This window comes from Streptomyces cirratus (assembly GCF_014650775.1).
GTDB classification, from domain to species: domain Bacteria; phylum Actinomycetota; class Actinomycetes; order Streptomycetales; family Streptomycetaceae; genus Streptomyces; species Streptomyces cirratus.
Window position 1 is genome coordinate 1 of the sequence record NZ_BMVP01000010.1, and the last position, 57147, is coordinate 57147.

The following is a 57147-nucleotide window of genomic DNA, read 5'->3' on the forward strand; positions in this document are numbered from 1 at the left end:
AGACCCCTACCCACCGCAGCCTGACCGCTCAACCCGGCGAACCTTCCCGGTCACAGCACTAGACGGCGGCCGTCGGGGTGTGGTTGCCCTGGAGGCGGGCCAGGTCCGAGGGGCGGACCTGGATGACCACCAGGGCGATCACCGCGGCGATCAGGGCGAACGCGGCCCCGACGATGAACGCCGCGCTCACGCCGGAGGCCAGTACCTGGTCGCCCCAGGGGTCGGGAAGTTGACCGGTGCGCAGGAAGAGGGCGCGCTGCCCCGGGTCGGCGGTGGCGAGGAAGGCCGGGACCTGGGTGTGGGCCTCGTTGCGGCTGGCGGTGCCGAAGACGGTGACCAGGATCGACAGACCGAGCGACCCGCCCACCTGCTGGGTGGTGTTGAGCAGTCCGGACGCCGCTCCCGACTCCCGGTCGGGGACGTTGGACAGGGCCATCAGCGTCAGCGAGACGAACTGCATGCCCATGCCGATGCCGAAGATGAGCATCGGGCCCAGGATGCTGCCGAGGTACGTCGAGTCGACGTCGGTCTGGGTGAGCCAGGCCAGCCCCGCCGCCGTGCAGAGCGCGCCGCCCACCATGAAGGGTTTGGGCCCGAACCTCGGCAGCAGTTGGGAGGCGAGGCCCGCGCCCATCCCGATGACCACGCTGACCGGCAGGAACGCGAGACCCGCGCGCAGCGGGCTGAATCCCAGCACGTTCTGTACGAACAGGGTCAGGAAGAAGAACATGCCGAACATCGCGCAGGCGAGGAAGAGCATGATGCCGTAGGTCCCGGCCCGGTTGCGGTCGGCGAACATGTGCAGGGGGGTGATCGGCTGGGCCGAGCGTCGTTCGTTGATGACGAAGAGGGTCAGCAGGACCACGGCGAGGCCGAACGAGCCGAGGGTCAGGCTGTCGCGCCAGCCCTCCTGGGACGCGCGGATGAAGCCGTACACGAGGGCGACCATGCCGGTGGTGCACAGCAGCGCGCCCGCGAAGTCGAAGTGCCCCGGGTGGCGCTCGGACTCCCGGATGACCCTGACGGCCGTCACGGCGATGGCCAGCGCGATCGGGACGTTGACGAAGAACACCCAGCGCCAGTCGAGCCATTCGACGAGGACACCGCCGGCCAGCAGGCCGATCGCGCCGCCGCCCGCCGAGACGGCGGCGAACACGCCGAAGGCCCGGTTGCGGGCCGGTCCTTCGCGGAAGGTCGTGGTGATCAGTGCCAGAGCGGTCGGGGAGGCGATGGCGCCACCGATCCCCTGGAGTGCGCGGGCGCCCAGCAACTGCCCTTCACTCTGGGCGAGTCCGCCGAGCAGGGAGGCCAGGCCGAAGAGCAGCACCCCGAAGATGAAGACGCGTTTGCGGCCGAGGATGTCGCCCGTGCGGCCGCCGAGGAGCAACAGGCCGCCGAAGGTGAGGGTGTAGGCGCTGACGACCCATGACAGGCTCTCGGTGGAGAACCCCAGCGCGGTCTGGATGTGCGGCAGCGCGATGTTCACGATGGTGATGTCGAGGACCACCATGAGCTGGCAACTGGCGATGACGAACAGGGCGAGCCGGTTCCCGCCACTTTCCCGGACCTTGCCGTCGGTCCCCGTGCTGGTCGGCAGTGTGTTCCCGTCCACCCCTCCGACGCTAAACCCGGCACTGGGGCCACACCACTCGAATGGCCTAACGCTCGATCACTGTACGGTGTGATATTTCACATGGCAGACTGCGATCATGGATGACTTCCTCAGGCTCTCCGCGGCCACCGGCCGGTTCACCCACGGCGCCCCCCGCGCCTTCTCCTTCGGCGACGACGGGCGGCTCCTCTGGTTCCTGCGCTCGACCGGCCCCGTCGACCCCCTCGACTCCCTCTGGGTCCTCGACACCACCTCCGGCGCCGAGACCCGCCTCGCCGACCCGCGTACCCTGCCGGCCGGCACCCTCCCCACCGCCGAACGCCGGCTCCGCGAGCGGATCCGGCTGGTCGCCGCCGGCATCGGCTCGTACGCCCTCTCCGGCGACGGCCTCCGCGCGGTGTTCGCACTCCACGGGCGGCTGTACGAGGTCACCTCGGACGGGACGGCGCCGCCGAGGGAGCTGCCCACCGCCGGTACCGCCGTGGACCCGCGCCCCAACGCGGACGGCTCGCGCGTCGCGTACGTCACCGCCGACGCCCTCCACACCGTGCCCGGCGGCCGGATCAGCCCCGACGACGGCGCCCGCTGGGGCCTCGCCGAGTTCGCGGCCGCCGAGGAGCTCGGCCGGGGCCGCGGGCACTGGTGGTCCCCGGACGGGCGGACCCTGCTCGCCGCCCGCGTGGACGAGTCCGCCCTGGGGCGGCGCTGGATCGGTGACCCGGCGCACCCGGAGCTGCCGGTGGAGGACTTCGCGTACCCCGAGGCGGGCGGCCCCAACGCGGACGTACAGCTGTGGGTTCTGGGGCCGGACGGGGACCGGGTACGGCTCGGCTGGGACGCCGGGACCTACCCGTACGTCTCGGACGCCGCATGGGAGTCGGCCGGGGAGATCCTGCTGACCGTCCAGGACCGGCTCCAGCAGACCGTGCTGCTGCTCGGCGCCGACCCGGTGACCGGCGTGACCCGGGAGCTGTCCCGCACCACGCACCCCCAGTGGGTGGACCCGCTGCCCGGGACCCCGGCGCGGCTGCCGGACGGGCGGATGCTCACCGCCGCCGACACCCCGGGCGGGACCGCGCGCGCCCTCGCGCTCGACGGGAAGCTCCTGACCGGCGACGGCATCCAGGTCCGCCGCGTGGCCGGGCTCCACGAGGGCCGGCTGCTGGTGGAAGCCGGGCAGCGCGACCCCGCCGAACAGCAGGTGCTGCTCCTCGACCCCGAAACCGGGGAGCGGACCGCGCTCGCCGACGGGCCGGGGGTGCACACCGTGCTCGCCTCGTCCGGGGCGCTGCTGCTGACCAGCGCCGACGCCGACGGGATACGCCGCAGCGTACGCACCGCCGACGGGCGGGAGTTCAGCCCCGCCGACCTGGCCGAACCCCTGCCCCACCGGGTGCTCCCGGTGCTGGAGCGGGTCACCGAGCACCGTGTGCCCACCGCGCTGGTGCTGCCGCGCGGGCACGTGCCGGGCACCCGGCTGCCGGTGCTGGTGGACGGCTACGGCGGCCCGGGCTTCCAGGACGTCTCCGCGGAACCCCGGCGCTGGCAGCACCGCCAGTGGTGGGCCGACCAGGGCTTCGCGGTGGTCACCATCGACAACCGGGGCACCCCGAACGTCTCACCCGCGTACACCCACGCCATGTACCGGGGTTTCTCGGAGGTCACCCTGGAGGACCAGGTGGCCGCCCTCCAGGCTCTCGGCGCCCGCCACCGGGACCTCGACCTGACCCGGGTCGGGGTGCGCGGCTGGTCCTACGGCGGCTACTTCGCCGCCCTCGCCGTACTGCGCCGCCCGGACCTCTTCCACGCGGCCGCCGCCGGAGCCGCGCCGACCGACTTCCGGCACTACGACACTGCGTACACCGAGCGCTACCTCGGTCTTCCCCAGGAGCACCCGGAGGTGTACGAGCGGGACTCGCTGATCCCGGACGCGCCCCGGCTGAGCCGGCCCCTGCTGCTCATCACGGGCCTGGCCGACGACAACGTCCACCCCTCCCACACCCTGCGCCTGTCCCGGGCCCTGACGGACGCGGGCCGCCCGCACCGGCTGCTGGCCCTGCCGGGCGTCACCCACATGACGCCGGGCGCCACCAGGGAGAAGGTCATGCTCCAGGAACTGGACTTCTTCCGCACGGAGTTGCGCCTCTGACGGGCAACCCCCGAGGACACGGGTGAGGGGCCCCGGAGCCGATCGTGTCGGCTCCGGGGCCCCTCTTCTCCCGGGGTCCCCGTCAGTCCCCCGGGAAGTGACAGGCCACCTCGCGCGAGGCGGCGACCCGCAGCAGCGGGCGTTCGGTACGGCAGATCTCCTGGACCTTCGGGCAGCGCGGGTGGAACGTGCAGCCGGGTGGCGGGGCCGCCGGGCTCGGCGGGTCGCCGAGCAGGACGATCCGCTCGCGCCTGCGCTCCGCCGCCGGATCCGGCAGCGGGACCGCCGACAGCAGGGCCCGGGTATAAGGGTGCTGGGGGTCGTCGTACAGCAGGTGCTTCTCGCCGATCTCCACGATCCGGCCCAGGTACATGACGGCGACCCGGTCGCTGACCCGCTTGACCACCGACAGGTCGTGGGCGATGAACACGTACGCCAGGCCCAGTTCGCGGCGCAGCCGTTCCATCAGGTTGACGATCTGGGCCTGTACGGAGACGTCGAGGGCGGAGACCGGCTCGTCGGCGACGATCAGCCGGGGGCTGGTGGCGAGCGAGCGGGCGATGCCGATGCGCTGCGCCTGGCCGCCGGAGAACTCGTGCGGGTAGCGGTCGATGTGCTCGGGGATCAGCCCGACCAGCTCCATCAGTTCGGCGGCCCTGCGGCGCGCGTCGGCGGCCGTCCAGCCCTGGACCAGCAGCGGGTCGGAGACGATCCGGGCCACCGTCTGGCGCGGGTTGAGGGAGGAGTGCGGGTCCTGGAACACCATCTGGATGTGCCTGCGCAGCGGCCGCAGGGCGCCTTGGGACAGCCGGCTGATGTCCCGGCCGTCGAACTCGACGCTGCCCGCGGTCGGTTCCAGCAGCCGCACCAGCATCCGGCCGGTCGTGGACTTCCCGCAGCCCGACTCCCCGACCAGGCCGAGGGTTTCGCCCTCGCCCAGGTCGAAGGAGACCCCGTCGACGGCGCGCACGGGCGCCCCCCGGCGCCCGGTCGCCGACCGCCGGCCGGGGAAGGTCATGGTCAGGTCGCGTACGGAGAGCAGCGCCTGCGGTGCGGCGGTCATCGGGTCACCTCCGCGGGGGCGCCGGCTCCGGCGAAGTGGCAGGCGACGGTGCGCGCGGGCCCTTCTCCGTACGGCTGGAGCTCCGGGCGTTCACCGGTGCAGCGCGCCGCCGCCTCGGGGCAGCGGGGGGCGAAGGCACATCCCGGAGCGGGGGTCAGGAGGGACGGCGGGGAGCCGGGGATGGCCCGCAGGGGTGCGTCGTCGGCGTCGTCGAGCCGGGGCAGGGAGTCCAGCAGGCCCCGGGTGTAGGGGTGGGCGGGCTCGGCGAAGAGCTGCTCCACGGGTGCCTGTTCGGCGGCCCGGCCGCCGTACATGACCAGTACCTCGTGGGCGACCCGGGCCACCACGCCGAGGTCGTGGGTGATCAGCACGACGCCGAGTCCGCGGTCCTGCTGGAGACGGGCGATCAGCTCCAGGATCTGGGCCTGCACGGTGACGTCGAGGGCGGTGGTCGGCTCGTCGGCGATCAGCAGGTCCGGTTCGCAGGCCAGGGCCATCGCGATCATCGCGCGCTGCCGCATACCGCCGGAGAACTGGTGCGGGTACTCCCCCGCGCGGCGGGCGGGCTCGGGGATGCCGACCTCGCCGAGCATGTCGACGGCCCGCTTGCGGGCGGCGGAGCGGCCGGCCTTGAAGTGCACCCGGAAGTGCTCGGCGATCTGCTCGCCGACGGTGTAGTAGGGGTGCAGGCTCGACAGCGGGTCCTGGAAGATCATGGCCATCTTGCGGCCGCGCAGCCTGGACAGTTCCCGCTCGGACAGGCCGGTGAGTTCCCGCCCGTCGAGGGCGACGGACCCGCCGATCTCGGCTCCCCGGTGCAGGCCCATGACGGCGAGCGAGGTGACGGACTTGCCGGATCCGGATTCCCCGACGATGCCGAGGGTGCGCCCGGCCCCGACGGTGAATCCGAGGGAGTCGACGGCGCGTACGGAGCCGCGTGGCGTGGTGAACGTGACGCGTAGATCGCGTACTTCAAGGAGAGCGGTCATCAGTACCTCACCCTCGGGTCGATGACGGCGTACAGGAGGTCGACGACGAGATTGGCGACGACGATGAAGAACGCGGCGAGCAGCGTGACGCCGAGCACCACCGGCTGGTCGGAGCTGACGAGCGCCCCGTAGAAGAGCCTGCCGATGCCCGGGAGCCCGAAGATGGACTCGGTGATGACGGCGCCGGCGAGGAGCCCGCCGAGGTCCATGCCGAAGATGGTGAGGATCGGGGTCATGCCGGAGCGCAGCCCGTGTTTGACCACGACGGTGCGTTCGGGCATGCCCTTGGCGCGGGCGGTCCGGATGTACGGCTCGGCCATCGCCTCGATCATGGAACCGCGGCTCTGGCGGGCGTACATGGCGGCGTACAGCAGGGCGAGCGCGGTCCAGGGCAGCAGCAGGTTGGAGGCCCAGCCGAGCGGGTCCTCGCCGAAGGAGTGGTAGGAGGGGTAGGGCAGCAGGCCGGCGACGCGGATCACTCCGTAGATCAGCATCACGGAGGTGAAGTAGACGGGCAGCGAGGCGGCGGCGACGGCGCCGACCATGAGGGCCTTGTCGGTGGCGGTGTCCTTGCGCAGGGCGGCGGTGACCCCGGCGCCGAGGCCGAGCAGCAGCCACAGCACGGCGGCGCCGAACGCGAGGGACGCGGAGACCGGCAGGCGGTCCATGAGGAGGTCCCAGACGGGCAGGGAGTTCTCGTACGAGTAGCCCAGGCAAGGGAAGTCGCACTGGACGGCGTACTGGCCGCTGCCGAGGGTGCGGCCGGTGAAGATGCCGCTGAGGAAGTCGAGGAACTGCCGCCACAGGGGCAGGTCGAGACCGAGGTACTCCCTTACGCCGGCGAGCCGTTCGGGGCTGCAGGTCTTGCCGCAGGCGGCCGCGGCGGGGTCGGAGGGCAGGACGTAGAAGATCAGGAAGGTGACGGCGGCGATGGCGATGAGCACGCCGGCGAGGGCGAGCAGCCGGCGGATCAGGTAGAGGATCACGTACGGCCGCCCCTCGGGTCGAGGATGTCGCGCAGGGCGTCGCCGAGGAGGGTGAAGGCGAGTACCGCCAGGAAGAGGAAGACGCTCGGGATGACGAAGTACATGGGGTCGGTCTCGTAGTAGGCGACGGACTCGGCGATCATCTGGCCCCAGGACGGGGTGGGCGGGCGGACGCCGACGCCGAGGTAGCTGAGCGCGGCCTCGGTGCTGATCATGCCGGGAATCAGCAGGGTGGTGTAGGCGATGACGGGGCCCGAGACACCGGGGAGGATGTCGCGGGTCAGGATCCGCCAGGCCCCCGAGCCGCCGACGCGGGCGGCGTCGACGTATTCGCGGTGTTTGAGGGAGAGGGTCTGCCCGCGGACGACGCGGGCGACGCCCGGCCAGCCGAAGAGGCCGATCACGGCGGTCATGAGCACGATGCGGTTGACGTCCTTGGCCACCGACAGCATCGCGATCATGAAGATGAGCGACGGGAAGGACATGGTCAGGTCCATCAGCCGGGAGAGCACCGCGTCGGTGCGCCCGCCGAAGTAGCCGGCGGCGGTTCCGGCGGCCGTGCCGGTGATCACCACGATCGCGGTGGCGGCGAAGGCGATCAGGAGGGAGACCTGGGCGCCGTTCACGACGCGGGAGAACAGGTCGCGGCCGGTGACGGGTTCGACGCCGAGCCAGTGGGCGGGGCTGATCCCGCCGAGGGAACCGAGCGGCTGCCCGCCGAGGTAGGGGTCGATGGCGGTCTTGTCGAACTCGCCGGGGGTCCACCCGCCGAGGGCGCCCAGCCAGGGGGCGGTGACGGCCATCAGGACGAAGAGGAGGACGACGCAGGCACTGACGCGGACGGCGGGGCGGCGGCGCAGTTCCCGCCGGGCGAGCTGCCAGGGGCCGGCGCCGGTGGCCGCCGCCGCGGGAGCGGCCCCGGCGGCTTCGGGGGCGGGCGCCCCGCCCGGAACCGGAGCCGGGGGCGTCTGACCGCCGGCACCGGGTGCGGTGGTGGTCATGATGTCGGGTTCCGTATCCCTCAGCCCTGGCTCTTCGAGGGGTCCTTGAGGCCGACCGTCGCGTAGTCGACGGTGCCCGTCCACACGGGGTGGCCGAAGGCGCCCGCGACGTTCGGGCCGACCAGCAGCGGCTTGCGCTCCAGCAGGACCGGGACGGAGGGCGCCTTCTTCATCACCTCCGCGTCGAGGTCCGTCCAGGCCTGGGCGGCCTGCTTGGCGTCGGCCATGGCGTTGATCTCGTCGATCCGCTTCATGGTCGCCTCGTCGCGGAACTGGCTGTAGTTGCCCTGGTTGCCCTTCTCCTTGATGGTCCGTCCGTCGAAGACGAAGGGCATCCAGGTGGAGCCGGAGGGATAGTCGGGGCACCAGCCGCTGAGCGTCATGTCGGGGGTGGTGGACAGGTCGCCGATGACGTCGTAGTAGGCGCCCGGGTCGACGGTGTCGATGACGACCTCGATGCCGACGCGGGCCAGTCCCTGCTGGATGGCCTCGGCCTTGTTCTTGTCGCCGGTGGAGACGGCGAGGGAGACCTTCAGCTTGTCCTTGCCGGCGGCCTTGAGCAGGTCCTTGGCCTTGGCCGGGTCGCCGCTCGGCGCGATCTTGAGGGTGTCGGCCTGCTTGCCTCCGGTGAGGGCCGGCGGCAGGTAGGCGGTGGCGACCTCGTTGAGGGCCGGGCCGCCGGCCGCGGTGATCACCGAATCCTTGTCGACGGCGTACTGCATGGCCTCGCGGACCTTCGGGTCGTCGAAGGGGGCTCGGGAGTTGTTCAGGTGGAGCATCTCGGTACAGCCCTGGGACTCGGCGAGGAGGCGGGCCTTGACGTCCGCCTTCGGAAGCACCTTGGGCGCGCTTTCGGGGCGCATGTTCGAGTACTCGATCGCGGAGGCGTCCACGCCCGCCCCGGCGATGATGCGATCGTCGATCTGCCCGCCCTTGAGGCCCATGACGACCACGAACTTGTCGGGGTAGGCCTTCCTGACGGTGTCCGTCTTGGCGTCCCAGTGCTCGTTGCGGACCAGGACGAGCTTCTTGTCGCGGTCGTACGACTCGATCTTGTACGGGCCGGAGGAGAACGGGCGGGCGTCGTACTGGGTGCCCTTCTCCTGGGACTGCGGGACGGGCGCGAAGGTGGGGAGGGTGGCGGTGGCGGAGAACTCGGCGACGGGGCGCTTGAGTTCGAAGACGATCGTGCGGTCGTCGGGGGTCTTGACGGAGTCGAGGTGCTGCCCTTGGAGCGGGCCCTTGTACCCCTCCGTGCCCGCGAGGTACTGGGCGGCGTAGTCGGGGCCGCCGGTGAGGTCGGGGGCGAAGGAACGCTCGACGTTGTACTTGATGTCCTGGGCCTTGACGGGTGAGCCGTCCTCGTACTTCACGCCCTCCTTGAGGGTGAAGGTCCAGGTCTTGCCGCCGTCGGTGGGCGTGCCGAGGTCGGTGGCGAGGTCGGGGACGAGTTCGCTGCCGGCCTTGCCGGGCTCGGACTTGAAGGTGACGAGCGTGCGGTAGAGGAGCCGGGTGCCGAAGTCCATGGCCGGCATCACCCAGTTGCGGGCCGGGTCGAGGTGGGAGAAGTCCTGGTTGGACAGGACGGTGAGGGTGCCGCCCTTGACCGGGGTCCCGCCGAGGATCTTGCCGTCGTTGCCGGCGGCGGGGTTGGGGGCACCCGAGCCGCCGGCCGAGCCCTTCTTGGTGTCGGTGCAGCCCGAGGCGCCGAGTGCGAGGGCTGCCACCAAGGCGGTGGCGAGGGCGAGTTGGGTGCGCTTGGTCATGGTCACTCCAGTGAAGGGCCGCGCTTTATGATGTGACCGGTAACATAGTAATGTGAAATTGTACTGACAAGAGGCTGGCGCCGCCGTTATTCAGCCGTGTCCAAATAGCGCGGCCGCTAAGGGAGTTGCCCCTCAGACGCCGGAACCCAGGCCGCCCGGGGGCCGGCCCACCGGTTCGTCGCGGCCCTGCGCCCACAAGGAGCGGACGTGACCCAGGTGGCGGACCATGCAGGCCTCCGCCGCCGCCGCATCACCGCTGATCATCAGGTCGAGCAGCTCGATGTGCTCCTCCGCCGAGGAGACCAGCTTGCCCGCCTCGTCCAGGCCCGTCAGGCCGTAGAGCCGGGAGCGCTTGCGCAGGTCGCCGACCGTCTCGACGAGACGGTCGTTCCCCGAGAGCGCCAACAGGCTCAGGTGGAAGCGGCGGTCCGCCTCCAGATAGCCGATCAGGTTGTGCTCGCGGGCGCTGGCGACGATCTCCTCGGCGACGGGCCGCAGGGCCTCCAGCTGCTCCGGGGTGGCCAGTTCGGTGATCCGGCCGATCGTCGGCACCTCGATCATCGTGCGCAGTTCGGTGTACTGGTCCAGGTCCCGCTCGCTGACCTCGGTGATCCGGAAGCCCTTGTTGCGTACGGGTTCCACCAGCCCTTCGCGGGCGAGGTCGAGCATGGCCTCGCGCACCGGGGTGGCCGACACGCCGAGTTCGGCCGCCAGACCGGGGGCCGAGTAGACGCTGCCGGGACGCAGCTCACCCGCTATCAGGGCTGCTCGGAGGGCGTGACCGACCTGGTCACGGAGCCGTTCCTGGGCCTTGATGAGGCTGTGCTGCTTCAGGTCACCCATTGCTGTTCCTCCGAGCATCGCAGAGGGACAGCGTACAATGTCACGTTGCCCTGTCGGCCCCCGCCGCCTGGAACAGCGCGACCGCCACCGCCAGATCCTCCCAGGCCATCCCCACACTCTTGAAGAGCCGCGGACCACTCGGTCGTCCCGGCGCCGGACGGCGGCCGGCGACGAGGTCGGCCAGGGTGCCGGTGATGTGTCCGGGTCCGATCGCGCCCTCCGCCTCCGGGATGAGCAGATCACCCGCCTCGCGCAGGGCCGCCGCGCGCGACTCGACGTACACGGCCGAGCGGCGCACCAGCGCGGTGTCGGTCTCCCGGGCGTCCGGTTCGTGCGAGCCGACCGCGACGACCGTCGCCCCGGGGCGGACCAGCCTCCCGTCGAACAACGGCGTACGGGCCGTGGTGCAGCAGAGCACCACGTCCGCCCCGGACACGTCCTCGGGCGTACCCGTCCGGGCGGCGAGTCCCAGGGCCCGCGCGTGCGCCACGAGCCGCTCCGCGCGCTCCGGGTTCCGCGCGACGACCGTCACCCCGGCCAACTCCCGCTCCGCGCGCACCGCTTCGAGATGCCCGTACGCCTGTGGCCCCGCCCCGAAGAGGACCAGCGCGAGCGGCCGGTCCCTGGGCGCGAGGTGGCGCAGCGCCAGCGCCGATACCGCCGGGGTGCGCAGGGCCGTCAGGGCGGCGCCGTCGAGCAGGGCCAGGGGGCGCAGGGTGGGGCCGTCCAGGAGGAGGTAGGAGCCGGTGATCCGGGGCAGCCCGAGCAGGGCGTTGCCCGGCGCGACCCCCGCGATCTTCACCCCGGCGTACGCCCCCGCCGCGGCCGGCATCAGCAGCAGCTCCCCGCCGGGTACGGGTACGGCGGTGCGCTGCGGGCAGCCTTCCGGGTCCAGGCCGGCGCGCAGGACCCCGGCCAGGGCGTCGGCGGCCCCGGCCGGGGTGAGCAGCCCGGCCGTGTCCGCGCCGGAGAGCTGCGCGATCACAGCAGGAACCCGGCGCCGAGCTCGTCGTACGGGTCTACGGTGAAGGCGTGTTCACCGGTGCGGTAGGCCGTCCCGGTGACCTCCGTGACCAGGCCCTCCGCGTCCCCGCCCACGATCCGGCCGGTGAACACCGTTCCGGCGACCGACTCGTGCAGCAGGTCCTCCCCCACTGCCAGCCGCTCGTCCTGTGCGAGCAGGGCGAGCCGCGCGGAGGTGCCGGAGCCGCAGGGCGAGCGGTCGGTCTGCCCGTCGGCGAAGACCGTCACGTTGCGCTGGTGCGGTCCGAACGGGGTGTCGGGGAGTTCCTCGTACAGGATCACCCCGTACACCCCCGAGAGCAGCGGCCCGCCCGGGTGCCAGGTGCCCGGGTGGGTGGCCAGTGCCGACCGGATCTCCTGCCCGGCGCGCACCAGCGAGGGCAGCGCGGCCGTGGTGACCTCCAGCCCGAGGTCCCGGGCCGCGACCGAGGCGTAACAGGCCCCGGCGTGCGCGATGTCGGCTTCGGCCAGGCCCAGCGTGGTCGCGACCGGCACCTTGCGGGCGCCGACCCGCGCCGGGACGCCCCGGAACGTCACCCCGGTGGTGCGCCCGCCGGAGCGGTGCACGGTGGCGGTGACCCGCCCCGACGGCACGTCGATGCGGACCTGGACGCTGCCGTCATCGGGGGCCGGGACCCGGCCGCTGTCCACGGCCCAGGCGCCGAGGGCCATGGTGCCGTGGCCGCAGGCGGTGGAGTAGCCGTCCTTGTGCCAGAACAGCACCCCGAAGTGGGCCCCGTCGTCGTCCGGCGGCACGACGAAACCGCCGTACATGCCGGCGTGCCCGCGCGGCTCCTGCACGAGGAGCCGCCGAACGTCGTCCAGTGCGCCGCGCCGCGGGGCCGTCGGGGAGCCGCCGGGTCCGATGACGGTGGCGCAGCGCTCGGCGACCGTGTCCCCGGGTACGGCCGGTATCCCCGCGCAGGCGGTGTCGACGATGCGGAACGGCTCGCCGGCCGCGTGGTAGTCGGTGGTACGCACCGTGGTGGGGGTGGCGGTCACAGCAGGAACCCTGCGGGGAACGGGTCCGCCGGGTCGAGGAAGTACTGGGCGGTGCCGGTGATCCAGGCCCGCCCGGTGACCGTGGGGATCACCGCGGGGAGGCCGCCCACCGTGGTCTGCGCCACGAGCCGGCCGGTGAACTCGGTGCCGATGAACGACTCGTTGACGAAGTCGGCACCGAGCGGCAGGAGGTCCCGGGCGTGCAGCTGTGCCATCCGCGCGCTGGTGCCCGTACCGCAGGGCGAGCGGTCGAACCAGCCGGGGTGGATGGCCATGGCGTGCCGGGAGCGGCGGGCGTCGGAGCCGGGAGCGGCGAGGTAGACGTGCTTGACGCCGGCGATGGAGGGGTCCTCGCGGTGGACGGGCCGGTCGGCGGAGGCGTTGACTGCGCCCATGACGGCGAGTCCGGCGGCGAGGAGGTCGTCCTTGCGGGCCCGCTCGAAGGGGAGCCCGAGGGCGTCGAGTTCGACGAAGGCGTAGAAGTTGCCGCCGTAGGCCAGGTCGTAGCTCACCGTGCCGTATCCGGGTACGTCCACCTTCAAGTCGAGCCCGGCGCAGTACGAGGCGACGTTGGTGAGGGTGACGGCGGTGGCCGCCCCGTCCTCGACGCGGACGTCGACGCTCACCAGACCGGCCGGGGTGTCGAGCCGGACCGTGGTGACCGGTTCGACGACCGGGACCAGGCCCGTCTCGACCAGGACGGTCGCCACCCCGATGGTGCCGTGCCCGCACATGGGCAGCAGGCCCGACACCTCGATGTACAGCACCCCGAAGTCGGCGTCGGGGCGGGTGGGGGGCTGGAGGACGGCGCCGCTCATCGCGGAGTGGCCGCGCGGTTCGTACATGAGCAGCGTGCGGACGTGGTCCATGTGCTCGATGAAGTGGAGCCGCTTGTCGGCCATGGTGTCGCCGGGGATGACCCCGATTCCCCCGGTGATCACACGGGTCGGCATGCCCTCGGTGTGCGAATCCACCGCGTGGTAGATGTGGCGCGTGCGCATGGGTCCCCCAACGGGTGCTAGTTGAGGCCCTCGGCGAGGGCCTTCTCGGTGGCGGCGCGGACGGCCGCCTCGGTCTCGCCGGTGAGCGGGAAGCGCGGCGGGCGGGTGGCGCCGCCGGGGCGGCCGGCCAGGTCCATGGAGAGCTTGATGGCCTGGACGAACTCGGTCTTGGAGTCCCAGCGCAGCAGCGAGTGCAGGGACTTGTAGAGCGGCAGCGCGGTGGCGAGGTCGCCGGCGACGGCGGCCCGGTACAGGGTGGCGCAGGCCTGCGGGAGGGCGTTGGGGTAGCCGGCGATCCAGCCGACGGCGCCCGCGAGGGCCAGTTCCAGGAGTACGTCGTCCGCGCCGATCAACAGGTCCAGGCCGGGGGCGAGTTCGGCGATCTCGTAGGCGCGGCGGACGTCTCCGCTGAACTCCTTGACGGCGACGATGCTGCCGTCCGCGTGCAGCCGGGCCAGGAGCTCGGGCGTCAGGTCCACCTTGGTGTCGATGGGGTTGTTGTAGGCGACGACGGGCAGGCCGGCCCGGGCCACCTCGGCGTAGTGGGCGCGGACGGCGTCCTCGTCGGCACGGAACGCGTTGGGGGGCAGCAGCAGGACCGACCCGGCGCCGGCCTCGGCGGCCTGCTCGGCCCAGCGGCGGGCCTCGGCGCTGCCGTAGGCGGCGACCCCGGGCATGACGCGGCTGCCGTCACCGGCCGCCTCGACGGCGGTACGGACGACGCGGGCCCGCTCTTCGTCGGTGAGGGTCTGGTACTCGCCGAGGGAGCCGTTGGGGACGACGCCGTCGCAGCCGTTGGCGATCAGCCAGGCGACGTGTTCGGCGTAGGCGTCGTAGTCGACGGCGAGGTCTTCGCGCAGGGGCAGCGCGGTGGCGACCATGATGCCGTGCCAGGGGCGGCTGCGGGGCTGGGCGGGCGCGGGGGTGTGCGCGTGGGTCATGGAGGACTCCCTAAGGTGATGTGTGACATTTTACAGAGGGGCGTGAGGCGGCCACAAGTGTCCGGACGTGCCGGATCCGGATCGGATCAGTCTGTGTGCTGCGGCAGTTCGGCCAGGTGGCGCAACGGTACGGGGCAGGAAAGCGGTCGCCGGTCGGGGGCCGCTCCGGCGGCGGAAGAGGTCTCCCCCGCCAGGGCGGCGACGGCCGGGCCGCACATCCGGCCTTGGCACCAGCCCATGCCGGCCCGGGTGAGCAGTTTGACGGTACGGGCGTCCCGCGCGCCCAGATCGCGGGTGGCCTCCAGGATCCGGCCCGCCGGGACCTCCTCGCAGCGGCACACGTCGGTGTCCTCGCGCAGCCAGCCGGTCCAGCCCTCGCCGGGGCGGTGCGCGGCGGCCATCGCCCCGGCGAAGGCGCGCAGCCGCGAGCGGCGGCGGACGAGGGCGGCGGGCGCGGGCCGGCCGGCGACGGAGAAGGCCGCCAGCTCCCCTTCGGCCAGGGCCAGTTGGGCGCCCCCGATGCCGCCGGTCTCGCCCGCGGACCAGATGCCGGGGACGGAGGTGCGCTGCCCGGCGTCCAGTTCCAGGGCGACGGTCCCGTCCTCGCCGGACCGGGTGGCGCAGCCGAGGGCGGTCGCCAGCTCTAGCTGGGGCACGAGGCCGTGGCCGACGGCGAGGGCGTCGCAGGGGATCCGCCGCCCCGTGCCGGGCAGCGGCCGCCAGTCGCCGCCGAGCCGGGCCACGGTGACGGCCTCGACCCGGTCGCGGCCGTGGGCTTCGGTGACGGCGTGCCGGGTCAGGAGGCGGACGCCGTGACGCAGCAGCGCGCCGCCGTACGTGGCGCCTTCGGCGAGTTTGCCGGGGTTGCGCAGCAGGTCGGGCAGCCGCCCGGCGTACGCGGTGTACGAGGCCGCCTCGACGACGGCCGGGACGGCGGCTCCGGCCGCCGCGAGGGAGCCGGCCACGGCGAGCAGCAGCGGCCCGCTCCCGGCCACGACCACCCGCTTGCCCGGCAGCACCAGGCCTCCCTTGAGCATGGCCTGGGCCCCGCCGGCCCCGACGACCCCGGGCAGGGTCCAGCCGGGGAAGGGGAGTTGCCGCTCGTAGGCGCCGGTGGCCAGCAGCACGGCACGGGCCCCGACCGAGACCGACCGCTCCTCGGGCCCCGCGACGGCGTGCAGGGTCCAGCGGCCGCCGTCCGGGACCACCGTCCAGACGTGGTGGGCCGGAAAATACGTGATCCTGCCCGCCGATTCGTGGGTGCGCAGGGCGGCTTCGCGGGCGGCGAAGGCGGCCCACCCGTGGTGCAGGGACTCGGGGCGGACGGCGCCGAGGCCGGGCGCCGGCCGGCGGTAGAACTGGCCGCCGGGGCGCTCCCCCGCGTCGAGCAGCGCCACCCGCAGTCCCAGGCGCGCGGCGGTCACGGCGGCGGCCAGCCCGGCGGGCCCGGCACCGACGACGGCGAGATCGGGCACGGCGGGGCCGCAGTCGGCAGAGCCGGGAAGGGCCCGGCCGAGCCCGGCGGGGCCGGGAACGACGGGGCCGGGAACGGAGGGCTCCTGCGACGAGGGGTCAGACGGCGAGGTCGGCACGGCCGGTCCCTTCCTGGGTGGTGACGGTGTCCCCGGCCCGCGCCGGGACCAGACAGGCCCGCTGGTTCGGCCGGCCGTTGACCGTGACGAGGCAGTCGTAGCAGCTGCCGATCCCGCAGAACGCCCCGCGCGGGGCGCCCCCGTCGCGCGTGGTGCGCCAGGCGAGGATCCCGGCGCTCCACAGCACGGCGGCGATGCTCTGGCCGGACTCCGCGGTCAGTTCGCGGCCGTCGAAGCGCAGGGCGTACCTCTCACGGGGAGCTCCGCCCACCAGGTCGCGGGGTGAGCGGTCACCGGTGGGCCGGCTCATCGGGTGCCTCCTTCGTCGGGCGCGGTGCGGTAAGCGACTTCGCTGCGGGCTTCGTACGACCGGCTCACGGCTGCTGCCCCTGCGGCCCGGGCTCCCGCCCGAAGGGCCGGTCCGGCTTGAAGGGTGCCGGGTCCAGCGGCGGTTCGGCCCCGCTCAGCGCGGCCGCGATCAGGACGCCGGTGGCCGGGGCCAGGCCGATGCCCGCGCCCTCGTGCCCGCAGGCGTGCAGCAGCCCGGGCACTCGGGGGTCGGGGCCGATGGCCGGGAGGTGGTCGGGGAGGTAGGGGCGGAAGCCGTGGTAGGTCCGCAGCACCCGCACGTCGGCCAGTACGGGGAACAGCGCTGCCGCCTGGGAGGCGAGCCGGCGCAGGGCGGCCACGGACAGGGAGCGGTCGAAGCCGACCCGCTCCCGGGTGGCGCCGATGAGCACCGGGCCCGAGGGGGTGCCCTCGACCACCGCCGAGGACTGCAGGGCGGCGGATCCGCTGGCCACGTCCGCGATGTAGTCGGCGGCGTAGACCTTGTGCCGCACCACCCTCGGCAGCGGCTCGGTCACCAGGACGAAGCCGCGGCGCGGGAGCACCGGGAGGGTGGTTCCGGCGAGTTCGGCGATCCGGCCGCCCCAGGTACCGGCGGCGTTGACGACGGCCGGGGCGAGGAGTTCCCGGGTGCGGGTGCGCACCCCCCGTACGGTCCCGCGCTCCACCACGAGTCCGGTCACCTCCTCGCCGAGGTGGACCAGGGCCCCCTCGGCGGCCGATGCGGCCAGCAGCCGGGCCGCCGCCTGGGCGGGCTGGACCTGGGCGTCCTGCGGGTAGTGGAAGCCTCCCGCGAGTCCCGGTGCCAGGTGGGGCTCCAGCTCGCGCAGGTCACCGGCCCCCGCCTCGACGGCGGTGACGCCCGCCGCGCGCTGGCCTTTCGCGAAGCTCCGCAGTGCCTCCAGCGAAGCCTCGTCCGGGGCGACGACCAGGCCGCCCTTGTCCTCGTACTCGATCTCGTGCGGGAGGGCGGCGGCGAGTTCGCGCCACAGGCCGGCCGACAGCAGGGCCAGGTCCAGCTCCGGTCCGGCCTCCTTGTCGGAGACGAGCAGATTGCCCTCGCCCGCCCCGGTGGTGCCGCCCGCGACGGAGCCGCGGTCGATGACGGCCACGCGCAGTCCCGCGCGGGTGGCGTAGTACGCGCAGGCGGCTCCGACGACACCGGCGCCGACGATGACGGCGTCCAGACTGCTTCTCTTGGGCACGGCAGTAATATGTCACATTCTTTATCGAGTGCCTAGGGTCGGCCGGGGGCTCGCACCCCCGCCCGGACCGGCCCCTTCCCCCCGTTTCGGCAAGGGGCCGGCCGGGAGCCGCGGTCAGCTGCGCAGCGGGCCCTCGCAGCTGTAACTCGACGTCCCCGCCGTGTGGTTGGTCCAGATCTCCACCGGGCCGAAGGAGCAGTTCATGTCGGCGAGGTTGTTCGAGGCCGGGGCCGCCCGGTCGAGGATGAAGTAGTCCACCGTCTCGGACATGTCCTTGAAGTTCTGGTCGTCGTTGCGCCAGTTCTTGAGGTTGGCGGTGATCCGGCCGGTACAGGTGAACCGGCGCTTGCCGGGGTCACCGTTCTCCACGCAGTCGGGGGTGTTGTACGTGGCCGCCGCGAACGAGGACTTCACGTTCGCGAGCGCGGAGTCGCGCAGCCGGTCGTTGGCCGTGAAGCTGGTGTTCGGCACGTAGAGCTGGTCGACCTTGGCGATCTGCGCGTTCAGGAACTTGTCGTAGTCGCGCTGGAGGTAGGTGTCGGCGCCCATCCGGTGGCGCCAGGCATCGAACCCGGCGACGTCGTTCTCGCGCAGGTGGGTGTACATCTCGCGCAGCAGCGTGGGCTTCTCCGTCCACAGGAACTCGAAGAACGTGCCCGCGTAGTTGTAGAAGCGGAACCCGTCACCGTCGTAGGTGGCGTTCAGCAGCTGCTCGACCGACATCCGCGGGCCGCCGCCGGCCGTGTCGTTGATGATGCCCTTGACCAGTGACTTGCGGACGGCGATGCCGTTGTCGCGGGTCGCGCCGTCGAAGAACTCGGCGGTCCCCTCGTCCATGGCGGTCGTCCGGTCGCCCTCGTACCAGGGGCCCTCGCCGAAGAAGCCGGGGACGGCGAAACGGCCGTTGAGGTAGTGCGTGTACTCGTGGCGGAAGAGCTCTTCGAGGGTGAGGGTGGAGTCCTGCGGGACGCGGCGCTGGTAGGTGTAGAAGGTGGCGCCGTTCTCGATGTACATGCCGCCGTTGTTCGTGCCGTAGCCGTTCAGCATCGTCTGGTAGGTGACGTAGTCGGCGCGGGAGGCGTACAGCACGATGTTCAACGTGGTGTTGGGGTCGCCGGCGAGCGGCTGGTCGGTGCCCAGAACGCGGTGGAACTGCGTCTTGACCTGCTTGCTCGCGTAGTAGAGCTGGTCGACGGTGGCCCGGTCGAGGGCAGTGCGGACCTTGATGCCACCGTTGTCGTACGTGTAGGTGTTGGGGAAGAGCATCTTCTCGATGTCCTCCTTGCACACCCCGTACTGCTTGCACGCGTTGTAGGTGTTCAGCCAGGAGACGATCTTGGCCCAGGGCTCGCTGCCGTTGCCCCAGGCCGTCTTGACCTGCGTCAGGAGCGCGCCGAGGTCGGAGGTGACCTGGTCCTGGAGGCCGTCGACCTGGCCGAAGCGGCCGTACTCGCCCAGCCCGTCGCGGACCGTCCACTCGTTCGCGGTGCCCTTGAGGTGGGTGTGTCCGGCGAAGGCCTTGAAGGCGGCCCGGTAGGAGGGGTCCGCCTTGACCGCGGCGTGGAATTCGGAGTCGTTGTTGCCCGGGTACACGCCGAGGTAGTTGACGGTGAGGGCGGCGAGGGCGGCTCCGCCCCAGTTGGCGTCGCCGCTGGTCGCGGGGTGCGAAGCGTCCAAGGTGGCCAGGACCTTCTTGACGAGGCCGAGCTGGCGGTGGCGCATGCCGGGCCCGGTGCCGTAGAGGGCCTCGCGCAGGGTCCGGGCGTTGGAGGCGGTGGCGTCGAAGGTGTGCGCGGCGTTGCCGAAGTCGGTGACGGCCCGGCTCATCGCGTCGACGGTCGCGGCGTCGGTGAGGTCGATCTCGTCGCGCGAGAAGTCGTGGTAGATGGCCGCGTGCAGGTAGGTGAACATCTCCTCCAGGTGGGAGGAGTTGCGGCCGTCGTGAGCGGCGGCCAGGGCGGATATCCGGCGGGAGACGGCCTGGACGTGCGCGTCGTCCATGACGGGCGCCAGGCGGGCGTCCCAGGTCCACACCAGGCCGCGCAGGCAGCCGTCCGCGAGGACGGCCGGGTCGGCGAGGAAGTCGGCGAACTGCTCGGGGGACAGCCCCGTGATCCCGTCGAGGGTGCAGGGCACGTTGACGGCCGGGCCCCGCGTGGTGGGGGCGCTCTGGGCGGGCTGTCCGCTCTTGTCCGTCCGCTGCGCGGAGGCTGCGGCGGGCGCGGCGCCCGGGACCTTGCCGTCGGATATGGCCTGGCCGCCGGGGGCGGGGGCCGGTGCGGAGGTGGTGGGTGCCAGGGCGTCGGCGCGGTGCTCGACCTCGTCGAACGGGTTCGGCGCGACCACCCCGGGGGCTCCGCCCGTGGTGGCGGCCGCGGGACCGGAGGTGAAGGTGGCGGGTACCGGAGCGCCCGTCTCGGCCGCTTGGGTCACGGCCTGGCCCGCGGAGGCGAGGAGCGTGACGGCGACGGCGGCGGAGAGGAAGGACGAACGCACAGCTCTGTGGTGGGACACCAAGGACTCCTGTGGGGAAGGGGGGTGTGCGTGGACGCGAGTGCGTGAGGTGCGAAGTGCGTGAACTGCCCTGCTTCACGCGGCGTTTGACGGGGATTAACGCGGCGCGGTGTGAGCTGTAACATAGTAATGTGAAATTGCACTGACAACCCCTGTGCGCCCACCAGTTCGCTTCTCTCTCAGGGAGCCCCCGTGACCGACGCCTCCTCCCGCCTCCACATCGGCAGCCACGACCTGCCCGTCTCCCCGGAACTGTCCCGTTTCATGGCGGGCGGCTGGGCCCCCTCGCCGCTTCCCGCCACGTCGAGCGGAACTCCGGCGTCCGACGTCACCCCCGCACGCCGGGCCCGCCTGTCGGCGCTCTTTCCGGGCGAGCGGCTCATCGTTGCGGCCGGCGAACTCAAGGTCCGCTCCAACGACTGCGACCACCGCTTCCGCCCGCACAGCGCGTACGCCTGGCTGACGGGCCTGACCGGGGAGGACCAGGTGGGTCACGTCCTGGTGCTGGAGCCTTCGGGCCCGCACGGACACGAGGCCGTGCTGTACCTCCGCCCGCGCTCGCCGCGCGCGGACGGCAACGAGGAGTTCTACCGGGACCGCCGGTACGGGGAGTTCTGGGTGGGCCGCCGCGCCGACCTCGCCGAGGCTCAGGCCCTGACGGGCATCCGCTGCGCCCACCTGGACACCCTCGGCTCACCGACGGGCCGCGACGCCTCCAGTGACGCCGAACTGGCCACGGCGCTCGCGGAGTTGCGCCTGGTGAAGGACGCCTGGGAGGTGGAGCAGCTGCAATTGGCCGTGGACCACACGGCGGCCGGGTTCGAAGACGTCGTACGGGCCCTGCCGCGCGCGCTGGAACACCCGCGCGGCGAGCGCTGGGTCGAGGGGGTCTTCGGCCTGCGCGCCCGGGCGGAGGGCAACGGGACCGGCTACGACACGATCGCCGCCTCGGGCGCGCACGCCTGCGTACTGCACTGGATCCGCAACGACGGCCGGCTGGACCGGGGCGATCTGCTGCTCCTGGACGCGGGCGTGGAGACCGACACCCTCTACACGGCGGACATCACCCGAACCCTCCCCCTGTCGGGACGGTTCTCCCCCGTCCAGCGACAGGTGTACGAACTGGTCCTGGCCGCCCAGGAAGCGGGCATCGCGGCGCTGCGGCCGGGCGCCAGCTTCCGGGACTTCCACCGGGCGGGCATGCGGGTGATCGCGGAGGGGCTCGCGGAATGGGGCGTGCTCAAGGACGCGGAGGGCGATCTGCACCGGCGCTACACCCTGTGCAGCAGCGGCCACATGCTGGGGCTGGACGTCCACGACTGCGCGAAGGCGCGGGCACGGACCTACCTGGACGGGGTCCTGGAGGAGGGCCAGGTCCTCACGGTGGAGCCGGGCCTCTACCTCCAGCCCGACGACGAGACGCTTCCGGCGGAACTGCGCGGCATCGGGGTGCGCATCGAAGACGACCTGGTCATCACGGCGACGGGCGCCCGCCTCATGTCGGGTGCCTTGCCGCGGACGGTCGGCGGCATCGAGGAGTGGATGGGGACCCTGCTGGAAGGCTGAGCCCGCCGGGCCCGGTCGGCCGGCGCGGCCTGCGGCCGGGCGCGCCCCGCGGGCCTCGAACTCACAGCGGGCCCGACGCTGCGCCGCATTCGGTGCAGACGGAGACGCCGGCCGTTCCCGACACGGCCGGCGCCCCTTCCCCGCGGGTTTTCGCCGTCGCCGAGTTGGCGGTCAGTACGTGCTTGAAGCGTTGCTGACGACGCAGCTCACGAATGTCCATGGAGTGCATACGGCCGACTCCGGACGAGGTCCAAGCGGCACATCCCGTGCCCAGGACGGCGCAGATCAGCGCGATTCTCAGGAGCATGTCTGGCACAGCGGTTCCTCTCCGGTGACTGGTGGCAGGGGCGTCGGCGGTCTGGCCCGCTCGCCCTCGTCATAACGCACCGGCATATGCGGGGTTGCGCCTTGTCAGCCGATTGCCACAAGTGCAGAAATGATAAAAGACACTGGTCAAGCCACGTTTACGCCCCCTGGCATCACCTGAACGGCCCGCACCTTCCCCGGTCTCGGAACCGTTTATGGACTATGACAAATGCAAACCACGCAGAAATTTTTCTCCGGAGCGCGGGCGGCGACGGACACGGCGCGGGGGCCGGGGCCACGCGGGCGGGGAAGTGGACGTACACGCACTGGACCCCGGAGAAGGGCGCGACACTGCGCAGCCAGCGGCGTGAGGTGGACCTCCACTACTCGTCCTCGATCTTCGAGGACTTCTTGGAGGAGATGAACCGGATCCAGGACGAGTTCAGCCGGCGCTCGCCGGGCACGGGACCGGGACCGTCCGGGACCGCCGTCAGCGAGTGCTCGGGCGCGGTCCCCCGTGTTTGAGCAGTACGAGCGGCACGACGGCGGCGGATGGCACGCCGCGCACCAGCAACCACTCGTGGAAGCGGGCGAGGTGCACATCCCGTGGGATCCGACCGAGGAGCTGGCCCACCTCCTCCAGGAGCAGCAGGCCGGGCGGCCGAGGCAGACGGAGGCCTTCGACCCCTACGGCTTCGACGGGACCGGTGAAGCGGGCGCCGTCGTCGGCGCGGTCACCGATCCGGCGCAGGGAAGCGGCGAACGGCGGATCCCGGCGCCGCGCGCCGGGCACCGCCGCACCCCGGCGAGGAAGTCCGTGGTGACGCTGCTCGGGACGGGCAGTCTCTTCACCGCAGTGCTGGTCGCCGTCATCGCCGCCGTGGTCAGCATCTTCAGCGGTCTGGCCATCTGCGAGGCCCTGCGTCACAGCGCCGGCCCGCGCACCGCGGACGACGTCGTCAGCTGGTGGCCACTGCTCATCTACGGACCGTGGGTGGTCGCTTCCCTGTCCATCCTCCGGGCCGCCCTACATCAGCGTCGCGCCGTCCATTCGTGGTCCATCGTGCTGTTGTTCTCCACCCTCGCCACGCTCCTGTGCGTCGCCCAGGCGCCCAGTTCGTTCGCCGCCCGGGCGGCGGCCACGCTCCCACCCGTCGCCGCGCTGGCCTGTCTCCAGCAACTCGTCCGCCAGATCACCCTCACCCGACCGCCCCGCCAAGCCGTTCCACGGCACCGCGGCCGCACGTTCTCCCTGCTGCGGCCACCGGCCGTCGTGAGCAGCCCGGACAGCGCGCTCCCCGACTACCCGGTGATGGACCAAAGGGCGCCCCGCGCCGCCGCCCCTCCGAGGTTCCGCTACGGAGCATGAGCGTCGGCCTCTCGAACCATGCGTCCCTTCCCCCCAGTCAAGGAGCGTGATCACTTGCACGACGAGAACGAAGATCAAACCGCATTAGTCACGGGCTGTGCCCGGTCTCAGCCCAACGGGTCTGGCGCACGCCCACACCCCCCGCACGTTCCCCCACGTCTCCCGAGAGGACAGCACCATGCCCTACGAGCTCACCCACGCCGAGCGGCTCCGGTACAAGCGCAGCCAGGACGCCGCCTACCGGGCGGGCGAGGAAGCCGTCACGAACCTCCAGGCCGCACTCTCCCTCGCCGGCCTGACCCTCCCCTCGCTCTGCAACGACGGACCGGTCGGCTGCCGCGGGCTCGTCCGGCTCGGCGGCTGCAGCACGGCCGTCGCCAACCGGCTCGCCGAAGTCATCGCCGCCGGCGCCCACGCCCTGCAAGGCGAGCACCTGTGAGTTGAACCCCGCCGCCGGGCGCATTAGGCCGAACTGATGATGTTGGGCGTGCGGATGTCGCGCGTGTCGGGCCGCCTATGCACAATGCGTTTGCCGATGTCGGCCGTGGGGTGAGGTGACCTCTGCGTGATGTCTTGAGCTGGAGGTACACCGCCCATGTCGGGCAACGGAAATCCCACGGTCAGAAGGCGCCGCCTGGGCGCGGAACTCCGGCAACTCCGCAAGGCCACGGGCATGACTTCCTCGCAGGCGGCGCAGTGCCTGATGGTGTCCCAGCCCAAGATCAGTCTCATCGAGACCGGACGTCGCCCGATCAACCCGCGCGACGTACGCGACTTGTGCCGGATCTACGGAATCACCGACCAGGAGGTCGTCGACTCGTTGATGCGGATGGCGAAGGAATCGGGCCGCCAAGGCTGGTGGGTCTCCTGCGGCGACGTCCCCTACGGGGTCTACATCGGGCTGGAGACGGCGGCGGCTTCGATCCACTCCTACGACGCGCTGATGGTTCCCGGCCTGCTCCAGACGCCCCTTTACGCGGCCGCGGTCATCGCGGAGTCCTTTCCGCGTCCCACGGCCGAACAGGCCGCCGTCAGCCTGGACGTGCGGCTGCGGCGCCAGCACCGCGCCCATCACCCCGCCCGCCCCTTGCGCTTATGGACCATCCTGGACGAATCGGCACTGCACCGCATCGTGGGCAACCGGGAGGTCATGCGCGATCAGCTCGAGCACCTGAACTCCCTCGGCGCCCAGCCGCACATCACCGTGCAGGTCCTCCCCCACAGCGCAGGCGCTCATCCCGGGGTCTTAGGTCAGTTCTCCATCCTCACGTATCCGGAGTCCGAAACGGGAGTCGTCTACCTGGAGCGCTTCACCAGTGACCTGTACCTGGAGAAACATGCCGACCGGTACCCCTACCAGATCATGTTCGACCACCTGCAGGCCCAGGCCCTGAGCGCCGACGACTCCCGGCACCTGATCAACGACATGATCAAGGCGTACCGCGAGGCCCGCTGACGCCGTCAGCGGGCCTCGCCGGGCCGACTACCAGCCACCGCCGTCGTCATGGTTGTAACCCGACGAATTGTCCCAACCACCGCCGTTCCAGTCGCCGTTGTCGTTCCAGTTGCCGTTGTCGTTCCAGTTGCCGTTGTCGTTCCAGTAGCCGTTGTTGTCGTCGCCGTTCCAGCCGGCGTTGCGCCAGCTGCCGCTGTTGTCGTCGTTCCAGCGGGAGGAGTTGCCGCAGTCGCGCGAGTCGTCCCCGCGCGAGTAGCTGGAGTGGTGCTGGCTGTGTTGCGGGAGGCCGGTGTGGGTGGCGGCGAACGCGCCGCTCACCGGCATCAGGCCCAGCGTCACTCCGGCGGCCCCTGCCACGACGGCCGCAATAATCCCACGGCGCATAACGATGCACCTCCGAGCATTGGGGGATGTTCCTTGCAAATGGGACATATCCACCCTCTCTCTTCTTCCCGCCCGCTGTCAAAGCCGCCCGCACCACAGGGCGCCGGCGTCAGTCCAAGACGGCGATGCCGTCGAGTTCGACGAGTGCCTGCTCGTCCCACAGCCTCACGGCCCCGACCACCGCCATCGCCGGGTAGTCCCGGCCCGCAAGAGCCCGCCAGATACGGCCGAGTTCCGGTGCGTGGCGGCGGTACGACTCCACGTCCACCGGATACACCGTCACCCGGGCCAGCTGCGCGGGCGCCCCGCCCGCCGCGGCGAGAGCCGTGAGCAGGTTGGACAGTGCGCGCTCGAACTGCTGGGGCAGGGTGTTGCCCACCACTTTCCCGGAGCCGTCCAGCGCGGTCTGGCCGGCCAGGAACACCAGACGGGAGCCGGTCGCGGCGACGGCGTGCGAGAAGCCCGCCGGCGGGGCGAGTTCCGCCGGATTGATGCGCTCCACGCTCATCGGGCGGCCACCTCCCGGTAGAGCTCCTTCGCGATGATCGTGCGCTGGACCTCGCTGGCCCCCTCGTAGATGCGCGGTGCACGGACCTCCCTGTACAGGTGTTCCAGCAGGTGGCCCCGCTGGAGGGCGACCGCGCCGTGCAGTTGGACCGCGTGGTCCACCACGTACTGGGCCGTCTCCGTCGCCAGGAGCTTCGCCATGGCCGCCCGCCTCGGCACCTCCGCGGAGCCGCTGTCGTAGGCGCCTGCGGCCGCGTAGACCAGCAACCGGGCGGCCTCGGTCCGCGTCGCCATCTCCGCCACCCGGTGCGCCACCGCCTGGAGGTCCGCCAGCACCCCGCCGAAGGCGCCGCGGCCCGCGGTGTGTGCGAGCGTCGCGTCCAGTGCCGCCCGGGCCATGCCCACGGCGAAGGCTCCGACGCTGGGCCGGAACAGGTTCAGGGTGTCCATCGCGACGCGGAACCCGCGCCCCGGCTCGCCGAGTACGTCCTCGGGGCCGACCGGGACCCCGTCGAAGGAGAGCGAGCCGATGGGGTGCGGGGACAGCATGTCCAGCGCCTCGCCCGTCAGGCCGGGCCGGTCCGCCGGGACGAGGAAGGCGGTGATGCCCCCGGCCCCCGGGTTCTCACCCGTGCGGGCGAACACGGTGTAGAAATCCGCCTCCGGGGCGTTGGAGATCCACCGCTTCTCCCCGGTGAGCCGCCAGCCCCCGTCCGGGCCGATCCCGCCGTCCCGTTCCGCCGCCAGCGCCAGCGCCGCCGCGTCCGAGCCGGCCCCCGGCTCGCTGAGCGCGAACGCGGCCACCAGCCGTCCCTCCCGCACCCCCGGCAGCCACCGCTCACGCTGCGCCGCGCTCCCGGCGCGCAGCACCGGGTGCGCACCCAGCCCTTGGAGGGCCAGCGCAGTCTCGGCCTCCGTGCACCCGTACGCCAGTGACTCCCGCAGCAGGCACAGCTCCAGCGCGCCCGAGACGAACACCCGCTCCAGCAGGCCTTCTTCCCCGAGTGCGGCCAGCAGCGGCCGGTTGACCCGGCCCGGCTCGCCCTTCTCGGCCAGCGGTCGCAGCCGCTGCGCCGACAGCGCGCGCAGCCGCCCGCACCATTCCTCTTCGTCCACCCCGAGCGCGAATCCGGTCATGCAAACAACCCCGCATCTATCGCGTCCTGTTGACTGTCGTCACCGTCACGATACGCTCGTCACGCGACCCGCGACCGTCCCGAGGGGGCGAACCAGCCTTGGAGCTCAAGCCTTCCGCGCACGTCGACACCTTTACCCGCGACCGCCTCCCGCCCGGCGGAACCTGGCCGCGCCTGCTGTTCGACCTTCCCGAGCTGGCCTATCCGGACCGGCTGAACTGCGGGGCCGAGCTGCTGGACGCCACCATCGACCGGCTCGGGCCGCACCGCCCGGCCTTCCGGGGCTCCGGCGGCGAGGTGTGGTCGTACGGGGAGCTGCGCGAGCGCGTCGACCGGCTCGCCCACGTGCTCACCGCCGACCTGGGCGTCGTCCCCGGCAACCGGGTGCTGCTGCGGGGGCCGACCAGTCCGTGGCTGGCCGCCTGCTGGCTGGCGGTGATGAAGGCGGGGGCGGTCGCGGTCACCGTACTGGCCCAGCAGCGCGCGCAGGAGCTGGCCACGGTGTGCGCGATGGCCGAGGTGGGCCACGCCCTGTGCCACGTGGACGCGCTGGACGACCTGGTGAAGGCCGAGGTGCCGGGCCTGCGGATCACCCCGTACGGCAGCAGGGACGCGGGCGACCTCCTCCACCTCGCCCGAGGGCACTCGGGGCCGTTCCCGGCGGCCGCCACCTCCGCCGACGACGTGGCCCTGATCGCCTTCACCTCCGGTACCACCGGCCGCCCCAAGGGCTGTATGCACTTCCACCGCGACCTGCTCGCCGTGGCCGACACCTTCTCCCGCCACGTGCTGCGCCCCCGCCCCGACGACGTGTTCGCGGGCAGCCCCCCGCTCGGCTTCACCTTCGGGCTCGGCGGCCTGGTCGTCTTCCCGCTGCGGGCCGGCGCCTCCTCGCTGCTGCTGGAGCAGGCGGCGCCCCGACGGCTGCTGCCGGCGCTCGCCGAGCACCGGGTGACGGTCCTGTTCACCGCGCCCACCGCCTACCGGGCGATGCTGGACACCCTGGGCCCGTACGACGCCGGCGCCTACGACCTCGGCGCGCTGCGCCGCTGCGTCTCGGCGGGCGAGAACCTGCCGGCCGCCACCTGGCAGGCCTGGTACGAGCGCACCGGGCTGCGCATCATCAACGGCATCGGGGCCACCGAGCTGCTGCACATCTTCATCTCGGCCGCCGACGAGGACATCCGGCCCGGCACCACCGGGCGGGCGGTGCCGGGCTGGGAGGCCCGCGTCGTCGACCCGGCGGGCCGGCCCGTGGCGGACGGGGAGCCGGGGCTGCTGGCCGTCCGGGGCCCGGTGGGCTGCCGGTACCTGGCCGACCCGCGGCAGACGGAGTACGTACGGGACGGCTGGAACCTGACCGGGGACACGTACGTGCGCGACGCGGACGGCTACTTCCGGTACGTCGCCCGCGCCGACGACATGATCATCTCTTCGGGTTACAACATCTCCGGCCCGGAGGTGGAGGAAGCCCTGCTGCGCCACCCGGACGTGGTGGAGGCCGCGGTGATCGGGCGCCCCGACGAACGCCGCGGTCAGGTCGCCGTGGCGTACACCGTGCCCCGCGAGGGGGTCACACTGACGGAGGAGACGCTGCGGGCCTTCATGCGGACCGAGCTGGCGCCGCACAAGTGCCCGCGCACCTTCGTCTTCGTCTCCGCGCTCCCCCGGACGCCCACGGGCAAACTTCAACGCTTCCGGCTGCGCGATCTAGAGTGAACCCGTGGCCGAGCAGCACACCCCGCGATCCCTGATCGTCACGTTCTACGGTGCCTACGGGCGGGCCTTCGACGGCCCGGTCCCGGTGTCCGCGCTGATCCGCCTGCTGGGCACGGCCGGCGTCGACGCACCCTCCGTCCGCTCGTCGGTGTCCCGGTTGAAGCGGCGGGGCTTCCTGCTGCCCGCCCGGGCTGCCGACGGGTCTGCCGGGTACGAGCTGTCCGAGGAGGCCCGGCAACTGCTGGAGGACGGCGACCGGCGGATCTACGGGTCCGCCAGGCTGTCGCAGGAGTGGCTGTTGGCCGTCTTCTCCGTCCCCGAGCAGGAGCGGCACAAGCGGCACCTGCTGCGCTCCCGGCTGGCCCGGCTGGGCTTCGGCGCGGTGGCGCCGGGGGTCTGGATCGCCCCGGCGCACCTGTACGAGGAGACCGGCCGCACCATGGAGCGGCTGCACCTGACGCCGTACGTGGAGCTGTTCCGCGGCGCCCACCTCGGTTTCGCGCCGACGGCCGAGGCGGTGGCCCGCTGGTGGGACCTGACGTCTCTGGCCAAGCAGCACGAGGAGTTCCTCGACCAGCAGGAACCGGAGCTGCGGGCCCTCCAGTCGGGCCCCGGGCCGGCACCGGAGCAGGCCTACCGCGGCTACCTGCTGGCCCTGGACAGCTGGCGCCGGCTCCCCTACGCCGACCCGGGGCTGCCGCGCGAGCTGCTGCCCGCGGACTGGCCGGGCGACCGCGCGGCGGCCGTCTTCGCCGAACTGCACGCCCGGCTGCGTGACATCGGGGCCGCGTTCGTCGAGCCGTAGCGGCGAAATGGGGTGCGGGGGCACCGGGCGGCGGACAGGATGGGGCCGCATGACCTGGACCTTCACCACCGACTTCGCCGCTTTCGTGGCCGCCGCGGGCCCGGCCGTCGCCGCTCGGCCCGTGGAGAACACCTCCCTGCTGACCGCCATGGACGCGCTGGAGCGGCGCGGCCCGACGGCCTACGGGCCGCACACCCCGTTCTTCGGCTGGTGGACCGGCGCCGACGGGACCGTGTCCGGCGGGCTGCTGTGCACCCCCGTGCGCCCGCTGCTGCTGGGCGCGGTGCCGGCCGGGGCGGTGGAGGCGCTGGGCGCCGCGCTGGCCGTGGAGCCGCTGCTGGCCGGGGTCGACGCCTTGAACGTCCGCCGCCGGGACGCGGTGGCGCTGGCCGGAGCCTGGGGGAAGCCGTCACGGATCGAGGCGGAGGCCCGGCTGTACCGGCTGGCCGGCCTGCTCGCCCCGCACCCCCTGCCGCAGGGGCGGTCCTTGCCCGCGACCGAAACGCACCTCCCGCTGCTGGTGGAGTGGGTCGACGCGTTCAAGCGCGAGTCCGGCGAGCCCGGGAGCGCCTCCGAGACGACCCTGCGGGACCGGATCTCGTACGGCGGGATGGTGCTCTGGGAGCATGCGGGCACGCCCGTGTCGATGGCGGGCTTCTTCCGCCCGGTCGGCTCGGTCTCGCGGATCGGCCCCGTTTACACCCCGCCGGAGCTGCGCGGCCGGGGCTATGCCGCCGGGGTCACGCACGCGGTGAGCGAAGCGACGTACGCGGCCGGAGCCACGGAGGTGCTGCTCTTCGCGGACCTGGCCAACCCCACCAGCAACGGCGTCTACCAGCGCCTCGGCTACACCCCGGTGGAGGACCGGGTCGAGCTGGCGGCCGTCTGACGCGCCGGACCGCTCGCCGCGCCGGACCGCTCGCCGCACCGGGCCGCCGCCGCGCGGGCCGCCGGTGCGCCCCTATCCGCGCCCGGTCGGCGGTTTGCGGCTGCCCGCCCGGTAGGGGTCCGGCCAGGGCGCGGCCGGTCCGGTGTAGGACTGGTCGGCGGCCGCGTGCAGGGTCCAGTGGGGGTCGTAGAGGTGCGGGCGGCCCACCGCGCAGAGGTCGGCGCGCCCGGCCAGCAGCAGGGAGTTCACGTCGTCCCAGGAGGAGATCGCGCCGACGGCGATCACCGGGACGCCGAGGGCGTTGCGGATCCGGTCGGCGTACGGCGTCTGGTAGGAGCGCCCGTACTCGGGGCTCTCGTCCGCCACCACCTGGCCCGTGGACACGTCGATGGCGTCCGCGCCGTGGGCGGCGAAGGCGGCGGCGATGCGTTCGGCGTCCTCGGGGGTGGTGCCGCCGGGGGCCCAGTCGGTGGCCGAGAGCCGGACGGTCATGGGGCGGTCCTGCGGCCAGGCCTCGCGGACCGCGTCGAAGACCTCCAGCGGGAAGCGGAGCCGGTTGTCCAGGGAGCCGCCGTAGGCGTCGGTGCGGTGGTTGGTGAGCGGGGAGAGGAACCCGGACAGCAGGTAGCCGTGGGCGCAGTGCAGTTCGAGCAGGTCGAAACCGGCGTCGGCGGCCCGGCCGGCGGCCGCGACGAATTCCGCCCGGATCGCGGCCATCTCCGCGGTGCTGAGGGCGCGCGGGACGGCGGAGACGCCGGGCCGGTACGGCAGCGGCGAGGCGGCCACCACGGGCCAGTTCCCCTCGGGGAGGGGCTCGTCCATGCCCTCCCACATCACCCGGGTCGAGCCCTTGCGGCCCGAGTGGCCGAGCTGTACGCCGAGCGCGGCTCCGGGCGCGGAGGTGTGGACGAAGTCCGCGATCCGCTTCCAGGCGGCCGCCTGCTCCGCCGTGTACAGGCCCGCGCAGCCCGGGGTGATGCGGCCTTCGGGGCTCACGCACACCATCTCGGTCATGACGAGTCCTGCGCCCCCGAGGGCCCGGGAGCCGAGGTGCACCAGGTGGAAGTCGCCCGGCACCCCCTCCCGCGCCGAGTACACGTCCATCGGCGAGACCACGACCCGGTTGCGCAGGGTCAGTCCACGCAGGGTGAACGGGGTGAACATGGGCGGGGTTCCCCCGTCGTCGGGGCAGCCGAAGTCCCTTTCCACGGACCGGGTGAAGCGGGCGTCGCGCATCCGCAGGTTGTCGTGGGTCACCCGGCGGCTGCGGGTCAGGAGGTTGAAGGCGAACTGCCGGGCGGGCTGGTCGACGTATCCCGCGATCTCCTCGAACCAGCGCATGCTGGCGGCCGCCGCGCGCTGGGTGCTGGCCACCGCGGGCCGCCGGGCGGCCTCGTACGCGGCCAGGGCGGCCGGTACGTCGTCCGGCCGCGCGGCCACGGCTTCGGCGAGCGCGAGGGCGTCCTCCACCGCGAGTTTGGTGCCGGACCCGATGGAGAAGTGCGCGGTGTGCGCGGCGTCCCCGAGCAGGGCCACGTTCCCGTGCGACCAGCGCTCGTTGACGACGGTACGGAACCGGGTCCAGGCCGACTTGTTGCCGCGCAGGGGCCGCCCCCTCAGGGCCTCGCCGAAGACCTTGGCGCAGCGGGCCGCCGATTCGTCCTCGTCGCACAGGTCGAGGCCCGCCGCCCGCCACACCTCCTCCCGCATCTCGATGATCACCGTGGAGGAGTCGGGCGCGTACGGGTAGCCGTGCAGCTGCATGACACCGTGCTCGGTCTCGGCGATCTCGAAGCGGAACGAGTCGAAGGCGAAGTCGGCGGCGAGCCAGATGTAGCGGCAGCGGCCGGTCGTCACGGTCGGCCGGAAGTGTCCGGCCCCGCTCTCCCGTGTCGCGCTGTGCACCCCGTCCGCCGCGACCACCAGGTCGTACGAGGCGGCGAGCGCGTGCGCGTCCGGGGCCCCGGTGTGGAAGCGGAGCGTCACCCCGAGGTCCGTGCAGCGCCCGTGCAGGATCTCCAGCAGGCGGCGCCGCCCCAGGGCGGCGAAGCCGTGGCCGCCGGAGGTCAGCATCCGGCCCCGGTGCACCACGGCCACGTCGTCCCAGCGGGTGAATTCCGCGCTCAGTGCGGCGTGGACGACGGTGTCGGCGCGCTCGATGCCACCCAGCGTCTCGTCGGAGAGGACCACGCCGAACCCGAAGGTGTCGTCGGGGGCGTTGCGTTCGCGGACCTCGACGGCGTGTCCCTGCCGGGCCAGCAGCGCGGCGCAGTACAGCCCGCCGGGCCCCCCGCCCACCACGGCCACCCGCAGCTTCGTTCCGAGGGGCACGGCGCTACCTGCCCTTCCACTCCGGCGGCCGCTTCCCGGTGAAGGCGGCGTGGAACTCGGCGTAGTCCGTGCCGTGCATCAGCAGTGCCTGCGTGTTGGCGTCGAGTTCGACCGAGGCGGCCAGCGGCATGTCCAGCTCGGCGGTGAGCAGCGCCTTGGTCTGCGCGTAGGCGAGGGCGGGTCCGGCGGCCAGGTGCGCGGCCAGCTCGGCGGCCCGGGTGTGGGCCTTGCCCTCCTCGGTGACCTCGCTGAGCAGGCCGATCCGCTCCGCCTCGGGTGCCCGTACGGGCTCTCCGAGCATCAGCAGCCGGGTGGCGTGTCCGAGGCCCACGACGCGGGGCAGCAGGTAGGCGGCGCCCATGTCCCCGCCGGAGAGGCCGACCCGGGTGAAGAGGAAGGCGAAGCGCGCGGTGGGGTCGGCGATGCGGAAGTCGGCGGCGAGCGCGAGGACGGCCCCCGCGCCGGCGGCGACGCCGTGGACGGCGGCGATGACGGGGAAGGGGCATTCGCGTACGGCCCGGACCACTTGGCCGGTCATCCGGTTGAAGTCGAGGAGCTGGGCGGTGTCCATGGCCAGGGTGGCGCCGATGATCTCGTCCACGTCCCCGCCGGAGCAGAAGCCGCGTCCCTCGCCGCCCAGGACGAGGGCGCGTACGGAACGCTCGCGGGAGAGTTCGGCGAGCAGATCGCGCAGGTCGGCGTAGGCGCCGAAGGTGAGCGCGTTCAGCTTCTCGGGCCGGTCGAGGGTGACGGTGGCGACGCCGTCCTGCCGGGTCACCCGGAGGTGGCGCCACCGTTCGGTCGCTGGGGTGGAACCGATGAAGGGGCTCACGCATCCGACGGTATCACCGACTCGTGACTCCCGTCACAGAAACGCAATGACGTGAGGAGAGAGCGGCCGGGAGTGGGCGGCCGGCCCAGTCGGACCGGCCGCCCGCCGAGGGATCCGCGTATGACTATGCGGGCAACTCCGCGCCCGGCGCCGCCAGGGTCGCCACGAGGACGGCCTTGATGGTGTGCAGCCGGTTCTCCGCCTCGTCGAAGACGACGGAGTGCGCCGACTCGAACACCTCGTCCGTCACCTCCAGGGATTCCAGGCCGTGGACGGCGTGGATGTCGCGGGCCACCTGCGTGCCGAGGTCGTGGAAGGCGGGCAGGCAGTGCATGAACTTCACGTCCGGATTGCCGGTCGCCCGCAGCACGTCCATGGTCACCGTGTACGGGGACAGCACCCGGATCCGCTCGTCCCACACCTCCTTGGGCTCCCCCATGGACACCCAGATGTCGGTGATGACGAAGTCGGCCTGGGCGACGCCCTCGGCGATCTCCTCGGTGAGGGTGATCCGGGCGCCGCTCGCCTCGGCCAGGGCGCGGGCCGCCGTCACCACCGGTTCGGCCGGCCAGTACGCCTCGGGCGCGACGATCCGTACGTCCATGCCGAGCAGCGCGCCGGTCACCAGGTAGGAGTTGCCCATGTTGAAGCGCGCGTCGCCGAGGTAGGCGAAGGCGATCCGCTCCAGCGGCCGGTCCGAGTGCTCCGTCATGGTGAGCACGTCGGCCAGCATCTGGGTGGGGTGCCAGTCGTCGGTGAGGCCGTTGAAGACGGGCACGCCCGCGTACGCGGCCAGTTCCTCGACGGTGCCCTGGCTGTCACCGCGGTACTCGATCCCGTCGAACATCCGGCCGAGGACGCGGGCGGTGTCGCGGACCGACTCCTTGTGGCCCATCTGCGAGCCCGTGGGGTCGAGGTAGGTGGTTCGGGCGCCCTGGTCGGCGGCGGCGACCTCGAAGGCGCAACGGGTGCGCGTGGAGGTCTTCTCGAAGATGAGCGCGATGTTGCGGCCCTTGAGGTACTGCTGCTCGGTGCCGTTCTTCTTGGCGGCCTTGAGGGCGGCGGCGAGCTCGATCAGACCGCGGAACTCGGCGGCGGTGAAGTCGAGCTCCTTGAGGAAACTGCGGCCGACGAGGTCGGTGGCCATGGGGACGCTCCAAGGTGACGCTGACAGGGGATGTTGGAAGTCTATACGACCTTTCGTATTGATATACAGTCCCCCGTTGCCTTCCCTTCCCGCCGGCTGCCCTCCCTGCGCCTCCCCCGTGCTTCCTGCCTGCCCGCCTGCCCGCCTGCCCGCCTGCCCGCCTGCCCGCCTGCCTCAGACGGCGTCCCGCTCCACGGGGCAGCTCATGCACCGCGGACCGCCCCGGCCGCGGCCCAGTTCACTGCCGGGGATCTCGATCACCTCGATGCCCTCCTTGCGCAGATGGGTGTTGGTCGTGACGTTCCGCTCGTAGGCGACGACCACGCCCGGCTCGACCGCCAGCACGTTGCAGCCGTCGTCCCACTGCTCGCGTTCCGCCGAGTGCACGTCCTGGGTGGCGGTGAGCACCCTGATGCCGCCGAGGCCGAGGGCCGAGGCGATGGCCCGGTGCATGTGCTCCGGCGGGTGGTCGGTCACTTTCAGCTCGCTCGCGCCGGCGCCCGGCTCGATCGTGTAGGACCGCAGCATGCCCAGACCCGCGTACTGGGTGAACGTATCGGCGTCCACCATCGTCATCACCGTGTCCAGGTGCATGAAGGCCCGCCGCTTGGGCATGTCCAGCGCTACGATGGTCGTCGCGGACCCCGCGGCGAACAGGCCGCGGGCCAGCATCTCCACCGCCTGCGGCGTCGTACGCTCGCTCATCCCGATCAGCACCGCGCCGTTGCCGATGACCAGCAGGTCACCGCCTTCGATGGTGGACGGGTAGTCGGCCAGGCCCTGCGACCAGTAGTGGAAGGCGCCTGAGGACGTGAACACCGGGTGGTGCTTGTAGATCGCCTCGAAGTGCACCGTCTCGCGCTGCCGGGCCGGCCAGCGCATCGCGTTGATGGAGACGCCGTCGTAGATCCAAGCGGAGGTGTCACGGGTGAACAGGTGGTTGGGCAGCGGCTGGAGGAGGAAGTCGTCCAGCTCCAGCGCGTGGAAGCGGACGGAGACCGGCTCGGCGTGCCGCTCCAGGAACTCGCGCTTGGTCATGCCGCCGACCAGCGCCTGCGCCAGCCGGTCGGAGGTCAGGCCGTCGAAGACCTGGCGCAGGTGATCGGTGGCGAGGGGGCCGTACTCCTTCTCGTGGAAGACCCGGTCCAGGACGAGGTGTCTCGCCTCCGGGATGTCCAGGGCCTCGCGGAGCAGGTCGCCGAAGAGGTGGACCTCGACGCCCCGGTCGCGCAGTACGTCGGCGAACCCGTCGTGCTCCTGGCGGGCGCGGCGCACCCACAGCACGTCGTCGAAGAGGAGGGCGTCCTTATTGCTCGGTGTGAGCCGCTTCAGCTCCAGGTCGGGCCGGTGGAGGATGACGCGGCGCAGCCGCCCGGTCTCGGAGTCGACATGGAATCCCATGCCCTACACGTTCCCAGACCGGACGGCTTTTTGACCCGGCGTCGGCCGGACCCCGTCCGCGGAACGCTCAGCGCAGGCCGAGAAGCGCCGCCGGGGTGCCCACGAGCTCCGGGGCGGACAGCCCCAGCTTGGGGGTGACGACGTTCGGGATCCCGAAGTTGCTGCCGTCCGGCATCGACAGCGGGGCACCGACGATCGCACCGGGGGTCCGGGCGTGCAGCTTCGTCTCGGGGGCGTCCAGGGAACCCGCGCCGTCCGTCTCGGGGCTACCCGCCAGGTTCGGCAGCGGGGAGCTGACGAGCGTGTGGCCGAGGTCCATGGTCAGGGGCACCACCGGCAGGAGCGGGGTCGGGAGCAGATCGCCGGTGTGCAGGCGCGGTGCCTCGGGCGCGCCGACCATCGGCACCGGAACCCCGGTGGCCACGCGGGGGGCGTCCACGCCCAGCGTGGTCTTCACGGCGTCCAGCGGGACACCCACCGGAACCGAGTCGGCCACGGCCGGGGTGGCGGCGCCGGCCGCGGCCATACAGGTCAGGAGCGCCGCAATGCTTCCGCGCGCGGTCATCTTCATAGGTGACGTTCCGTCCTTCCAGGATCGCGGACATTCCGCTGCCCTGGATGAACGATCCCGCCGGTGGGTTTCCCGGAGTTCTCGGGGAAAGTTCCCCCATACGACCTAATTAGCGGCTGTACGGCGGCGGCGCCTTTACGCGCGGGCCGACGGTCACGGGTGCGGGCCGACCGGTCATGGGCGCAGGCCGACGGTCACAGGCCCGGGTCGACCGGCCCCGACTCCAGGGCGAGCACGGCGAACACCGCCTCGTGCACCCGCCACAGCGGCTCGCCCTCCGCCAGCCGGTCCAGCGCCTCCAGCCCCCAGCGCGTACTCGCGCAGCGCGAGCGAGCGCTTGTGCCCGAGGAAGCGCCCGCGCAGCCGCTCCAGGTGGTCGGCGCGCGTGTACTCGGGGCCGTAGATGATCCGCAGGTACTCACGGCCGCGCACTTGAGCCCGGGCTGCACCAGCCGGCCCTTGGCGTCCCGGGCGTACGCCTGGAGCGGCTTGACCATTACGCCCTCGCCGCCGGCGCCGGTGAGCCCCAGCCACCAGCCGGTGCCCGCGCGCACGGACTCCTCGTCGGCGATGTCCACGTAGAACCAGCCGGTCCGGCGCAGCAGGCGGGTGCCCGCCGCCTCGCCGGCCGCCACCAGCCGGTCCAGCCAGGCCAGCTGCTCGTCGTGCGGCACCGTGGCCGGCGGGCGCCCGGCCGCCGCGAGCGCGGCGAGCGCGGCGAGCGCGGCGAGCGTGTCGGGGAAGACGGCCGCGGAGGCGGCGCCGACGGCGGCGTACTGGTTGCGGAGCAGGCCGGCGGACTTGAGCGACCAGGGCAGCAGTTCCCCGTCGATCAGCAGCCAGTCGGTGGCCAGTTCCTCCCAGAGACCGGCGTCGGTGACCGCCGTACGGATCCGGCCGAGGACCTCTTCGGTGACCTCGGGGTCGGCGAAGAAGGGTCGGCCGGTGCGGGTGTAGACCGAGCCCGTGGGGCCTTGCGGCACCCCGGAGCGCTCGCGGGCCACCGCCGCGTCACGGCAGACGAGGACGGTGGCACGGGAGCCCATGTGCTTCTCCTCGCACACGACCCGCCCGATCGCGTCGGCGCGGTACTGGGCGAACGCCTCCGCAGGGTGCTCCAGGTAGCGGTCGTCGCGGGCCGAGGCGGGGGCCGGTGCCATGGTCGGCGGCAGGTACGGGACCAGCCGGGGGTCCGCGGCGAAGCGGCTCATCACTTCGAGGGCCGCGGCCGCGTTCTCCTCGCGCACGGTGACGTTGCCCAGGTGCCGGGTCTCCACGACGCGGTGCCCGTGCACGTCCGCCAGGTCGAGGGGCCGTCCCTCGTGCCCGCCGGGCGCCTCGGCGGCCAGCGGCTTGACGGGCTCGTACCAGACCTTCTCCGCCGGTACGTCGACCAATTCGCGCTCCGGCCAGCGCAGGGCGGTCATCTTGCCGCCGAAGACGGCTCCCGTGTCCAGGCAGATGGTGTTGTTGATCCAGGAGGTGTCCGGGACCGGGGTGTGGCCGTAGACCACCACCGCCTTGCCCCGGTAGTCCTCGGCCCACGGGTAGCGCACGGGCAGGCCGAACTCGTCGGTCTCACGGGTGGTCTCCCCGTACAGGGCGGGCGAGCGGACCCGGCCGGAGGTGCGGCCGTGGTACTTCTCGGGCGGCCCGGCGTGACAGACCACCAGCTTGCCGCCGTCGAGCACGTAGTGGCTGACGAGGCCGGCGATGAACGTCCGGACTCCCCAGACGAACTCCTGCGGCTCGCGGCCGAGCTGTTCGACGGTCTCGGCGAGGCCGTGGGTCTGCCGCACCGCGGATCCCTTGTGGTAAGGGGCGAGCTTGGTCTCGTGGTTCCCGGGCCGCGGCCAGGATCGCCTCGCGGCGCCGCGCAGCGAGCGGCACGGGCCGCTGCGGAGCGTCTTCGCCGTCTGCGGTCAAGGTTTCGTCGGGCTCGGTGACGTCGGGCTCGGCGTCCTCGGGCTCGGCGTCCTCCGCATCCGCAAGGCGCAGGAGTTCCAGGCGTCCCAGCGCGTCCTGGGTGAGCCGCTTGTGCCGGGCCAGGTAGCGGGCGGTGATCAGGGCGTGCTCGGCACGTACCGGCTGTCGCCCCACTCGGGGAACCGTTCGTCGAGCGGGACCGGCGTGACGGCGACCGTCTCCCAGCCGAGCGGCTCGAAGAGCCGGCGCACGAGCTCGGCACCGCCCCGCGCGGGCAGCGCCGGTATCTCGATGCGCAGCGGCCGCGCCCGCCCCGGGAGTTCGGGCCGGGCGGTGCAGTGGCCCGCCAGCGCGCTGCGGAACGCACCGCTGAGCGCGACGGCGAAGAGGGAGGACGCCGCTTAGGGGCGGTCGTTGACGTACTGCGCGAGCGCGGCGTCCGGCGCCCCTCCCCGCCCCTTGCCCCGTCCCTTCCGCACGAGCGCGAGCGGATCCACCTCCAGCAGCAGCGCGGCCGTACACCGTTCGTCCGAGGCCTCGGGGTAGAACACGTGCGCGGTGCCGTGGGAAGTGCTGAACGCCTGCGCCTTCCCAGGGTGTTTGTGCAGCAGGAAGCCCAGGTCAGTGGCCGGTTCTTCGGCGGCCGTGCCGGCGGTGGTGACCGTCAGGAACATGCGGTTCAGCATGGCTGCGGGTCCGGGCCCGGGCCAACCAATCTCGCGGCGGCCGGCCGGACGCCGTCACCGGCGCTACCGCGTGCGCAGGCGGGCGGCGAGGGCGGCGATGGCAGGGGGGCCGATGCGGCAGCAGCCGCCGAGGAGGCGGACGCCGGCGGAGCGCCAGGCGGCGAGGTCCCAGGGGACCGGGGTGGGCGGGGAGTGCCACCGCCCGGCGGCCGCGTCCCAGACCGAGCCGTCGTTCGGGTAGGCCAGCAACGGCTTGCGGGTGACGGAGGCGGCCGCTTCGAGGGCGGGGCCCACGTCCTGGGGGTCGCAGCAGTTGACGCCGAGCGCGATGACCTCCGGGCTGCGCTCCGCGAGGGCGAAGGCTTCGGCGAGGGGCTGCCCGGCCCGGGTGCGGCCGTCGGCCACGGTGTAGCTGAGCCAGGCGGGCGCCCCCGTCCCCGCGAGCACACCGAGCAGGGCCTCGGCCTCGGTGGTGTCCGGGATGGTCTCCAGGGCCAGCACGTCGGGCCCCGCCTCCAGCAGCGCCTCGATCCGGGGCCGGTGGAAGGCGGCCAGCTCCGCTACGCCGAGCCCGTACCGCCCGCGGTACTCGGAGCCGTCCGCGAGCACCGCCCCGTACGGGCCCACTGAGGCGGCCACCCACACCTCGTGGTCTGCCGCCCGGGCCGCGCGGTCGGCGAGGGCGACGCTGCGTCGCAGCAGTACACCGGCCTCCGGCGCCCCGTAGCCGATCTGGTAGCTCGCGGTGATGAGCACCTCGGCGCCGGCCCGCGCGTACGCGGTGTGGGCGGCCTCCACTTGGTCCGGCCGCTCGGTGAGCACCCGGCCCGTCCACAGGCCGCCGGACAGGTCGCAGCCCTGGTCGGCGAGCTGGTTGCTCAGGCCGCCGTCCAAGAGCACCGCCCTGTGGGCGAGTGCCGCGGCGAGCGGGCCGGACGCACGGGGCACGGGCCGGCTCCCCTCAGCCGATCTGGGACAGCACCTGGGCGGAGATCAGCTCCAGGTGGTCGAGGTCGTGGAGGTCGAGCATCTGGAGGTAGACGCGGGAGGAGCCGATGGCGCCGTACGCGCCGATCTTCTCCACGACCTCGGCCGGGGAACCCGCCAGGCCGTTCGCCTTGAGTTCGTCCACGTCACGGCCGATGGCGGCGGCCCGGCGGGCCACCTCGGCATCGTCCTTGCCGACGCACACCACGAGGGCGTTGGAATAGACGAGGTCCTCGGGCTTGCGGCCGGCTTCCCGGGCGGCTTCCCGGACCCGGCCGAACTGCCGCTCGCTGTCCGCGATCGAGGCGAACGGCATGTTGAACTCGTCCGCGTACCGGGCGGCGAGGCGCGGGGTGCGCTTCGCTCCGTGGCCGCCGATGAGGACGGGCACCTTGGCCTGCGCAGGCTTGGGCAGCGCCGGGGAGTTCTCCAGCTGGTAGTGGACGCCCTGGTAGTCGAAGGTGGCGCCGGGCTCGGTGGCCCACAGGCCGGTGACGATGGCGAGCTGCTCCTCCAGCCGGGCCATCCGGTCCGCCGGGAAGGGGATCCCGTACGCCTTGTGCTCCTCCTCGAACCAGCCGGCTCCGAGGCCGAGTTCGACGCGGCCGCCGGACATCTGGTCGACCTGGGCCACTTGGATGGCGAGCACTCCGGGCAGCCGGAACGTGCCGGCCGTCATCAAGGTGCCCAGCCGGATGCGCTTGGTCTCGCGGGCCAGGCCGGCGAGGGTGATCCAGGCGTCGGTGGGGCCGGGCAGGCCGTCGCCGGACCCCATGCTCACATAGTGGTCGGACCGGAAAAATGCGTCGAACCCGAGCTCCTCGGTGGCCCGGGCGACCCTGAGGAGGGTTTCGTAGCCGGCGCCCTGCTGCGGCTCGGTGAAAATGCGGAGATCCATGCCCCTATCCTGCCCCGGGCTCACCCCTGCCGGGTGAATCTCCGTCAACCGGGCGGCCCACGGCGCGCCGCGCCAGTGACCAGCGCGGACGGTGATCGTTGGCTCGGACGGAGCCGGACCGCCCGGCCCGCGCGCCGGCGGCCCCCGTCTGGTGCGTCCACCGCCCCTCCCCCGCGGAAGGGCCAGGGCCGAGGAGGCCGCCATGTCCCACGAGGCCGTGCCGGAGACCCGCCGACAGAACTCGCAGACCGGCCGGGCCGAGCCGGCCGGACGGGCGGCGCACGACGGGACCCCCGCCCGGGCAGGCGCCCAGGACGGCCAGGAGCCTGCCGCTCCCGCCCAGGCAGGCGGCGCGCCGAAGGGGCTGCTCCAGCAGATGGAGGAGCTGATGGCGGCGTTGAACGCGGACCTGTCCCAGCTCGACGCCGAACTCCAGTCCTCCACGGACCGCACGCCCCCAAACGCCACGCCGTCCCCGGGCAGCAGCACGCCGCAGGGCGGCGCCACGCAGGGCGGCGCGGTACCCGGCGGCGCGTCGCAGGGCGGCACCACGCAGGGCGGCGCGTCTCAGGACGGCGACGGTCCGTCGTACCGGTCCGCCTGAGCGGTACGACCGGCCCGGCGCCGTGCAGGCGGCACCGCACCCGCCCCCGGCGTGGACCGCTTCGCGCTCTCCGGCGCCACTGAGTCGACGGTCGGCGGCGAGCCGGGCGCGCACCTGCGCCACACCACCACGCATCCAGCCCCGCTACGTCTTCCAGGTGCCGTCGGCCAGCCCCGCGCCGGCCGACGTCTGCGAAGCCGGCGCCGGCAGGCGTGTCAGGCATGTCAGGCGTGTCAGGTCACACCCGAGGCGGAGCCGCGCTCGCGCACGCTGATGCGGCGCAGGAGGGCCCGTACCCGGTCACTCGACTCGTCAGCCGCGTCGATCGACTCTATGCACTGCCAGTACAGCGTCTCGTCGTCCGTGCCGCAGGCCACCCCGACGAGGGCTATGCCGACCTCGCCGAGCAACGCCTGGAGCCCCAGCAATGCCTGCCGCACATCCGTCACTTCGGTCAGCTGCGCGGCTCTCGGCGGATAGTCGGGCACGCTGCCCTCGCCGCCCACGGCTGCTCTGTCGAGCAGCCCGCAGCCTCTGCCTCCCGCCTCACCCAGTCCCCGCGCCTCCGCTCTCAGCTCCGGCGGCCCGGTGACCGCCAGCCAGCTCCCTACCCCCTGTGTCAACGCCTGTGCCTGCCAGGCCTCGCCCACGATGTCCCACGCAGCCCCGCTCTGTGCCAGCGCGTGCCGGCCGGCCGCGATGAGCCGTACCGCATCCATATGCCGTCCCCCGTCCGCACGACATGCCGCCGTTCCCTCACTACCCAGAGTGAAGGCAACGGGCCAGTAAAGCCAGGGGTATTCGGAAATCTGTGGACACAAAGATGGTTGTGGATGACGCCATCACTCCGAAGAGTGACGATTCGGGCTGGAACCACCCTTCGGGGGGAAGCGGAGTTCGTTCCTCTCGATCTTCGCGGCGAGCGCATCCAGCACATCCACCCCCAGGACCTCGCAGAACTGCAGCAAGTACGCCAGCACATCGGCGACCTCGTCGGCGACCCGGTGCGCGCTTTCGGGTCGTTCCATGACCTTCGCCGACTGTTCCGGCGTCAGCCATTGGAAGATCTCGACCAGTTCGGACGCCTCCACGCTGAGGGCCACGGCCAGGTTCTTCGGGGTGTGGTATTCGGCCCAGTCGCGGGCGGCCGCGAAGTCGGCCAGTCGCCGCTGGAGCCGGTAGAGCCGTTCGTCCGCCTTTCCGCCGCCGGTGTCGTGCGTGCCGTGCGTGCCGTGCGTGCCGTGCGTGCCGTGCGTGTCGCTCATGGACCCAGGTCTACCACCGAGACGCCGGGGAGGGCGCGGGCGGTTCCCGCCGTGTCCTCGCCGATCGCCCCGACCAGGCGGATGTGGCCGCGCGCGCACGACAGCAGGGCGAGGCGCAGCAGTTCGGCGCGCTGGCGGCCGTCCTGGCCGTGGTCGAAGCCGTCCGCGAGCACGGTGAGGGCCTGCTGCGCGGAAAGCAGTTCGGCGGCCGGGTCCACGGCCAGCACGCCCGGCCCGGTCAGCAGGACGAGCGCCAGGGCGATGAAGCGGAGCTCACCGGCCCCGAGGCGGCCGAATTCCGTGGCGGGCGCGGTGGGCCCGCGGTCCAGCAGCGCCGTGACGGAGCCGTCCGGGTGCGGCCGTACGTCGAGCCCGGCCACCGGTCCCGCGCAGCCGGTGCGGGCGGCTTCGGCGAGCAGGGCGTGGCGGGTGCCGCATTCGTGGCGGGTCCGGCGCAGTACGTCGGCCAGGTTCGCGCAGTCGACCCGCAGGCGCCCGGGTCCCGGCCGGACGGGCGACCGCATCCGGTCCGGGCGGGGGTCGCACGGGAACACCGCGCGCAGCGCGACCACCACTTGCTCGGCGGCGGCCAGCACGCGCCGCTGCCCGGCGGTGGCCCCGGCGACGCGCAGCGGGAGCAGGGCGGTGCCGAGCCGGTCGTCCGGGAGCGGGGCGCGGGTCATGCCGGTGGATCCGCCGGTGAGCCAGGCGGCCTGGACGGACCGCCGGCCGGGGTCGCGCAGGGCGGTGGTGAGCAGGATCTGCCCGTTCAGGGTGAGCCGTTCGCCGACGAGGCGGAGGTCGGGCTCGGCCTGGACGGCGAGGTCGAGCCGGACCGGCCCTACGGGCCCGTCGACGGTGCAGCCGATCCGGAAGCCGCGCCGGCGTTCCGCATCGGGCACGGCGCGCTCGGGCACCCGGCCGCGGGGATCGGGGAAGGCCTCCGTCAGGGTGGCGCCGGACGCGAGCTTGGACAGGGCCGCGTAGGCCGCCAGGACATGTGACTTGCCGCTGCCGCTGGGCCCGGTGAACAGGGTCACCGGCTCCAGCCGGAACACGGCCGAACGGTGCACGCCGAAGGCCGCCAGCCGTAACTCGGTGACGGACGGCCGCTGGTACCCCGCCCCGCCGCCGGAAGCGCCCTCCGCCAGGACACCCACCCCGCTGAAGCCGTCCTCCACCCCACTCCCGAACCCACCGTCGAGCCCATCGCCGAGCTCCGCCCCGGCGTGGGCTACCGCCTGCGCGCCGGCGCCGAGCAGAGCGTGCGGCCCGGCTTCGCGGGGTTCCGCGTCCGCTCCCGTGTGGGGCACCGCCTTCGGCCCGGGGTGGAAGTCGGCCCTCGGCCTGGTCTGCGGCCCGCTGCTGCGGACGGCATCGGGTCCCGCGTCCGTCTCTCCGGACGAGTCCGACCCGGTGCCGGGACCCGCGGGTAAGCCGGTCTCGCGGCGCGGATGCGGTCCGGAGTCCGGCCCCGTGCGCGGCCCGGCCTCGCGGGCCGGGTTCCGTCCGGCGTTCGGCGTCGCAGCGCGTTGCGTGTCCGGCCCGGTGTCCAAGGTGGCGTCCATGCGCCGGACAGTACGGGCCGCCGTGGCGAGGGCGGACTCGGTGAACCGTTCCGCCGCCGGGACCTTCCTACGATCGGGGGACGGCCGCGGCCGCGATCCCCTCCACCTCGGTGCCGACCGGCGCCAGCAGGAACACGTTGCGGTCCACCCGGTGCATCCCGCTGCCCAGACCGAAGACCACGCCGCTGCTGAAGTCGAGGATCCTCTTCGCCACTTCGGTGTCCGCCCCCGTCAGGTCCAGCAACACCGGGATCTGCGCGATCAGGTACTCCGCCACCTCACGGGCGTCCGCGAAGATCTGGACCCGGATCACCACGAAGCGCCGCTGCTGCTCGGCCGCCGAAGTCCCGGGCCTCGCAGGGATCGTGCGGTGGTCCACCCGGGAGGGCCACTCGTTGCGACTGCGCAGGGGGACCACCTGCGCGAGTCCCTCCCACTGTTCGTCCGTGACGTCGTACCTGCTCACCGGACCGCCTCGGCCGCGCGCTTCATGTGCATCCCGCCATCCTCTCTCGTTTCACCCGTTCAGCCCAACAGCGACACGACGGACCCGGGAGCGGCCGGCCCGTGGACGGGTGCATCCGGAACACAGGAATCCAGCCGAAAACAGACCAAAAACAGACCGGAGCGGGGTCGCCGGAAATAGACCCCGCCCGTCTCCGTTGGAGCATGTATGAAGGCAATCACATACAACGCGTACGGAACTCCCGCCGCCCTCTCCCTCGTTGACGTACCACACCCCAGGGTCGGCCCCAGCGAGGTCCTCGTCCGGGTCAAGGCCGCCGGCGTCAACCCGGTGGACTGGAAGCTCGCCGCCGGTTTCCTCGACTCGACGCTCGAAGTGCGCTTCCCCGTCGTGCCCGGCTGGGACGTCGCCGGTGTGGTCGAGGCGGTCGGCGACGACACCTTCGACTACGCCGTCGGCGACGAGGTGTACGGATACGTCCGCAAGGAGTGGGTGGAACTGGGCACTTACGCGGAGCTGGTCTCCGCCCCCGTGCGCACCATCGCCCACAAGCCCCGCAACCTGAGCTTCGAGGAGGCGGCGGGCATCCCGCTGGCCGGTCTCAGCGCCTACCAGTCGCTGACCCGCGTCGGAGCGGCCGCGGGCGAGACCGTCGTCATCCACTCCGCGGCGGGCGGCACCGGGTCCTTCGGCGTGCAGATCGCCGTGGCGCTCGGCCTGCGCGTCATCGGCACGGCCGGTGCGCACAACCACGACTACCTGCGCTCGCTCGGCGCCGAGCCCGTGCTCTACGGCGAGGGGCTGGTGGACCGGATCCGCGAGCTGGCGCCCGAGGGCATCGACGCGGGCCTCGACTTCTACGGGGACGGCATCGAGCTGCTCCAGTCGCTGGTCAAGAGGCGCGACCGGGTGGCCTCCCTGGTCGACCCGGACGGCGCGGCCAAGGGCGCGCACCGCCCGTGGACCCGGCCCGACACCACCGACCTGGCCTTCCTCGCCGAGTTGGCCGACGCCGGGAAGCTGACGGTGAACGTGGCACACGCCCTGCCGCTCGACGAGGCGGCCAGGGCGTGGGAGCTCAGTGCGACCGGAAGGGTCCGGGGCAAGATCGTCCTCACCGTCTGAGGCGAGGGACAGCACAGCCCCACACTGCCGCAGCGGTCCGCTGCGGCAGTGTGGGGCTGTGGCGGGGTCGCTCAGGCGGGTGCCTTCGCGTAACGGTTCGCCGGGCGGGGCAGGCCGTAGTTCTCGCGCAGGGTGCGGCCCGTGTACTCGGTGCGGAACAAGCCCCGGCGCTGGAGGATCGGCACGACGTGGTCGACGAAGTCCGTCAGGCCGGTGGGCAGCACGGGCGCCATGATGTTGAAGCCGTCGGCGGCGCCCCGCGTGAACCACTCCTGCAGCTGGTCGGCAATCTGCTCCGGGGTACCGGCGAAGACCCGGTGGCCGCGGCCGGCGCCGAGGCGGGCGATCAGCTCGCGCAGGGTGAGTCCGTCGCGTCGGGCGAGTTCGGCGACGAGGGTGAAACGGCTCTTGTTGCCGTTGATGTCGCGTTCCTCGGGGAGTTCGGGCAGCGGACCGTCGAGGGGGAGGCCGGTGAGGTCGGTACCCAGCATGCCGGAGAGCTGGGCGAGACCGTACTCGGGCACCTGGAGGTCGGTGAGCTGCTGCTCCAGGGCCTTGGCCTCGGCCTCGGTGGAACCGATGACGGGCGCGATGCCGGGCAGGACCAGCAGGTCGCTCTCGGCCCGGCCGTACTTGGCGAGGCGGGACTTGAGGTCCTTGTAGAAGGTCTGGCCGTCGGCGAGGGTCTGCTGCGCGGTGAAGACGGCCTCGGCGTACTGCGCGGCGAACTCCTTGCCGTCCTCGGAGGAGCCGGCCTGCACGAGGAGCGGGTGGCCCTGCGGGGAACGCGGAACGTTGAGCGGCCCGGCGACGCCGAAGTACTCGCCGCGGTGGGCGGCGGGGTGCAGCTTGTCGGTGTCGGCGTAGATGCCGCGTTCCTTGTCGAGGACGATCGCGTCGTCCTCCCAGCTGTCCCAGAGCTTGGTGGCGACATCGAGGAACTCGCGGGCGCGGTCGTAGCGGAGGCGGTGGGCGAGATGCTCGTCGCGGTTGAAGTTGCGGGCCTCGTCGACGGTGCCGGAGGTCACGATGTTCCAGCCGGCACGCCCGTTGCTGATGTGGTCGAGGGAGGCGAACTTGCGGGCGGTGTTGAAGGGCTCGTTGAAGGTGGTCGAGACGGTGGCGATCAGGCCGATGTGCTCGGTGACGGCGGCGATGGCGGAGAGCAGGGTGAGGGGCTCGAACCCGCCGAGGGCGTTGTAACGGGCCTTCCCCCACAGGGCGAGGCCGTCGGCGAAGAAGATCGAGTCGAGTCGGCCGCGCTCGGCGGTGCGGGCCAGTTCCTGGAAGTACCGCAGGTCGGTGACGCGCTCGGGGCTGCTGCCGGGGTGACGCCAGGCGGCGTCGTGGTGGCCCGCGTTCATCAGGAACGCGTTGAGGTGGAGGGTCCGGGGTGCGGTCATGGTCTGGTCCTCGGGGGAAGGTGGGGGCGGGTGCGTGCGGGGGGCCTCAGTACGGCCACGGAGCGCCCCCCCTAGCGGGGCGACGGGACGGGCTGTTGTGGTGCCCGGGAGCGCTACGGCGGGCCATGCTGGTCCTGTGGCCCGGCGGGCCCGGGACCGGTAAGGCAGGCCACGTGGGCCCGGCGGCCCCGATGGGCCCGGGGGGCCCGGTGGGCCCGGTGGTGGATGGCGGCGAGGGCGGTCAGGGGTCTGACCCCAGTCGGGGTCAGGCCGGGACGCGCCAGAGGCTGAGGCGGCGTTCGATCGTGACGAGGAGCTGGTTGAAGGCCACCCCGATGGCGGAGATCGTCACGATGCCCGCGTACATCTGGGGTATGGCGAAGTTGAACTGCGAGGCGTTGATCAGATAGCCCAGTCCGGCCTTTGCGCCGATCATCTCGGCGGCGACGAGGACCAGGATCGACACCGCGCCCGCCAGCCGGATCCCCGTGAAGATCGCGGGCACCGAGGCGGGCAGGATCACCTTCTGGAACAGCCTCGGGGTGGAAAGGTCCATCGAGCGGGCCAGTTTCACCAGGGTCGGGTCGGCGTTGCCCACCGCGCTGATGGTGTTCAGCAGGATCGGCCAGACGCAGGCGTAGACGACGATCGAGACCTTCGACGTCTCCCCGATGCCCAGCAGCAGCACGAAGACCGGCAGCAGCGCGAGGGCCGCCGTGTTGCGGAACACCTCCAGCAGCGGCCCGAGCAGCACGGCGACCGGTCGGTACCAGCCGATCAGCAGGCCGAGCGGGACGGCGACGGCGACGGCGATGGCGAAGCCGCCGAACGAGCGGACGAGGCTGGCCTGCGTGTGTTCGGCGAGCTGCCCGTCGCCGAGCAGTTCCCACCAGGCGCGGGCCACTTCGCTGACCGGGGGCAGGAAGGTCGCGTCGACCAGGCCGAGCCGCGGCGCCGTCTCCCAGACCGCCAGCAGGGCGATGATCGCCGCCGAGCGGAGCAGCCCGGCACCCAGCCGGCGCAGCGCCGACGCTCCGGCGGCTGCCGCGCGGGCCGCCGGGCGGATCGCGGTCCGGGGGGCGGGCGGGGCGGCCGGGGCGGCGGGGCGCGCGGGGCTCCGTACCGCCTCGGTGGTGGTGGCGGGCGGTGCCGCGAGGGCCGCGGTGTCGATTCCGGTGCTCATACGGTGGCCTCCTCCTTCTCCAGTTGCCGGGCGCGGGCCACTTCGTCGTGCAGCAGGGTCCAGATCTCGTGCCGGTAGCGGGCGAACTCCGGGCTGGAGCGCAGGTCCTCCCCCGTCCCCCCGTCGCCGCGGGCGCCGAACGACACCGGGACGACCGCCTTGACGCGCCCCGGGCGGGAGGTCATGACGGCGACCCGCTGACCGAGGTACACGGCCTCTTCGATGCCGTGCGTGATGAACACGATGGTCTTGCCGGTGCGTTGCCAGATGCGTCGCAGCTCGTCCTGGAGCGCCTCGCGGGTCTGCGCGTCGAGGGCCGCGAACGGCTCGTCCATCAGCAGTACGTCGGGGTCGTAGGCCAGCGAACGGGCGATCGCGACGCGCTGGCGCATGCCGCCCGACAGCTCGTGCGGATGCCGGTCCTCGAACCCGGTCAGGCCGACCAGGTCCAGGAACTCCCGCGCCCGGTCCGTCCGTTCACGACGCGGGATGCCCCGCGCCTCCAAGCCGAACTCGATGTTGCCGAGGGCGGTCCGCCAAGGCAGCAGCGCGTACTGCTGGAAGACGATGCCCCGGTCGAGCCCTGGCCCGATGACGGGCTCCCCGTCGAGCAGGATGCGGCCGGAGGCGGGCCGGGTCAGGCCTCCCAGGAGGTCCAGGAGGGTGGACTTGCCGCAACCGCTGGGGCCGACGACCACCAGGAACTCGCCCGCCTCGATCTCCAGGTCGATGCCGTCGAGGGCGGTGAACTCCCCCTTGCCGTTCCTCTCCTTCCTGCCCTTCTTCTCCTTGGTCGGGAAGGTCTTCGTCACGGAGTCGAACACGATCTTCGCCATGGCGGCCGTCAGCCCTTTCCGAGTCCGTTGAACTCGTTGGTGTAGAGGTCGCCGGGCTTCAGCCGGCCCTTCTTGATCTCACCGCGACCGCCGAGCCAGTCGAGCCAGATCTGGAACTCCTTGTCGGCGATGCGGCCGCCGGGCTCGGCGACCCCGTAGGAGCGCCAGTACTGGAGCGTCGAGGTGTCCTCGTTTCGCCCGCGCTTCTTGATGATCTCCGTCATGCGGGCGACGACCTCCTCGCGCGGGGTGGAACGGGACCACTCGATGGCCCTGGCCACGCCGGTGGTGAAGGTCCGTACGGTGTCGGGGTTCTCCTTGATGAAGCGCCGCGTCATCACGTACGAACCGGCGCTGAACGCGCCCAGCAGCTCGAAGTCCTTGAACAGCGGGCGTATCCCGCCGGCGGCCAGGGCCTTGTCGCGCAGGACGCCGCTGAGCACACCGACCTCGATCTGCTTCTGTCTCAGGGCCTGCTCGGTGTTGACGGGCGGGACGACGAGGGATTCGACCTTGCCCGCGTCCGCCCGGGAGAGGCCGTTCCGCTCCAGGTAGATGTCGAGGAGGGCCTGGGCGTGGGCGCCCAGGGTGTTCATGCCCACCTTCTTGCCGATCAGGTCGCGGGCGGAGCGGATCGGGCTGTCCTCCAGGACGTAGTAGCCGAGGTAGGTGTCCTTGTCGGAGCCGTAGTAGGAGACGACGGCCTGGATCTGGGCCTTGCTCTCCGCCAGCTTGACGATCGCGCCGTTGAAGGCGCCGCCGAAGTGGGTCTGGCCGGTTGCCGCGGACTGGATGTCCTGGGGGCCGCTGATGGTGTTGCCGACCCATTCGAGGCTGAGTCCGCCGAGGTAGCCGAGGTCGGCGGCGAGCTCGGGGAGGGTCACCGCGCCGACGGCGCCCTGGTACTTGAGGGTGGTGACCTGCTTTCCGTTGTTGCCGGAGCCGCCGCTGGCGGTGGCCGTGCCGCAGCTCACCGCGGCCGCCGAGATGCCGAGCAGGGTGAGGAACTGGCGTCGGGAGGTGGGGGTCGGGGTGAAGGCTGCGGGCATGGCGGGTCCTTGTCGCGGGATCTGTGAAGGTGGTTACGGGGCGAGGGCGGGGGCGGGGGCGGTACCCGTGGCGGCGCGCAGGGCTCCGGCGAACTCGTCGACCGCCTGGAAGAGGTCCAACTCGGCCTCCGGCCGCAGCCGGTCGGGGCCGGAGCCGCGCTCGACGGAGGAGTCCAGGACGAACCGGCCGGCGGTGATGTGGCGGGCGCCGAGCGCGGCGAGGACCGGGCGCAGGGCGTAGTCGATGGTCAGGACGTGGGCGAGGCTGCCGCCGGTGGCGAGCGGCAGGACGGTCTTGCCGGCCAGGCCGTCCTGCGGGAGCAGGTCGAGGAAAGCCTTGAGCAGACCGGTGTACGAGGCCTTGTAGACCGGGGTGGCGATCACCAGACCGTCCGCTTCGGCCACGGCTTCCAGGGCGCGTCGGATCTCGGGCTCGCCGCGGTGGGCGGAGAGGAGGTCGGCGGCGGGCAGCTCGCGCAGGGCGAGGTGCGAGGTCTCGAAGCCGGCGTGGGTCAGGCGGCGCAGGACGTGGTCGGCTACGACGGCGGTGCGGGAGTGGAGGGAAGGGCTGCCGGTGAGGGCGAGCAGTCGGGGCACGGGGCTCTCCTGGTGCGGCGGGTCGGGGACAGTCGGGCGGTGGCCGTCAGGCGGCGGCCGTGGAGGCGCCGGAGGCGATCCCGAAGCCGGGCTCGGGCACGGTCTCCGGGCTGATCAGGCGGGACGGGACCCCGTCCGGGCCGACCGGGACGTCGCCGTCGACGGTGACGCGGCGCAGGGTGCGCTCGTGGTCGTCGGAGTCGTCGACTCCGTAGTGCTGGGTGGCGCGGTTGTCCCAGATCGCCACGTCACCGGCCTGCCACTGGTGGCGGATGGTGTTCTCGGGGCTCTCGATGTGCGCCTGGAAGAGGTCGAGGAGGAGGCGGGAGTCCCGGCCGGTGAGGCCGCTGATCCGCTGGACGAAGTTGCCGAGCAGCAAGGTGCGTTCGCCGGTCTCGGGGTGGACGCGGACGACGGGGTGCTCGGTGAGGAAGGTGGTGGAGGTGAACACCTCGCGGTACTGGGCGAGCGCCTCGGGGAGGGCGTCGGGGCGCAGGGCCGCGTAGTCGTACTCGTTGGAGTGGACGGCGCGCAGGCCGTCGGCGAGGGCGCGGAGCGGCTCGGGGAGGTGGTCGTAGGCGGCGGCGGTGTTGGCCCAGAGGGTGTTGCCGCCGTACGGGGGGATGGTGACGGCGCGGAGGATGGAGAAGGCGGGGTAGGCGGGCACGAAGGTGACGTCGGTGTGCCACTGGTTGGCGCGGGCGCCGTGGTGGGAGTCGATGCCGAGGGCGTAACGGCCGTCGGCGGAGGGGACGGTGGGGTGCGCGACGGGCGTGCCCAGCAGTTGGGCGAAGGCCTCGTGACCGGCCTCGTCGAGGTGCTCCTGCCCGCGGAAGAAGACGACCTTGTGGGCGAGGAGGGCGGCGCGGATGTCGGCGACGGCGGCGGCGTCGAGGTCGCCGCCGAGGCGGACGCCGTCGATGCGGGCGCCGATCCGACCGCCGATCTTGGTGACGGTGACGGGGGTGGTGGCGGTGGCGGGGGCGGTGGCGGTGGTCATGGGGGCTCCCTGGAGATGCGTACGGGTTCTTTTGCGCAGCGGAGGAGACACCGGCACGGGGAAGGTGCCGGTGTGGGGCAGCGGTGATGACGGCACACGGCGCTCGGGCCGGGCGTGGGGGACGGCGTCACAGGCCGGCGCAGACGTTGCGGCGGGCGGCGGCGCGCAGGCGGGGCGACGCCGAAGTGCGGCGGCGCTCAGGTGTGGCGGCGCTCAGGCGCGGCGGGGGGCCGGACAGCGGCCCTGACACTCGCCGGGCGCGGTACACGCACCGGGGGTGTGGAGCCGCGGGGCGAGGAGCTCGTTCGCGGACATGTCCCGGAGCGTGTCAGCGGCCCGCCCGCCGGTCAACCCCCGCCGAGTGGCCCCGTTCCGGGCCGTCGCCCGGACCTCCGCAGAGGTGCTGACCAGGATGTTCACCGCTCCGGCCGGGCATGCCGACCCGGCCGGGGCGGCCGAAAACGGTGGCCGGATTTCATGCCTCTGCAACGCCCCCGCCACGCCACCGAAGCCCCGCGCCCGGGGTGGCCCGCACAACCGGGCCGCCCCGGGTGAGCGGAACGCGCTCCCTCACCGCCGCTCCGCCGACACGACGCACCGGCCACCCGCGCCCTGGCGCGCGCCGGTACCGCCGGGCGGCCGTCTCCGACACACCCGGGCCGAGCACCGGGGGCGCGCCTTCCCATGGGCCCGGCACTCGCACCGAAGCCGTACGCGGACGGGCCCGGCCGAGGAACCGGACTGCGGGTACGCGAAGCGGGCGGAGTCGAGGGTGCGGCACCCGGCGAAGGGCGCCGGACACCCCGCGCCCGGCTCCGGCGCCAGGCGACGTGCCCGGGCCGTCAAGCGACCGCCCCGGCACACCCCCGGAGTACCGCCCACGACACGCGGCAGCGGCACCCGCTCACCGGCACCGGGGCTCCGGCACGTGGCGGCAGCACGAGGCGAAGGGCACCGGACACCCGCGCCCGGCTCCGGCGCCAGGCGACGTGCCCGGGCCGTCAAGCGACCGCCCCGGCATACCCCGGCGTACCGCCCCCGCCGCGCGGCGGCACCCGCTCGCCAGCACGGGAGCTCCGGCACGCGGCAGCGGCACGTGGCGGCGGCACGCGGCAGCGGCACCACCTCCCCGCCCAGGGGGCGGCGGCAGCCGCTCCCGGGCTTCGCGCGGCGCGGTGGGCGCGGCGGCTGACCTGGGAGTGCGAGATCACATCCGGGGGTTATGGTCTCGATTGAGCGGCCCCCCTAGCATTCGAGCCATGACGGTCCTGCCTGACGACGGGCTCTCCCTGGCCGCCGAGTTTCCTGACGCGACACATGAGCAGTGGCAGCGCCTGGTTGAGGGCGTACTGCGCAAGTCGGGCAAGGAAGTCACCGGCGAGGCAGCTGAAGACGCGCTGTCCACGACGCTCGAGGACGGGCTCCGCACCCGCCCGCTGTACACCGCACGCCCCGGCGAGGACGCCACCGGCTTCCCCGGCTTCGCCCCCTTCGTACGCGGCGGCCGGCCCGAAGGCACCTCCGCCTCCGGCTGGGACGTGCGCCAGCGGCTCGCCGGGACCGATCCGGAGCGGGTGAACGAGGCCGCGCTGGCCGATCTGGAGAACGGCACCACCTCCCTGTGGCTCACCGTCGGCGAAGGCGGCTTCCCCGTCGCCGGCCTCGGCCGCGCCCTTGACGGGGTCTACCTCGACCTCGCCCCCGTCACCCTCGACGCCGGCGCCGAATACGCCGAAGCCGCCCGCGCGTTGCTGGCCCTGTACGCCGAGCGCGGTGTGGCCCCCGAGGCCGCCCGCGCCTCACTGGGCGCCGACCCGCTGGGGCACGAGGCCCGTACGGGCGAGCGGCTGGACCTCGCCGAAGCCGCCGCCCTCGCCGCCGGAACGGCCGACGCGTGGCCCCACGTACGGGCCCTGACCGTGGACGCCCTGCCCTACCACGAGGCCGGCGGCAGCGCCGCCGAGGAGCTGGGCCTGTCGCTGGCCACCGGCGTGGCGTACCTGCGCGCCCTCGCCGAGGCCGGTCTCGGCCTGGACGCCGCCCTCGGCCAGCTGGAGTTCCGCTACGCGGCGACCGCCGACCAGTTCCTGACCATCGCCAAGCTGCGCGCCGCGCGCCGCCTGTGGGCCCGCGTCGCCGAGGCCTGCGGGGCCCCGGAGGCGGGTACGCAGCGCCAGCACGCCGTGACCTCGCCGGTGATGATGACCCGGCGCGACCCGTGGGTGAACATGCTGCGCACCACCGTCGCCTGCATGGCGGCGGGTGTGGCCGGCGCGGACGCCGTCACCGTGCTGCCCTTCGACCACGAGCTGGGCCTGCCGGACGCCTTCGCCCGCCGGATCGCCCGCAACACCTCCACCATCCTGCTGGAGGAGTCGTACCTGTCCCGGGTGATCGACCCGGCCGGCGGCTCGTACTATGTCGAGCAGCTCACCGACGAACTCGCGCACGCGGCATGGGAGTTCTTCCAGACCGTCGAGAAGGCGGGCGGCCAGGCGGCCGCACTGCGCTCCGGGCTGGTCGCCGAGCGGCTCGCCGCCACCTGGGCCGAGCGCTCCGAGAAGCTGGCCAAGCGCCGTGAACCCATCACCGGCGTCAGCGAGTTCCCGCTGCTGTCGGAGAAGCCGGTCGTACGGGAGCCCGCTCCCGCCGGGCCGACGGGCGGTCTGCCGCGCGTGCGGCGCGACGAGGCGTACGAGGCGCTGCGCGCGCGCAGCGACGCGCACCTCGCGGCGACCGGCGCCCGGCCGAGGATCTTCCTCGCCGCACTCGGCCCGGCGGCCGCGCACACCGCGCGCGCCACCTTCGCCGCGAACCTGTTCCAGGCGGGCGGCGTGGAGCCGGTCCACGACCCGGTGTCCGTGGACCCGCAGACGGCGGCCGCGGCCTATGCCGCGAGCGGCGCGGACGGCATGGCGGTGCTGTGCTCCAGCGACGCCCTGTACGAGGAGCAGGCCGAGGCGGTGGCCGCGGCGCTGCGCTCGGCGGGCGCGACGACCGTGTTCCTCGCCGGGAAGCCCGGCACCGCCCGGGCCGCCGTGGACGAGTACGTCTTCGCCGGCTGTGACGCCGTCGCCGTACTGTCCTCCGTACTCGACCGGATGAAGGTGGCGTCTTGAGCACCGCGATCCCCGATTTCTCCGACCTTCCGCTGAACTCCGGGTCCGCCCCGGCCGGTTCCGAGGAGCAGTGGCGGGCCGCGGTGAAGGAGTCCACCGGCACTGCGGCCGCGGACCTGTTGTGGGAGACGCCGGAGGGCATCGGCGTGAAGCCGCTGTACACCGGGTCCGACCTGGAGGGCCTGGACTTCCTGCGGACGTACCCGGGTGTGGCCCCGTACCTGCGCGGCCCGTACCCGACGATGTACGTCAACCAGCCCTGGACGATCCGCCAGTACGCGGGTTTCTCCACGGCGGAGGAGTCCAACGCCTTCTACCGGCGCAACCTCGCGGCCGGGCAGAAGGGCCTGTCGATCGCCTTCGACCTGCCCACGCACCGCGGTTACGACAGCGACCACCCGCGGGTGACGGGCGATGTCGGCATGGCGGGCGTGGCGATCGACTCGATCTACGACATGCGGCAGCTGTTCGACGGGATCCCGCTGGACAAGATGACGGTGTCGATGACGATGAACGGCGCGGTGCTGCCGGTCCTCGCGCTGTACATCGTGGCGGCGGAGGAGCAGGGCGTCTCCCCCGACAAGCTCGCCGGGACCATCCAGAACGACATCCTCAAAGAGTTCATGGTCCGCAACACCTACATCTATCCGCCGAAGCCCTCCATGCGGATCATCTCGGACATCTTCGCGTTCACCTCGCAGAACATGCCGAGGTACAACTCCATCTCGATCTCCGGGTACCACATCCAGGAAGCGGGGGCCACGGCCGACCTGGAGCTGGCCTACACCCTGGCGGACGGCGTGGAGTACCTGCGCGCCGGGCAGGCGGTGGGCCTGGACGTGGACGCGTTCGCGCCGCGCCTGTCGTTCTTCTGGGCGATCGGCATGAACTTCTTCATGGAGGTCGCGAAGCTGCGCGCCGCGCGTCTGCTGTGGGCGCGCCTGGTCAAGCAGTTCGACCCGAAGAACGCCAAGTCCCTTTCGCTGCGCACGCATTCGCAGACCTCCGGCTGGTCGCTGACCGCGCAGGACGTCTTCAACAACGTGACGCGCACCTGTGTCGAGGCGATGGCCGCGACCCAGGGGCACACCCAGTCGCTGCACACCAACGCCCTGGACGAGGCGCTCGCCCTGCCGACGGACTTCTCCGCGCGGATCGCGCGCAACACCCAGCTGCTGCTCCAGCAGGAGTCGGGAACCTGCCGGTCGATCGACCCGTGGGGCGGCAGCGCGTACGTGGAGAAGCTGACGTACGACCTGGCGCGCCGGGCCTGGCAGCACATCCAGGAGGTCGAGGCGGCCGGCGGTATGGCGCAGGCCATCGACGCGGGCATCCCGAAGCTGCGCGTGGAGGAGGCGGCGGCCCGCACGCAGGCGCGCATCGACTCGGGGCGACAGCCGGTGATCGGTGTGAACAAGTACCGGGTGGAGAACGACGAGGCGATCGACGTCCTCAGGGTCGACAACTCCTCGGTGCGCAGCCAGCAGATCGAGAAGCTGCGGCGGCTGCGCGAGGAGCGGGACGAGGCGCGCACGCAGGACACGCTGCGGGCGCTGACGAACGCCGCCGGCCGCGGGGACGGCAACCTGCTCGCCCTGGCGGTGGAGGCGGCGCGCGCCAAGGCGACGGTCGGTGAGATCTCTGACGCACTGGAGAAGGTGTACGGGCGGCACGCGAGCCAGATCCGTACGATCTCGGGTGTGTACCGCACCGAAGCAGGCGAGTCCCCGTCCGTGGAGCGCACGCGTGCGCTCATCGACCGGTTCGAGGAGGCGGAGGGCCGCCGGCCGCGCATCCTGGTGGCGAAGATGGGCCAGGACGGGCACGACCGCGGCCAGAAGGTGATCTCCACGGCCTTCGCCGACCTGGGCTTCGACGTGGACGTCGGCCCGCTGTTCCAGACCCCGGCGGAGGTGGCCCGCCAGGCCGTCGAGGCGGACGTCCACGTGGTGGGCGTCTCGTCGCTGGCGGCCGGTCACCT

The 57147-nt window shown here is 72.7% G+C and carries 48 protein-coding genes and 2 pseudogenes (1 of these 50 only partly in view); 13 read left to right on the plus strand and 37 right to left on the minus strand.

The features are described from left to right. Positions 1 to 58: 58 nt before the first annotated feature. The gene (locus IE207_RS22640; RefSeq protein WP_229873900.1) at positions 59 to 1612 is read right to left on the minus strand and encodes an MFS transporter; all 1554 of its coding nucleotides are present in this window, start codon (positions 1610 to 1612) and stop codon (positions 59 to 61) included. A 97-nt stretch (positions 1613 to 1709) separates the two neighbouring features. Here IE207_RS22640 and IE207_RS22645 point away from each other — a divergent pair, with 97 nt between their 5' ends. Beyond that, positions 1710 to 3761 (plus strand): prolyl oligopeptidase family serine peptidase, encoded by a 2052-nt coding sequence (locus IE207_RS22645; RefSeq protein ID WP_190186115.1) that lies wholly within the window; start codon positions 1710 to 1712, stop codon positions 3759 to 3761. A gap of 82 nt (positions 3762 to 3843) precedes the next feature. Here IE207_RS22645 and IE207_RS22650 read toward each other — a convergent pair whose 3' ends face one another. The 14 genes from IE207_RS22650 to IE207_RS22715 all read right to left on the minus strand — a co-directional run bounded on the left by IE207_RS22650 (position 3844) and on the right by IE207_RS22715 (position 20035). Next, positions 3844 to 4824 (minus strand): ABC transporter ATP-binding protein, encoded by a 981-nt coding sequence (locus tag IE207_RS22650; RefSeq protein WP_190186116.1) that lies wholly within the window; start codon positions 4822 to 4824, stop codon positions 3844 to 3846. After that, the gene (locus tag IE207_RS22655) at positions 4821 to 5813 is read right to left on the minus strand and encodes an ABC transporter ATP-binding protein (RefSeq protein WP_190186117.1); all 993 of its coding nucleotides are present in this window, start codon (positions 5811 to 5813) and stop codon (positions 4821 to 4823) included. Before IE207_RS22655 ends, IE207_RS22650 begins: the two co-directional genes overlap by 4 nt. Then, positions 5813 to 6799, minus strand: a complete 987-nt coding sequence (locus IE207_RS22660; protein ID WP_190186118.1) for an ABC transporter permease — start codon at positions 6797 to 6799, stop codon at positions 5813 to 5815. Before IE207_RS22660 ends, IE207_RS22655 begins: the two co-directional genes overlap by 1 nt. Further along, positions 6796 to 7800: an ABC transporter permease gene (locus IE207_RS22665; protein ID WP_190186119.1), complete on the minus strand. Its 1005-nt coding sequence runs from the start codon at positions 7798 to 7800 to the stop codon at positions 6796 to 6798. The genes IE207_RS22660 and IE207_RS22665 overlap by 4 nt, the downstream gene beginning before the upstream one ends. Before the next feature lie 20 nt (positions 7801 to 7820). Further along, the gene (locus IE207_RS22670) at positions 7821 to 9566 is read right to left on the minus strand and encodes an ABC transporter substrate-binding protein (RefSeq protein ID WP_190186120.1); all 1746 of its coding nucleotides are present in this window, start codon (positions 9564 to 9566) and stop codon (positions 7821 to 7823) included. 132 nt (positions 9567 to 9698) lie between these two features. After that, positions 9699 to 10409, minus strand: a complete 711-nt coding sequence (locus tag IE207_RS22675; RefSeq protein WP_190186121.1) for a GntR family transcriptional regulator — start codon at positions 10407 to 10409, stop codon at positions 9699 to 9701. 40 nt (positions 10410 to 10449) lie between these two features. Further along, on the minus strand, positions 10450 to 11394 hold the full coding sequence (locus IE207_RS22680; protein ID WP_229873901.1) for an ornithine cyclodeaminase family protein: 945 nt from the start codon (positions 11392 to 11394) through the stop codon (positions 10450 to 10452). Further along, complete coding sequence (locus tag IE207_RS22685) at positions 11391 to 12434, minus strand: proline racemase family protein (RefSeq protein WP_229873902.1); 1044 nt, start codon at positions 12432 to 12434, stop codon at positions 11391 to 11393. Before IE207_RS22685 ends, IE207_RS22680 begins: the two co-directional genes overlap by 4 nt. After that, positions 12431 to 13435, minus strand: coding sequence for a proline racemase family protein (locus IE207_RS22690; protein ID WP_190186122.1), 1005 nt, complete (start codon positions 13433 to 13435; stop codon positions 12431 to 12433). The genes IE207_RS22685 and IE207_RS22690 overlap by 4 nt, the downstream gene beginning before the upstream one ends. Positions 13436 to 13452: 17 nt before the next feature. Beyond that, positions 13453 to 14376: a dihydrodipicolinate synthase family protein gene (locus IE207_RS22695; protein WP_190186123.1), complete on the minus strand. Its 924-nt coding sequence runs from the start codon at positions 14374 to 14376 to the stop codon at positions 13453 to 13455. Between the two features lie 86 nt (positions 14377 to 14462). Next, a complete protein-coding gene (locus IE207_RS22700; RefSeq protein ID WP_229873917.1) occupies positions 14463 to 15851 on the minus strand; it encodes an FAD/NAD(P)-dependent oxidoreductase in 1389 nt (462 codons plus the stop codon). 97 nt (positions 15852 to 15948) lie between these two features. Next, positions 15949 to 16278, minus strand: coding sequence for a (2Fe-2S)-binding protein (locus tag IE207_RS22705; protein WP_190186125.1), 330 nt, complete (start codon positions 16276 to 16278; stop codon positions 15949 to 15951). Between the two features lie 64 nt (positions 16279 to 16342). Then, positions 16343 to 17521 carry an NAD(P)/FAD-dependent oxidoreductase gene (locus IE207_RS22710; protein WP_190186126.1) on the minus strand — a complete coding sequence of 393 codons (1179 nt, stop codon included), beginning with the start codon at positions 17519 to 17521 and terminating at the stop codon, positions 16343 to 16345. Between the two features lie 114 nt (positions 17522 to 17635). Then, complete coding sequence (locus IE207_RS22715) at positions 17636 to 20035, minus strand: collagenase (RefSeq protein WP_190186127.1); 2400 nt, start codon at positions 20033 to 20035, stop codon at positions 17636 to 17638. Positions 20036 to 20227: 192 nt separating this feature from the next. Between IE207_RS22715 and IE207_RS22720 the strand changes: the two genes are divergently transcribed. The 5 genes from IE207_RS22720 (at position 20228) to IE207_RS22740 (ending at position 24732) form a co-directional block, all read left to right on the plus strand. Then, positions 20228 to 21601, plus strand: coding sequence for an aminopeptidase P family protein (locus IE207_RS22720; RefSeq protein WP_229873903.1), 1374 nt, complete (start codon positions 20228 to 20230; stop codon positions 21599 to 21601). A 528-nt stretch (positions 21602 to 22129) separates the two neighbouring features. Further along, positions 22130 to 22432: a hypothetical protein gene (locus IE207_RS22725; RefSeq protein ID WP_190186128.1), complete on the plus strand. Its 303-nt coding sequence runs from the start codon at positions 22130 to 22132 to the stop codon at positions 22430 to 22432. Continuing rightward, a complete protein-coding gene (locus IE207_RS22730) occupies positions 22425 to 23276 on the plus strand; it encodes a hypothetical protein (protein WP_229873904.1) in 852 nt (283 codons plus the stop codon). Before IE207_RS22725 ends, IE207_RS22730 begins: the two co-directional genes overlap by 8 nt. 178 nt (positions 23277 to 23454) lie before the next feature. Further along, a complete protein-coding gene (locus IE207_RS22735; protein WP_190186129.1) occupies positions 23455 to 23715 on the plus strand; it encodes a hypothetical protein in 261 nt (86 codons plus the stop codon). Positions 23716 to 23871: 156 nt separating this feature from the next. After that, positions 23872 to 24732 carry a helix-turn-helix domain-containing protein gene (locus IE207_RS22740; protein WP_190186130.1) on the plus strand — a complete coding sequence of 287 codons (861 nt, stop codon included), beginning with the start codon at positions 23872 to 23874 and terminating at the stop codon, positions 24730 to 24732. Positions 24733 to 24759: 27 nt separating this feature from the next. Here IE207_RS22740 and IE207_RS22745 read toward each other — a convergent pair whose 3' ends face one another. The 3 genes from IE207_RS22745 to IE207_RS22755 all read right to left on the minus strand — a co-directional run bounded on the left by IE207_RS22745 (position 24760) and on the right by IE207_RS22755 (position 26760). Next, the gene (locus IE207_RS22745) at positions 24760 to 25116 is read right to left on the minus strand and encodes a hypothetical protein (protein WP_190186131.1); all 357 of its coding nucleotides are present in this window, start codon (positions 25114 to 25116) and stop codon (positions 24760 to 24762) included. A 109-nt stretch (positions 25117 to 25225) separates the two neighbouring features. Next, positions 25226 to 25624: a RidA family protein gene (locus tag IE207_RS22750; protein ID WP_190186132.1), complete on the minus strand. Its 399-nt coding sequence runs from the start codon at positions 25622 to 25624 to the stop codon at positions 25226 to 25228. Then, positions 25621 to 26760 (minus strand): acyl-CoA dehydrogenase family protein, encoded by a 1140-nt coding sequence (locus IE207_RS22755; protein ID WP_190186133.1) that lies wholly within the window; start codon positions 26758 to 26760, stop codon positions 25621 to 25623. The genes IE207_RS22750 and IE207_RS22755 overlap by 4 nt, the downstream gene beginning before the upstream one ends. 98 nt (positions 26761 to 26858) lie before the next feature. On the opposite strand from IE207_RS22755, the gene IE207_RS22760 reads away from it, so the two are divergent. Genes IE207_RS22760 through IE207_RS22770 form a run of 3 tightly spaced genes read left to right on the plus strand, consistent with a single transcriptional unit; the run spans position 26859 to position 30172 of the window. Further along, entirely contained in the window at positions 26859 to 28478 is a 1620-nt protein-coding gene (locus tag IE207_RS22760) for an AMP-binding protein (RefSeq protein ID WP_190186134.1), read from the plus strand. A gap of 4 nt (positions 28479 to 28482) precedes the next feature. Then, on the plus strand, positions 28483 to 29283 hold the full coding sequence (locus IE207_RS22765) for a PaaX family transcriptional regulator (protein WP_190186135.1): 801 nt from the start codon (positions 28483 to 28485) through the stop codon (positions 29281 to 29283). 49 nt (positions 29284 to 29332) lie between these two features. After that, the gene (locus IE207_RS22770) at positions 29333 to 30172 is read left to right on the plus strand and encodes a GNAT family N-acetyltransferase (RefSeq protein ID WP_190186136.1); all 840 of its coding nucleotides are present in this window, start codon (positions 29333 to 29335) and stop codon (positions 30170 to 30172) included. 72 nt (positions 30173 to 30244) lie between these two features. Here IE207_RS22770 and IE207_RS22775 read toward each other — a convergent pair whose 3' ends face one another. From IE207_RS22775 to IE207_RS22815, 9 genes and pseudogenes are all read right to left on the minus strand, one after another. After that, positions 30245 to 32503 (minus strand): bifunctional salicylyl-CoA 5-hydroxylase/oxidoreductase, encoded by a 2259-nt coding sequence (locus tag IE207_RS22775; protein ID WP_229873905.1) that lies wholly within the window; start codon positions 32501 to 32503, stop codon positions 30245 to 30247. 4 nt (positions 32504 to 32507) lie between these two features. Further along, positions 32508 to 33335, minus strand: coding sequence for an enoyl-CoA hydratase family protein (locus IE207_RS22780; protein ID WP_190186137.1), 828 nt, complete (start codon positions 33333 to 33335; stop codon positions 32508 to 32510). A gap of 124 nt (positions 33336 to 33459) precedes the next feature. Further along, on the minus strand, positions 33460 to 34482 hold the full coding sequence (gene argF, locus IE207_RS22785) for an ornithine carbamoyltransferase (RefSeq protein ID WP_190186138.1): 1023 nt from the start codon (positions 34480 to 34482) through the stop codon (positions 33460 to 33462). Between the two features lie 174 nt (positions 34483 to 34656). Continuing rightward, positions 34657 to 35883 (minus strand): arginine deiminase, encoded by a 1227-nt coding sequence (locus tag IE207_RS22790; RefSeq protein ID WP_190186139.1) that lies wholly within the window; start codon positions 35881 to 35883, stop codon positions 34657 to 34659. 67 nt (positions 35884 to 35950) lie between these two features. Then, complete coding sequence (locus IE207_RS22795; protein ID WP_229873906.1) at positions 35951 to 36448, minus strand: hypothetical protein; 498 nt, start codon at positions 36446 to 36448, stop codon at positions 35951 to 35953. 200 nt (positions 36449 to 36648) lie between these two features. Further along, a pseudogene (locus IE207_RS22800) lies at positions 36649 to 38301 on the minus strand (polynucleotide kinase-phosphatase); the annotation flags it as partial. Further along, positions 38297 to 39054, minus strand: a pseudogene (locus IE207_RS22805) (3' terminal RNA ribose 2'-O-methyltransferase Hen1); the annotation flags it as partial. The pseudogenes IE207_RS22805 and IE207_RS22800, both read right to left, overlap by 5 nt. Before the next feature lie 75 nt (positions 39055 to 39129). Continuing rightward, positions 39130 to 40014 (minus strand): homocysteine S-methyltransferase, encoded by an 885-nt coding sequence (gene mmuM, locus IE207_RS22810; RefSeq protein WP_190186141.1) that lies wholly within the window; start codon positions 40012 to 40014, stop codon positions 39130 to 39132. Positions 40015 to 40027: 13 nt separating this feature from the next. Beyond that, complete coding sequence (locus tag IE207_RS22815) at positions 40028 to 40951, minus strand: LLM class F420-dependent oxidoreductase (protein WP_190186142.1); 924 nt, start codon at positions 40949 to 40951, stop codon at positions 40028 to 40030. A gap of 202 nt (positions 40952 to 41153) precedes the next feature. Here IE207_RS22815 and IE207_RS22820 point away from each other — a divergent pair, with 202 nt between their 5' ends. Then, positions 41154 to 41555, plus strand: coding sequence for a hypothetical protein (locus IE207_RS22820; RefSeq protein ID WP_190186284.1), 402 nt, complete (start codon positions 41154 to 41156; stop codon positions 41553 to 41555). Between the two features lie 233 nt (positions 41556 to 41788). On the opposite strand, the gene IE207_RS22825 is transcribed toward IE207_RS22820, so the two are convergent. From IE207_RS22825 to IE207_RS22840, 4 genes are all read right to left on the minus strand, one after another. After that, positions 41789 to 42274 carry a DUF6099 family protein gene (locus IE207_RS22825; RefSeq protein ID WP_190186143.1) on the minus strand — a complete coding sequence of 162 codons (486 nt, stop codon included), beginning with the start codon at positions 42272 to 42274 and terminating at the stop codon, positions 41789 to 41791. A gap of 123 nt (positions 42275 to 42397) precedes the next feature. Next, positions 42398 to 42820: a nucleotide pyrophosphohydrolase gene (locus IE207_RS22830; protein WP_190186144.1), complete on the minus strand. Its 423-nt coding sequence runs from the start codon at positions 42818 to 42820 to the stop codon at positions 42398 to 42400. Next, a complete protein-coding gene (locus tag IE207_RS22835) occupies positions 42817 to 44388 on the minus strand; it encodes an ATP-binding protein (RefSeq protein ID WP_373304751.1) in 1572 nt (523 codons plus the stop codon). Before IE207_RS22835 ends, IE207_RS22830 begins: the two co-directional genes overlap by 4 nt. Before the next feature lie 67 nt (positions 44389 to 44455). Then, positions 44456 to 44854, minus strand: coding sequence for a cell division protein SepF (locus tag IE207_RS22840; protein ID WP_136212627.1), 399 nt, complete (start codon positions 44852 to 44854; stop codon positions 44456 to 44458). 207 nt (positions 44855 to 45061) lie between these two features. Between IE207_RS22840 and IE207_RS22845 the strand changes: the two genes are divergently transcribed. Then, positions 45062 to 45979, plus strand: a complete 918-nt coding sequence (locus IE207_RS22845; protein ID WP_190186145.1) for an NADP-dependent oxidoreductase — start codon at positions 45062 to 45064, stop codon at positions 45977 to 45979. A 71-nt stretch (positions 45980 to 46050) separates the two neighbouring features. On the opposite strand, the gene IE207_RS22850 is transcribed toward IE207_RS22845, so the two are convergent. The 6 genes from IE207_RS22850 to IE207_RS22875 all read right to left on the minus strand — a co-directional run bounded on the left by IE207_RS22850 (position 46051) and on the right by IE207_RS22875 (position 52047). Further along, positions 46051 to 47382: an LLM class flavin-dependent oxidoreductase gene (locus tag IE207_RS22850; RefSeq protein WP_190186146.1), complete on the minus strand. Its 1332-nt coding sequence runs from the start codon at positions 47380 to 47382 to the stop codon at positions 46051 to 46053. A gap of 265 nt (positions 47383 to 47647) precedes the next feature. Beyond that, positions 47648 to 48565 carry an ABC transporter permease gene (locus IE207_RS22855; RefSeq protein ID WP_229873907.1) on the minus strand — a complete coding sequence of 306 codons (918 nt, stop codon included), beginning with the start codon at positions 48563 to 48565 and terminating at the stop codon, positions 47648 to 47650. Then, a complete protein-coding gene (locus IE207_RS22860) occupies positions 48562 to 49401 on the minus strand; it encodes an ABC transporter ATP-binding protein (protein WP_190186147.1) in 840 nt (279 codons plus the stop codon). The genes IE207_RS22855 and IE207_RS22860 overlap by 4 nt, the downstream gene beginning before the upstream one ends. A gap of 8 nt (positions 49402 to 49409) precedes the next feature. Then, positions 49410 to 50450, minus strand: a complete 1041-nt coding sequence (locus tag IE207_RS22865) for an ABC transporter substrate-binding protein (RefSeq protein ID WP_190186148.1) — start codon at positions 50448 to 50450, stop codon at positions 49410 to 49412. 33 nt (positions 50451 to 50483) lie between these two features. After that, positions 50484 to 51047 (minus strand): NADPH-dependent FMN reductase, encoded by a 564-nt coding sequence (ssuE, locus tag IE207_RS22870; protein ID WP_190186149.1) that lies wholly within the window; start codon positions 51045 to 51047, stop codon positions 50484 to 50486. A gap of 46 nt (positions 51048 to 51093) precedes the next feature. After that, positions 51094 to 52047: a TauD/TfdA dioxygenase family protein gene (locus IE207_RS22875; protein ID WP_190186150.1), complete on the minus strand. Its 954-nt coding sequence runs from the start codon at positions 52045 to 52047 to the stop codon at positions 51094 to 51096. A gap of 1259 nt (positions 52048 to 53306) precedes the next feature. Between IE207_RS22875 and IE207_RS22880 the strand changes: the two genes are divergently transcribed. Together IE207_RS22880 and scpA are read left to right on the plus strand one after the other, a co-directional pair. After that, complete coding sequence (locus IE207_RS22880; protein ID WP_190186151.1) at positions 53307 to 55166, plus strand: methylmalonyl-CoA mutase family protein; 1860 nt, start codon at positions 53307 to 53309, stop codon at positions 55164 to 55166. Beyond that, a protein-coding gene (gene scpA / locus IE207_RS22885) for a methylmalonyl-CoA mutase (protein WP_190186152.1) crosses the window boundary here: on the plus strand, positions 55163 to 57147 show its 5' portion. Its footprint extends 208 nt past the window's final position; only the first 1985 of its 2193 coding nucleotides appear in the window; it begins with the start codon at positions 55163 to 55165; its stop codon lies off the right edge, out of view. The genes IE207_RS22880 and scpA overlap by 4 nt, the downstream gene beginning before the upstream one ends.

Coding starts and splice junctions, on each gene's coding strand:
- IE207_RS22770 (WP_190186136.1), top strand. CDS start 29,333: ATGACCTGGACCTTCACCACCGACTTCGCCGCTTTCGTGGCCGCCGCG.
- IE207_RS22875 (WP_190186150.1), bottom strand. CDS start 52,047: ATGACCACCGCCACCGCCCCCGCCACCGCCACCACCCCCGTCACCGTC.
- IE207_RS22855 (WP_229873907.1), bottom strand. CDS start 48,565: ATGAGCACCGGAATCGACACCGCGGCCCTCGCGGCACCGCCCGCCACC.
- IE207_RS22830 (WP_190186144.1), bottom strand. CDS start 42,820: ATGAGCGACACGCACGGCACGCACGGCACGCACGGCACGCACGGCACG.
- IE207_RS22860 (WP_190186147.1), bottom strand. CDS start 49,401: ATGGCGAAGATCGTGTTCGACTCCGTGACGAAGACCTTCCCGACCAAG.
- IE207_RS22665 (WP_190186119.1), bottom strand. CDS start 7,800: ATGACCACCACCGCACCCGGTGCCGGCGGTCAGACGCCCCCGGCTCCG.
- IE207_RS22790 (WP_190186139.1), bottom strand. CDS start 35,883: ATGGGATTCCATGTCGACTCCGAGACCGGGCGGCTGCGCCGCGTCATC.
- IE207_RS22825 (WP_190186143.1), bottom strand. CDS start 42,274: ATGGATGCGGTACGGCTCATCGCGGCCGGCCGGCACGCGCTGGCACAG.
- IE207_RS22880 (WP_190186151.1), top strand. CDS start 53,307: ATGACGGTCCTGCCTGACGACGGGCTCTCCCTGGCCGCCGAGTTTCCT.
- IE207_RS22655 (WP_190186117.1), bottom strand. CDS start 5,813: ATGACCGCTCTCCTTGAAGTACGCGATCTACGCGTCACGTTCACCACG.
- IE207_RS22675 (WP_190186121.1), bottom strand. CDS start 10,409: ATGGGTGACCTGAAGCAGCACAGCCTCATCAAGGCCCAGGAACGGCTC.
- IE207_RS22820 (WP_190186284.1), top strand. CDS start 41,154: ATGTCCCACGAGGCCGTGCCGGAGACCCGCCGACAGAACTCGCAGACC.
- IE207_RS22795 (WP_229873906.1), bottom strand. CDS start 36,448: ATGACCGCGCGCGGAAGCATTGCGGCGCTCCTGACCTGTATGGCCGCG.
- argF (WP_190186138.1), bottom strand. CDS start 34,482: ATGGCCACCGACCTCGTCGGCCGCAGTTTCCTCAAGGAGCTCGACTTC.
- IE207_RS22865 (WP_190186148.1), bottom strand. CDS start 50,450: ATGCCCGCAGCCTTCACCCCGACCCCCACCTCCCGACGCCAGTTCCTC.
- IE207_RS22750 (WP_190186132.1), bottom strand. CDS start 25,624: ATGAGCGTGGAGCGCATCAATCCGGCGGAACTCGCCCCGCCGGCGGGC.
- IE207_RS22740 (WP_190186130.1), top strand. CDS start 23,872: ATGTCGGGCAACGGAAATCCCACGGTCAGAAGGCGCCGCCTGGGCGCG.
- IE207_RS22695 (WP_190186123.1), bottom strand. CDS start 14,376: ATGACCCACGCGCACACCCCCGCGCCCGCCCAGCCCCGCAGCCGCCCC.
- IE207_RS22670 (WP_190186120.1), bottom strand. CDS start 9,566: ATGACCAAGCGCACCCAACTCGCCCTCGCCACCGCCTTGGTGGCAGCC.
- IE207_RS22735 (WP_190186129.1), top strand. CDS start 23,455: ATGCCCTACGAGCTCACCCACGCCGAGCGGCTCCGGTACAAGCGCAGC.
- IE207_RS22650 (WP_190186116.1), bottom strand. CDS start 4,824: ATGACCGCCGCACCGCAGGCGCTGCTCTCCGTACGCGACCTGACCATG.
- IE207_RS22745 (WP_190186131.1), bottom strand. CDS start 25,116: ATGCGCCGTGGGATTATTGCGGCCGTCGTGGCAGGGGCCGCCGGAGTG.
- IE207_RS22690 (WP_190186122.1), bottom strand. CDS start 13,435: ATGCGCACGCGCCACATCTACCACGCGGTGGATTCGCACACCGAGGGC.
- IE207_RS22835 (WP_373304751.1), bottom strand. CDS start 44,388: ATGGACGCCACCTTGGACACCGGGCCGGACACGCAACGCGCTGCGACG.
- IE207_RS22845 (WP_190186145.1), top strand. CDS start 45,062: ATGAAGGCAATCACATACAACGCGTACGGAACTCCCGCCGCCCTCTCC.
- IE207_RS22645 (WP_190186115.1), top strand. CDS start 1,710: ATGGATGACTTCCTCAGGCTCTCCGCGGCCACCGGCCGGTTCACCCAC.
- IE207_RS22815 (WP_190186142.1), bottom strand. CDS start 40,951: ATGGATCTCCGCATTTTCACCGAGCCGCAGCAGGGCGCCGGCTACGAA.
- IE207_RS22755 (WP_190186133.1), bottom strand. CDS start 26,760: ATGACCGGATTCGCGCTCGGGGTGGACGAAGAGGAATGGTGCGGGCGG.
- IE207_RS22850 (WP_190186146.1), bottom strand. CDS start 47,382: ATGACCGCACCCCGGACCCTCCACCTCAACGCGTTCCTGATGAACGCG.
- IE207_RS22705 (WP_190186125.1), bottom strand. CDS start 16,278: ATGAGCCGGCCCACCGGTGACCGCTCACCCCGCGACCTGGTGGGCGGA.
- IE207_RS22725 (WP_190186128.1), top strand. CDS start 22,130: ATGACAAATGCAAACCACGCAGAAATTTTTCTCCGGAGCGCGGGCGGC.